Annotated in this window: 30 protein-coding genes and 3 pseudogenes (1 of these 33 cut by a window edge); 28 read left to right on the top strand and 5 right to left on the bottom strand. The window is 40.7% G+C overall.

Going from position 1 to position 50,864, the window contains the following annotated elements; translation table 11 throughout:
• The 22 genes and pseudogenes from ACFFAP_RS00245 to ACFFAP_RS00350 all read left to right on the top strand — a co-directional run.
• A pseudogene (locus tag ACFFAP_RS00245) lies at positions 1-2,418 on the top strand (type I polyketide synthase); its annotated part reaches 303 nt to the left of the window's first position; the annotation flags it as partial.
• Between the two features lie 552 nt (positions 2,419-2,970).
• A pseudogene (locus tag ACFFAP_RS00250) lies at positions 2,971-4,944 on the top strand (SDR family NAD(P)-dependent oxidoreductase); the annotation flags it as partial.
• Positions 4,945-5,028: 84 nt separating this feature from the next.
• A complete protein-coding gene (locus tag ACFFAP_RS00255; protein WP_375509362.1) occupies positions 5,029-5,553 on the top strand; it encodes a phosphopantetheine-binding protein in 525 nt (174 codons plus the stop codon).
• Positions 5,554-5,887: 334 nt separating this feature from the next.
• On the top strand, positions 5,888-7,471 hold the full coding sequence (locus ACFFAP_RS00260) for a condensation domain-containing protein (protein ID WP_375509333.1): 1,584 nt from the start codon (positions 5,888-5,890) through the stop codon (positions 7,469-7,471).
• Positions 7,458-8,477, top strand: coding sequence for a TauD/TfdA family dioxygenase (locus tag ACFFAP_RS00265; protein WP_375509334.1), 1,020 nt, complete (start codon positions 7,458-7,460; stop codon positions 8,475-8,477). Before ACFFAP_RS00260 ends, ACFFAP_RS00265 begins: the two co-directional genes overlap by 14 nt.
• A gap of 122 nt (positions 8,478-8,599) precedes the next feature.
• Entirely contained in the window at positions 8,600-9,355 is a 756-nt protein-coding gene (locus ACFFAP_RS00270) for a class I SAM-dependent methyltransferase (RefSeq protein WP_375509335.1), read from the top strand.
• A gap of 223 nt (positions 9,356-9,578) precedes the next feature.
• The gene (locus tag ACFFAP_RS00275) at positions 9,579-12,791 is read left to right on the top strand and encodes an amino acid adenylation domain-containing protein (protein WP_375509336.1); all 3,213 of its coding nucleotides are present in this window, start codon (positions 9,579-9,581) and stop codon (positions 12,789-12,791) included.
• Between the two features lie 9 nt (positions 12,792-12,800).
• Positions 12,801-17,693, top strand: a complete 4,893-nt coding sequence (locus ACFFAP_RS00280; RefSeq protein ID WP_375509337.1) for an aminotransferase class III-fold pyridoxal phosphate-dependent enzyme — start codon at positions 12,801-12,803, stop codon at positions 17,691-17,693.
• Positions 17,694-17,736: 43 nt separating this feature from the next.
• Positions 17,737-18,495 carry a class I SAM-dependent methyltransferase gene (locus ACFFAP_RS00285; RefSeq protein WP_375509338.1) on the top strand — a complete coding sequence of 253 codons (759 nt, stop codon included), beginning with the start codon at positions 17,737-17,739 and terminating at the stop codon, positions 18,493-18,495.
• A 243-nt stretch (positions 18,496-18,738) separates the two neighbouring features.
• Entirely contained in the window at positions 18,739-24,207 is a 5,469-nt protein-coding gene (locus ACFFAP_RS00290) for an SDR family oxidoreductase (protein WP_375509339.1), read from the top strand.
• 238 nt (positions 24,208-24,445) lie between these two features.
• Complete coding sequence (locus ACFFAP_RS00295) at positions 24,446-25,321, top strand: TauD/TfdA family dioxygenase (protein ID WP_375509340.1); 876 nt, start codon at positions 24,446-24,448, stop codon at positions 25,319-25,321.
• Between the two features lie 82 nt (positions 25,322-25,403).
• The gene (locus ACFFAP_RS00300; RefSeq protein WP_375509341.1) at positions 25,404-26,330 is read left to right on the top strand and encodes a cupin-like domain-containing protein; all 927 of its coding nucleotides are present in this window, start codon (positions 25,404-25,406) and stop codon (positions 26,328-26,330) included.
• 129 nt (positions 26,331-26,459) lie between these two features.
• Positions 26,460-27,218, top strand: coding sequence for a class I SAM-dependent methyltransferase (locus tag ACFFAP_RS00305; protein WP_375509342.1), 759 nt, complete (start codon positions 26,460-26,462; stop codon positions 27,216-27,218).
• A gap of 158 nt (positions 27,219-27,376) precedes the next feature.
• Positions 27,377-28,867 (top strand): aspartate aminotransferase family protein, encoded by a 1,491-nt coding sequence (locus tag ACFFAP_RS00310; RefSeq protein ID WP_375509343.1) that lies wholly within the window; start codon positions 27,377-27,379, stop codon positions 28,865-28,867.
• A 19-nt stretch (positions 28,868-28,886) separates the two neighbouring features.
• On the top strand, positions 28,887-29,846 hold the full coding sequence (locus ACFFAP_RS00315; protein WP_375509344.1) for a GNAT family N-acetyltransferase: 960 nt from the start codon (positions 28,887-28,889) through the stop codon (positions 29,844-29,846).
• A gap of 388 nt (positions 29,847-30,234) precedes the next feature.
• Entirely contained in the window at positions 30,235-30,552 is a 318-nt protein-coding gene (locus ACFFAP_RS00320) for a hypothetical protein (protein WP_375509345.1), read from the top strand.
• An 85-nt stretch (positions 30,553-30,637) separates the two neighbouring features.
• Positions 30,638-30,865 (top strand): MbtH family protein, encoded by a 228-nt coding sequence (locus ACFFAP_RS00325; RefSeq protein ID WP_334757430.1) that lies wholly within the window; start codon positions 30,638-30,640, stop codon positions 30,863-30,865.
• Positions 30,866-30,940: 75 nt separating this feature from the next.
• Positions 30,941-31,720: a thioesterase II family protein gene (locus tag ACFFAP_RS00330; RefSeq protein WP_375509346.1), complete on the top strand. Its 780-nt coding sequence runs from the start codon at positions 30,941-30,943 to the stop codon at positions 31,718-31,720.
• Positions 31,721-31,757: 37 nt separating this feature from the next.
• Positions 31,758-33,881 carry an acylase gene (locus ACFFAP_RS00335; protein ID WP_375509347.1) on the top strand — a complete coding sequence of 708 codons (2,124 nt, stop codon included), beginning with the start codon at positions 31,758-31,760 and terminating at the stop codon, positions 33,879-33,881.
• Between the two features lie 849 nt (positions 33,882-34,730).
• The gene (gene bchM, locus ACFFAP_RS00340) at positions 34,731-35,417 is read left to right on the top strand and encodes a magnesium protoporphyrin IX methyltransferase (protein WP_375509348.1); all 687 of its coding nucleotides are present in this window, start codon (positions 34,731-34,733) and stop codon (positions 35,415-35,417) included.
• Positions 35,418-35,806: 389 nt separating this feature from the next.
• The gene (locus ACFFAP_RS00345; RefSeq protein WP_375509349.1) at positions 35,807-36,289 is read left to right on the top strand and encodes a hypothetical protein; all 483 of its coding nucleotides are present in this window, start codon (positions 35,807-35,809) and stop codon (positions 36,287-36,289) included.
• Between the two features lie 124 nt (positions 36,290-36,413).
• A complete protein-coding gene (locus ACFFAP_RS00350) occupies positions 36,414-36,794 on the top strand; it encodes a DUF423 domain-containing protein (protein ID WP_375509350.1) in 381 nt (126 codons plus the stop codon).
• A 52-nt stretch (positions 36,795-36,846) separates the two neighbouring features.
• Here the strand turns inward: ACFFAP_RS00350 and ACFFAP_RS00355 are convergent, their stop codons facing one another.
• Positions 36,847-37,611, bottom strand: a complete 765-nt coding sequence (locus tag ACFFAP_RS00355) for a DNA polymerase beta superfamily protein (RefSeq protein WP_375509351.1) — start codon at positions 37,609-37,611, stop codon at positions 36,847-36,849.
• Here ACFFAP_RS00355 and egtC point away from each other — a divergent pair.
• The 3 genes and pseudogenes from egtC to egtD all read left to right on the top strand — a co-directional run bounded on the left by egtC (position 37,610) and on the right by egtD (position 39,728).
• Entirely contained in the window at positions 37,610-38,398 is a 789-nt protein-coding gene (gene egtC / locus ACFFAP_RS00360) for an ergothioneine biosynthesis protein EgtC (protein WP_375509352.1), read from the top strand. The two genes, ACFFAP_RS00355 and egtC, sit on opposite strands and share 2 nt — an antisense overlap.
• A pseudogene (locus tag ACFFAP_RS00365) lies at positions 38,385-38,534 on the top strand (ergothioneine biosynthesis protein EgtB); the annotation flags it as partial. The gene egtC and the pseudogene ACFFAP_RS00365, both read left to right, overlap by 14 nt.
• 159 nt (positions 38,535-38,693) lie before the next feature.
• Positions 38,694-39,728, top strand: a complete 1,035-nt coding sequence (egtD, locus tag ACFFAP_RS00370; protein ID WP_375509353.1) for an L-histidine N(alpha)-methyltransferase — start codon at positions 38,694-38,696, stop codon at positions 39,726-39,728.
• A 507-nt stretch (positions 39,729-40,235) separates the two neighbouring features.
• On the opposite strand, the gene ACFFAP_RS00375 is transcribed toward egtD, so the two are convergent.
• The gene (locus ACFFAP_RS00375; protein ID WP_375509354.1) at positions 40,236-40,568 is read right to left on the bottom strand and encodes a hypothetical protein; all 333 of its coding nucleotides are present in this window, start codon (positions 40,566-40,568) and stop codon (positions 40,236-40,238) included.
• 2,017 nt (positions 40,569-42,585) lie between these two features.
• Between ACFFAP_RS00375 and ACFFAP_RS00380 the strand changes: the two genes are divergently transcribed.
• Positions 42,586-43,755: a helix-turn-helix domain-containing protein gene (locus ACFFAP_RS00380; RefSeq protein ID WP_375509355.1), complete on the top strand. Its 1,170-nt coding sequence runs from the start codon at positions 42,586-42,588 to the stop codon at positions 43,753-43,755.
• A gap of 30 nt (positions 43,756-43,785) precedes the next feature.
• On the opposite strand, the gene ACFFAP_RS00385 is transcribed toward ACFFAP_RS00380, so the two are convergent.
• Positions 43,786-44,475 (bottom strand): CPBP family intramembrane glutamic endopeptidase, encoded by a 690-nt coding sequence (locus ACFFAP_RS00385; RefSeq protein ID WP_375509356.1) that lies wholly within the window; start codon positions 44,473-44,475, stop codon positions 43,786-43,788.
• A 389-nt stretch (positions 44,476-44,864) separates the two neighbouring features.
• Between ACFFAP_RS00385 and glpK the strand changes: the two genes are divergently transcribed.
• Positions 44,865-46,373, top strand: a complete 1,509-nt coding sequence (gene glpK, locus ACFFAP_RS00390) for a glycerol kinase GlpK (protein ID WP_375509357.1) — start codon at positions 44,865-44,867, stop codon at positions 46,371-46,373.
• Between the two features lie 414 nt (positions 46,374-46,787).
• Here glpK and ACFFAP_RS00395 read toward each other — a convergent pair whose 3' ends face one another.
• Positions 46,788-47,957, bottom strand: a complete 1,170-nt coding sequence (locus ACFFAP_RS00395) for a choice-of-anchor tandem repeat GloVer-containing protein (protein ID WP_375509358.1) — start codon at positions 47,955-47,957, stop codon at positions 46,788-46,790.
• A gap of 938 nt (positions 47,958-48,895) precedes the next feature.
• Between ACFFAP_RS00395 and argC the strand changes: the two genes are divergently transcribed.
• On the top strand, positions 48,896-49,888 hold the full coding sequence (gene argC / locus ACFFAP_RS00400; protein ID WP_375509363.1) for an N-acetyl-gamma-glutamyl-phosphate reductase: 993 nt from the start codon (positions 48,896-48,898) through the stop codon (positions 49,886-49,888).
• A 788-nt stretch (positions 49,889-50,676) separates the two neighbouring features.
• Here the strand turns inward: argC and ACFFAP_RS00405 are convergent.
• A partial coding sequence (locus ACFFAP_RS00405; protein ID WP_375509359.1) for a hypothetical protein occupies positions 50,677-50,864 on the bottom strand: 188 nt, incomplete at its 5' end.

A 50,864-nucleotide genomic window follows, 5' to 3' on the forward strand; every position in this document is an offset into this window, starting at 1 on the left:
TTTTTAGAATGTGCATATATTGCCCTTGAAGATGCTGGCTATGACTCAGAAAATTATCAAGGTTCTATTGGAGTTTACGCCGGAGCTAGCTTCAGTGGCTACTTACTCAATGTTTATTTAAACGAAGATATTATTAAATCTATAGATTATCACCAACTAGCGATCGCAGGTGACAAAGACTATTTAACTACCCGCGTTTCTTACAAACTTAACCTAGAGGGGCCAAGTTATACTGTTCAAACCGCCTGCTCAACTTCATTGGTTGCTGTGCATTTAGCTGCTCAAAGCTTACTCAATGGAGAATGTGATATGGCTTTGGCCGGTGGTGTTTCCATAAATTCTTCTAGAAAAACTGGCTATCTTTACAAAGAAGGGGGAATTGGTTCTCCCGACGGACACTGCCGCGCCTTTGATGCTCAAGCACAAGGAACTGTTGGTGGCGAAGGTGTAGGCATTGTGGTTTTGAAGAGATTAGACGATGCTCTAGCAGATGGAGATACCATCCATGCCATCATTAAAGGTTCTGCTGTCAATAACGATGGATCTTTCAAAGTTAGTTATACAGCACCGCGTATAGATGGTCAAGCCAAGGTGATTAGAACTGCTCAAGTTGTTGCCGAGGTTGAACCTGAAACAATTACCTACATTGAAGCTCATGGTACAGGAACCTCACTAGGAGATCCGATTGAAATCGCGGCGTTAACACAAGCTTTTCGAGCCACCACTGAGAAGAAAGGCTTTTGTGCCATTGGTTCGGTGAAAACCAACATTGGACATTTAGACGCTGCTGCTGGGGTAACAGGTCTGATCAAAACCGTCCTAGCCCTGAAACATCAACAGATACCACCTAGTTTGCACTTTCAAGAACCATCACCGCAAATTGATTTTGCTAACAGTCCTTTTTATGTCAACACCAAACTTACCGAATGGGCAACAAACAGCATTCCTCGCCGTGCCGGAGTTAGTTCTTTTGGAATTGGTGGGACTAATGCCCATGTGATTTTGGAAGAAGCCCCGGCTGTTGGTGAGCAGGTGAGCAGGGGAGCAGAGGAGCAGGGGAGAAAATATCATCTGTTAGTTCTTTCTGCGAAAACGGAATCTGCATTAGAAACAGCTACGGCGAATCTGGCTAATCACCTCAAACAGTATCCCAATCTCAACTTAGCTGATGTGACTCATACCCTTGGTGTAGGTCGTCGAGCTTTTGATTATCGCCGGATGGTAGTATGCCAAGATATGAACGATGCGGTAAAGGTACTGTCTACTTCAGATTCACAAAGAGTTTTTACCCACTACCAGCAACCTTCCCATCGTCCTGTGGTGTTTATGTTTTCCGGGCAAGGAACGCAGTACGTGAATATGGCTAGAGAACTCTACGAGAGTGAGCCAATCTTTACACTTGCAGTTGATCGTTGCTGTGAACTGCTGCAACCACATCTAGGTTTTGATCTACGCCATATACTGTATCCAAATGAGACACAGAACGCAAAAGCAACGAAGGAACTCCAACAAACATCTGTTGCTCAACCAGCACTGTTTGTCATTGAGTACGCCCTAGCTCAATTGTGGATGGCATGGGGTATACACCCAGAGGCAATGATTGGTCACAGTATTGGGGAGTATGTAGCTGCCACTTTAGCAGGAGTTTTCTCTCTGGAAGATGCCCTAATGCTAGTCGCCATTCGAGGACGACTGATACAGCAACTTCCCAGTGGGGAAATGCTCTCTGTCCAACTTCCCGAACAAGAAGTACAACCTCTGCTAGATAGAGAATTGTCTTTAGCCGCAAGTAATGGGCCTTCTTACTGCGTGGTTTCTGGTGCAACTGAAGCAATAAATAGATTGCAACAACAACTAGAGTCCAAAGGTGTAGCTTGTCGAAAGTTGCATACTTCTCATGCCTTTCATTCTCAGATGATGGAGCCAATTCTCCAGCCATTTACACAGCAGTTACAAAAACTCCAACTTCATCCCCCAACAATTGAGTTTGTGTCTAACGTCAGTGGCACTTGGATTACTGTAGCCCAAGCAACAGACCCCAACTATTGGGTAAAACACTTACGGCAGACAGTGCGCTTTAGTGAAGGGATGACTGAGTTGTTCAAAATACAGGAGCGGATCTTTTTAGAGGTTGGGCCTGGAAGGACTTTAAGTACCTTTGCCAAGCAACATCACCAGGATAAACTGGTGGTACTAACCTCAATCCGGCATCCACAGGAGCAACAGTCGGATTTAGCATTTTTACTCAACTCTTTGGGGCAACTCTGGCTTTTTGGTGTCAAAGTAGACTGGTCTGGTTTTTATGCTAACGAGCAACGCCATCATATTCCTTTACCGACTTATCCATTTGAACGCCAACGTTATTGGATTGAACCACAAAAACAGCCACGTCTAGCAGGACAATCTCAACCAAAAGTAACCGCAACTGAATTAGGGAAATCTCTCGTAGAAGCTTGTAGAGTAAAGGCTCTTGCTAGCATCACTACACTAGACGCGCAAACTTATTTGCTGAACAAACAGTGTTTGGATCGTTTATGTACTGCCTACATAAACCTTGCTCTCCAGCGTTTAGGTGCTTTTAACAACTCCAATCAACAGTATTCTTCTAAAGAGTTGTGTGAGCAATTTCAGATTATTCCTCGCTATCGACAATTGTTGTGTCGCTTTTTAGATGTACTAGTAGAGCAAGGTCACTTACAACAAGACAAGGATTTATTTACAAATTTTGTTCCCTGTTCCATCGACTCTATTAATACTCTGGTAGAAGAAGTTAAAATTAGATACGTAGATACACTCCATGAGCTAAATATAGTCCAGGAATGTGGCGAGAATCTGCCAAATGTACTGATTGGTGAAAAAGAACCGTTAGAGTTGTTCTTTGCGGTCAAAGACAACAAACCAGAGCCAGAAGAAAATTCCGAATTGCCTCTGAATACCTATTTACAAGGGATCATGCGAGCAGGTATGCAAGAGGTGGTAAAGTCATTACCATCTGACGTTAACCTGAGAATTCTAGAAATTGGTGGTGGACAGGGTATTGCCACGACAGAATTGCTACCTCTATTGCCATCTGAACGAACTAACTACACTTTTACAGATGTCGGTGGTTTGTTTTTGAATCAAGCCAGACAGCAGTTTAGCGCTTATCCATTTGTTGAATATCATTTTCTAGATATTGAAAAACCGCCAACTGCACAAGGGATCAACAGCCACAGCTTTGATGTGGTGGTAGCTGTTAATGTATTGCATGTAACCCAGAACATGACAAAAACCCTAGAGCACGTGCGATCGCTATTAGCTCCTGGAGGATTCCTGCTATTGTGGGAGATAACTCAACCACAATTAAACTTTGATATTACCGATGGTCTGTTGATGAATCCGTTAGAGGATGAAGGACGCAGCCGTGGTAATCCATTTTTGTCACAGGAGCAATGGCAGGACGCACTACGTTCTCATGGGTTCGTTGAGGTAGCAGCTGTCTCTGAAACTGAAGCTTTCGGCGAACAGATTTTGGTGGCTCAGACTGCTGCATCGCTAACTGACTCAGCACCTACAGCATTTACAGTCACAAAGCAAAAAGCTCCTAAAGAGCAATACCAAGACTTATTAAGTAAAAAGTCAGATATTGCTGACTGGTTTTACATCCCTTCTTGGAAACGCACCATGCCGCCGCAACCTTTTCAACCCGGATTTGGGGTAACCCAACCAGGATGCTGGTTAGTGTTTGTGGATGAGTGTGGCTTGGGTGAAAGGTTGGTAAAACGATTAGTACTTGAAAAGCAAGATGTTATTACCGTCAAAGTTGGAGAGCAATTTCAACAGAGTAGCGAATATTCTCAACACACATATACGATTAACCCTGAAAAAGAGAATGACTACAACACCTTACTCAAAGAACTTCGGACTCTGGGTAAAATCCCAAAAAGGATTGTTCATCTGTGGAGTGTGACACCAAATAGTTATACAAACTCAGCAATTGAAGCTTTAGGCTGGTCAAGTCTATTGTTTTTGGGGCAGGCGATCGCAGAAAATAATCAAACAGATGCTGTAGAAATTGGCATTGTCTCCAACAATTTGCAGGAAGTTACAGGTTCAGAAATCCTGTCTCCAGAAAAGGCATTAGTTCTTGGAGCTTGCAAGGTTATGCCATTAGAGTATGCAAATATAACCTGTCGCAGTATTGATGTTGTAGTTCCTGAATCAGAAAGTGCAGAAGAACAACTCATAAAAGCGCTAATAGCAGAACTCACAACCCATACATCTGACCAAGTTATTGCTTATCGTGGACGTAATCGCTGGGTACAAGATTTTGAACCTGTTCAATTACATGGAACTGTTGCGGGAAATTTCCTCCGAGAGCAGGGAGTATATCTCATTACTGGTGGATTAGGAGGTGTTGGTCTGCTGCTGGCAGAATATCTAGCACAAACCGTGCAGGCAAAACTGATCTTACTAGGGCGTTCAGCTTTTCCTGACCAAGATAAGTGGTCTGAGTGGTTATCTACTCATGATCAGCAGGATAGCATCAGCCAAAAGATCCAAAGATTGCAGGCTATGAAGACATTAGGTGCAGAGGTAATGGTAGTCAGCACCGATGTTACCAACCTTGAACAGATGTCAGTAGTGCTTAAAAGAGCCAATCAGCGATTTGGTGAGATTCATGGAGTAATTCATGCAGCCGCAGTTTACGGCGGAGGAATGATGCAACTCACCACAAAAGAAACTGTAGCAAGTGCCATAGCACCGAAAGTACAAGGAACACGAATACTTGAAACCTTATTCCAAGAAAGCAAGCTAGATTTCTTTGTACTCTGTTCATCCCTAAGTTCCTTTGCTGGCACATCTGGAATGGTAGATTATACTGCTGCAAATGCCTTCCTTGACTCATTTGCTCAATACAGTGCTGCTAAATATGGAACATGGAAATTCATTAAGTCTATTAACTGGGATAGATGGAACAACGTCGGAATGGCGATTCCTGTTGAAGCACGGCATCAGGAAATCACAGGAAAAGAGTTGATAGCAGGAATGGCCGCTTTTGAGGGCATAGAGGCATTTAAACGTATTTTATGCAGTAGCACAGTTCCTCAGGTCATCGTTTCAACACAAGATTTTCTCAGCTTGATTAAGCCAAAGGAGTCTGCTGAATCCTTGGAGGAAAAATTAGCCCAGTTGAGCCAATCCAAACCAACTCACCCCCGCCCTAATTTGGCGAATACTTATGTTGCTGCTAGTAATGAAATTGAGCGAAACCTTGCTGACGTTTGGCAACAACTTTTAGGTATTGAAAAAGTGGGCATTCACGACAACTTCTTTGAGTTAGGAGGAGACTCTTTATTTGCCACTCAATTAGTTTCTCAACTATGTAAAGTTTTCCAAATAGAACTCTCTTACAAAGGCTTCTTTAACGGCCCGACTGTAGCTGAGTTAGCTGAAGTTATTGTCCAAAAAATGGCCGAGCAAACAAACTCAGAGGAATTAGCTAGAGCCATAGCAGAGATTGAACAACTATCAGAAAATGAGGTACACGCAATAATTACTTCGCAAAATTAAGTAATTAACTTGATTTCAATGAAATGAGAAATACTCCCCGACTAAATATAACTACGTAAGCAATTAAAGGTTTGTAGTGAGGGCTTCAGCCCTCAAAGTAGGGCTAAAGCCCTCACTACAAACGAATTTCAATATTTTTTACATTAGTTAATATAGTTTGAATTATTCTCACTGACTTACTCAAATTCTGCTATCGATTTTTTACAAACCTAAACGGACAGGTATTGAAATGGACTTTTTAGATCTGTTTTTATTGAGAAATTATCCTGACAGAATGATAAGCTTGTCAGAAGACCGTCTTGTATCTCATCAAAGGTAGAGGCAGGGAATTAAAATGAGTGACCTCTCGCAACGGATTGCTGATCTTTCACCAGAAAAACTTAAACTTCTGGTACAACGGCTTAATAATAAAAAAGGGGAAATCTTATTGCGATCGCAAACGCAAATAGTTCCTCAAAGTCGAGAATTAAACTCATTTCCTCTATCCTTTGCCCAGCAGAGGTTGTGGTTCCTCGACCAGTTACAACCTGGCAATAGCGCCTACAACATCTCTGTGCCCATGCGTCTTGAAGGATGGCTGAATGTGGCAGCCCTGGAGCAAAGCTTCAAAGAAGTTGTGAAACGTCACGAAGTTTTAAGAACTACATTCACAGTGGTTGATGGACAACCTCTTCAAGTTATTGCTCCGAGTTTGAGATTCACATTACCAGTAGTAGATTTACAAGAACTCCCTCAAAATCAGAGGGAGGCTGAAGTGTTGCGACTGGCGAGTGAAGAAGCCCAACAGCCATTTGACTTAGCCAGAGGCCCTTTGTTGCGAGCTACTCTATTGCAACTGGCGGCGGCAGAATATGCATTATTATTGACGATGCATCACATTGTCGCAGATGGCTGGGCAATAGGTGTGCTGATTCATGAAATCGCAACTTTGTACGAAGCTTTTTCTGTTGGCAAACCATCACCGCTTGTAGAACTATCCATCCAGTATGCAGATTTTGCTGTTTGGCAACGACAGTGGTTACAGGGACAACTAGAAACTCAACTTGCTTACTGGCAGCAGCAACTAGGCGGTATACCTGTTGTGGAATTCCCTAGCGATTGCCCCCGCTCAACAATTCAGACTTTTTTTGGAGCAAGGGAAGCCCTAGTATTACCCAAAACCTTATGCGATCAGCTTAAGACTCTGAATCAGAGGCAAGGCATCACATTATTTATGGTACTGTTGGCAGCATTTGGGACTTTACTGCACTGGTACACCGATCAAGAAGATATTGTTGTCGGTACTGATATTGCTAATCGCAATCAAGCTGAGACAAAAGAATTGATCGGGTTCTTTGCTAACCAGTTAGTATTACGTACAAATTTATCGAAAAATCCTACTTTTCTAGAATTATTAGAACGAGTCCGCGAAATGACCCTGGAAGCTTATGCTCACCAAGATTTACCTTTTGACAAACTGGTAGATGCTTTAAATCCAAAACGGGAATTGAACCGCACACCACTATTTAAAGTCAAACTTGTTTTGGAAAATACCCAAACTCCATCTTTAGAACTTCCAGGTCTAACTATTAGTTCATTAAAAGTCGAAAACAAAACAGTGCAGTTTGACTTGCTCTTGGAGTTAAACGAGACAGAGCAGGGACTATTTGGGATATGGGAATATAGCACTGACTTATTTGAACGGGACAGCATTGTGCGGTTATCAAAAAATTTTGCAACACTTCTAGCGGAGATTGCAACACACCCAGAAGCTAAATTGAGCGAGTTAAAAGCAGTTCTCAATCAAGTAGACAACCAACAGCATCTCGCTAAAGAACAAGTTTATCAAAATACTATACAGCAGAAATTAATGAACGTTAAGCGCAGACCTAACAGTAGACAATCAACATCAGGAAATACAAATCATGACAAAAATTGAATCTTTAGGTTCTGTGAGACGTAAAGCTGTCAATATATCTCCAGAAGACTTAATAAAAACTGAGTTTATCCAGCCAGGAAATAATTTTCCTTTGGTGATTAAGCCTAGTATGAAAGGAGTGGATCTGCAAAACTGGGCAAAGAATAATCGGGAATTTTTGAAAACTGAATTATTACAATATGGAGCAATACTGTTTCGGGATTTTAAAGTCAAGTCAATAGAAGAATTTGAGCAAATCATCGCCGCGATTTGTAAAGAAGCGATGGAGTATCGTTATCGGGCATCTCCACGAACTCAAGTAGGTGGTAGAATTTATACTTCAACTGACTACCCTGCAGAGCAAAGTATTTTTCCTCACAATGAACACGCTTACTCTCCTACCTTCCCGTTGAAAATCTTCTTTTTTTGTATGAGTCCAGCAGCAGAGGGAGGAGAAACTCCAATTGGTAGTTGTCGAAAAGTGTTTGAGCGGATTCCCTCGGATATACGTGATCGCTTCATTCAAAAGAAAGTCATGTATATGCGTAACTTTGGCGATGGATTTGGTCTTCCTTGGCAAACTGTATTTCAAACAACAGATAAAACTAAGGTAGAAGAGTACTGCAAAACCAATGGAATTGAGGTTGAATGGAAAGCAGGCGATCGCTTAAGAACTCGTCAAGTTGGGCCAGCTGTTCTCAAACATCCCCAAACAGGTGAAATGGTCTGGTTCAATCACGCAACTTTTTTCCACGTCTCCACATTGGAATCAACAATACGCGATTCATTATTGACAAATTTGCCAGAAGAAGACTTACCAACTAACACATATTACGGGGATGGTTCTACAATTGAGCCATCAGTGTTAGCTAAACTACGAGCAGCTTATCAACAGGAAATGGTTACTTTTTCTTGGGAAAAAGGAGATGTATTGATGTTAGACAATATGTTATCAATACATGCCCGTCAGCCATTTGTCCCTCCTAGAAAAATTTTAGTCGGAATGGCTGAACCCTATAGTCCCTAGCATTGATATCAATAAAAGACAGCAAGAAACATGTTAAAAAAAATCTGTTGAAATTCATTTTTTCATACCTACTTTTCAGAGCAAAATTTCATAAATTTATATCTCTTTAGGAGAAATGTTTGATGTCTTCAAAAACTTTTTACTCAGGCTATGATTCTCAAGCTTGGATATATAACCAAGCGGCTCCAGAACTCATTAATAAAACACTACCGTCGTTGAAAAAATTGTTGCTATCACATCTACCAGAAGAAGCGCATATTCTCGACCTTGGTTGCGGTACCGGACAACTGGCACAACATCTGCTACTAAAAGGGTATAAAGTGACAGGACTCGATGAATCTGAGGAAATGTTGCGCTTTGCTCGCGAGAATGCGCCAGGTGGTAAATTTATAGTTACTGATGCACGCTACTTAGAATTCCTGTCTATCTTTGATGCGGTTGTTTCCACAAATTGTGTCCTCAACTATATCATCAACCTTGAAGAATTAAGGTGGGTCTTTCGTAACGTGTATACAGCACTTATGGAAAATGGTCTTTTTGTTTTTAACTTGGATGCGGAAGAAGAGTTTCTGAAATATGTGCAAGTTTCCCTTAATGGCGATGTTAAAGACGAGTATGCCTATGCCGAACTACAGAAATATGACCCCGAAAACAAAATAAAGCGACGCCAAGTAACTATATTCAATTTGGTACAAGGAAACTGGCAGCGTTCAGATACTACTCTACTAGAGAAATGTTATTCTAACAGTGAAGTTAAATCTGCTCTGGAAAATGTGGGCTTTACAGAAGTTAGCATTTATGATGCAGAACGTGACTTGGCAAGACACGGACAGGCTGGCAATACCTACTTTGTTTGTCGTAAACGAATAAATACATAAGCCTTAAAAGGTTGAAGATCGCTTGGAGTCAGCAAGGCTAGTATTGAACATTAGTCTTTTGTGTTTTATCTTGCCAAAATAATTTTCCCAATCTTAGCTTGGTTAAGTTCACTAATTAAAAAGTTAGCTAATAAAAAAATGATTTGAACATATAATCCCCAGAAATTTAACTGACAAATATAGAGGTATAAATATGCAAGCAGAAAAGATGGAGGGGTTTCAAATGTCACCTCTGCAAGAACACCTATGGTTACTGCAACAAATAGATAGAAGTGAGGCTTATCGTAGCGATTGTGCAATTTTGATTGAAGGTAATCTTAATATCAATAATTTAGAATTAGCATTGCAAGATGTTGTCGATCGCCATGAGATTATTCGCACCAGTTTTATATGTCTACCTGGGATGACTATTCCAGTGCAAGTAATTACAGATAGCAAAGTAATATTAGAAAAAAATCATGATATTAGTAATTTTAACCCTCAAGAACAAGAGGCAGAAATTGAAGTATTTTTTCAAGAATTTAACCAGCAAATTTTTGATTTTGAACAAGGTTTAATTTTACATACATCCCTGGTAACTATTTCGCCAGATAAATATTTATTATTTATCAGTTTGCCTGCTCTCTGTGCAGATAGCGTCAGTCTCAATTGTTTACTGCAACAACTGACTGTTTCCTACTTAGGAAATTTGAACGAAGAATTATCTGAAGAGCCACTACAATATGCAGATTTTTCGGAATGGCAAAATCAAATATTGGAAGCAGAGGAAACGCAAATAGGAAGAAAATATTGGCAACAGCAAGACTTATCTGCTGTTACACATCCCAAGTTACCTTATGAAAAACAGATATCCGAAAATCACAAATTTAAACCGAAATTAGTAAATTCAATTATTGCCCCGGAATTAATAGCTAATATTGAAGTATTAGCCGAGAAGTATAATACTTCTGCTTCTATATTTTATCTAACTTGCTGGCTGGTTCTGCTCCAGAGACTGAGCGGACAATCAGAGATGATCGTTGCTACGGGAGTCGATGGCAGAAAATATGAAGAACTCAAAGGAGCATTAGGACTTTTTGCCAAATATTTACCACTTCATTGTCATTTAGAAGATAACTTTCGATTCAGTCAAATTTTGCAGCAACTTCATGAGTCTGTAGAATCTATCTCCAAATGGCAGGAGTGTTTTAGTTGGGAACAAATATTAGGAGTAGATACTAAATCAGATATTTTGCCTTTTATACCTGTGGGCTTTGATTTTGCTGAAGAACATACAAAGCATTGTGCAGGTAATCTATCGTTTTGCATTCACAAGCTTTATACCTGCACTGAGCGTTTCAACATCAAACTCTCTTGTAGACGCAAGGATGATTTTTTAAGTGCAGAATTTCATTATGACTCTAATCTATTTTATGAACATGATGTTGCCGATTTAGCAGAGCAATTTCACAAGTTATTAAAAAGTGCCACGGCTCATCCAGAAGCTACAATCAGTGAATTAGAAATTTTAAGCGATCGCACCCGACATCAACTTCTAATTGAGTTAAACCAAACACAGGCTGATTATCCACAAGATAAGTGTATTCACCACTTATTTGAAGAACAAGCAGAGCGGACACCAAACAATATTGCCGTTAGATTTTCTGGACAGAAACTTACTTACCATGAATTAAACGCTCGTGCCAATCAAGTGGCTCATTACCTCCAAAGGTTAGGAGTTGGAAAAGAGGTACTGGTGGCAATTTGTGTTGAGCGATCGCTCGATATGATTGTCGGTATCCTGGGCATTCTCAAAGCTGGTGGAGCTTATATTCCACTCGACCCTAATTATCCATCAGAGCGTTTAGCCTTCATATTAGAAGATACCAAAACACCAGTATTATTGACTCAGCAACGACTACTTTCGGTTTTACCAACCCACAACGCCCAAACAATTTGCTTGGATACAGCTTGGGAAATTATTGCTCAGGAGAGTCAAGAAAATCCCCCGCTAAAAACGCATAGTGAAAATTTAGCTTACGTAATTTACACCTCTGGTTCTACAGGCAAACCTAAAGGAGTGCAGATTGCACATCGCCATTTAGTAAACTCTACAACTGCTCGGATTACTTACTATCAAGAACCTGTTAGCAGCTTCTTATTACTTTCTTCCTTTGCTTTTGATAGTTCTGTGGCGGGTATTTTTTGGACTCTTTGTTCTGGAGGAATTCTTTGTCTTCCCCAAGAAGGGTTGCAATTAGACATCCCAAAACTATTAGAGTTAATCGTCCAAAATCATGTCTCCCATTTATTAAGCCTTCCATCTCTGTATACTATTTTATTGGAGGAGTCCAAACCCGAACAATTAACATCACTTCGCACCGTCATTGTTGCTGGTGAATCTTGTCCAGCAGAGTTAGTACAACGTCATTACCAATTGCCATCAAAACCATCTTTATTTAATGAGTATGGGCCAACAGAAGGCACAGTTTGGAGCAGTGTATATCATTGTCGCTCTCAACAAACCAAAGGGCAAGTATCGATTGGTCAACCCATTGCTAATACGCAGATTTATCTACTTAACTCTCATTTGCAACCTGTTCCTGTTGGGGTTATCGGTGAAGTTTATATCAGTGGTGATGGTTTAGCTAGAGGCTATCTCAATCAAGCCGCCTTAACTAGCGAAAAGTTCATTCCTAACCCATTTAGCGATCGCCCAGGAATGCGCCTTTATAAAACGGGAGATTTAGCTCGTTATCTGAGCGACGGAAACATTGAATTTCTGGGAAGGCTTGACCAGCAGGTTAAAATCCGGGGTTATCGTATTGAACTGGGAGAGATTGAAGCGGTACTGGATCAACATCCAGAGGTGCGGGAGGTTGTAGTTATAGCCCAAAAGGACGAACTTCAGGATATGCGCCTCGTGGCATATCTGGTTGCTGACCAGCAGCCAGTTTCTCTCATTAGTGAACTTCGCCGCTATTTGTTGGATAAGTTGCCTGAATATATGGTACCGTCAGCCTTTGTTCTGCTCAAAGAAATGCCACTGTTGCCTAACGGCAAGGTAGATCGGCGAGTGCTACCCGATCAGCCACAGCTGAATCTGGAAGAAAACCTTGTGGCTCCTGAGACTGAACTTGAGCAAACTATTGCTATAATTTGGCAAGAAGTACTTTACGTCGAGAAAGTAGGCATTCATCACAATTTCTTCGATATTGGCGGTCATTCATTGCTGATGGTTCAGGTACACAGCAAACTGTATCAAACTCTTAATAAAGATATATCAATTGTTGAAATGTTTCAATATCCAACTATTAGTGCATTGGCGAAACATTTAAGTCAACAATTAGCAGAAAAGCCTGATTTGCAACCAAGCCATGATTTAGTTAATAATCGTAGAGAATCAAAAAAACAACAAAGAAAACTCAGACAAAAACATCAAGAAAAAAGCCAGTAGGAGGAGGCTATGATGAATCAATCAAATGCATTTGATAGCCTCGATGAAATAGCGATCGTTGGCATGGCTGGTCGTTTTCCTAGAGCCAAAAATATCGAACAGTTTTGGCAGAATCTCCGAGATGGTGTCGAGTCAATTTCTTTTTTCAATGATGAAGAATTGTTGTCTTCTGGCATTGACCCAGCGACGCTGAGTCAACCTCAGTATGTAAAAGCAGGATCTGTATTAGAAGATATTGAGTTATTTGATGCTTCATTCTTTGATTTTTCTGCGAAAGAAGCCCAAATCACTGACCCACAACACCGTTTATTCCTGGAGTGTGCTTGGGAAGCTTTGGAAGGCGCTGGCTACGATTCTGAGATATACACAGGTCGGATTGGTGTTTACGCTGGTGTCAGTTTAAATACGTATTTTTTGACAAACCTTTATACACAACCAAAAATTATAGAATCAGTGGGCAGTTATCGAATTTCGATTGGAAATAGTCCAGATTTTCTGCCTACATATATCTCATATAAATTAAACCTCAAGGGGCCAAGCATTAACGTCCAAACTGCCTGCTCTACTTCATTAGTTGCCGTTCATTTAGCTTGCCAAAGCTTACTAAATGGCGAAAGTGACATCGTTTTGGCTGGTGGTGTTTCGCTCCAAGTGCCACACAAAACTGGTTATCGCTATCAGCAAGGGGGAATTATGTCTCCCGATGGACACTGCCGTGCTTTTGATGCCAAAGCCCAAGGAACTATTAGCGGTAACGGCGTGGGTATTGTTGTTCTCAAGCGGTTAGAAGATGCTTTAGCTGATGGAGATTGTATTCATGCTGTGATTAAAGGTTCAGCTATTAACAATGATGGGTCTTTGAAAGTTGGTTTTACGGCTCCTAGTGTAGATGGGCAAGCAAAAGTAATTGCTGAGGCACTGGCAATGGCTAGGGTTGAATCTGAGACGATTAGCTATGTAGAGACTCATGGCACCGGTACAGTTTTAGGCGATCCCATTGAAATCGCCGCGCTGACACAAGCTTTTCGCCCCACAGATAAAAAGAACTTTTGTGCGATCGCTTCAGTAAAAACTAATATCGGACACCTAGATGCTGCGGCTGGTGTTGCTAGTTTAATCAAGACTGTTCTCGCACTCAAACACCAGCAGATACCACCCAGCTTACACTTTGAGCAGCCCAATCCCCAGATTGATTTTGCTAACAGCCCCTTTTATGTTAATCACAAGCTTTCAGAATGGAAGTCGAATGGTAGTCCTCGCCATGCGGGGGTTAGTTCCTTTGGGATTGGCGGTACTAATGCTCATGTGATTCTTGAAGAAGCTCCTGCTGTTGAAACTTCTGGTTGTTCTCGCCCTTGGCAGTTATTGCTGCTCTCTGCTAAGACCAGTTCTGCACTAGAAACTGCAACGGAAAACTTAGTAAAACACTTAAAGCAACATTCTGAACTTAACTTAGCCGATATTGCTTACACCCTGAAACTAGGTCGAAGGGCTTTTAGCGATCGCCGAATATTAGTTTGTCAAAACCTTAACGATGCAGTCACAGTCTTAGAAACGCCTGTTTCAGAAAGGGTTTTCACCAAATTCACCGAACCTTCGGGGCAACAGATTGCATTTATGTTCCCCGGACAGGGTGCCCAGTATGTGAATATGGGTAGAGAATTATACGAGACTGAGACAATTTTCCGCAAACAGGTTGATTACTGTAGTGAATTTCTCAAATCTTATCTGAAATTAGACCTGCGGACATTATTGTATCCGCATCAGCAGACGGAAGCCGCAACACAGCAACTACAACAAACTCATATTACCCAAAGCGCAGTATTTGTAGTTGAGTACGCCTTGGCTCAGTTGTGGATGGCTTGGGGTATACGTCCGAATGCAATGATTGGTCACAGCATTGGAGAATATGTCGCAGCCTGCATTGCTGGTGTGTTCTCCTTAGAAGACGCATTGGTACTCGTAGCCAAGCGAGGACAACTGATGCAGCAACTTCCATCGGGAACAATGATCGCTGTTTCACTACCAGAGCAAAAAATCCAACCCATGCTAGGAGAAAAACTCTCTCTAGCTGCAATCAACGCCCCAGGTATGTGTGTAGTGTCTGGATTGGAAGAAGCGGTTGATGATTTAGAAAACCGATTGGCCAAGGAAGGTGTAGACTATCGCCGTCTGCATACTTCCCATGCTTTTCATTCCCCAATGATGGACTCGATTCTATTGCCATTCCAGGAACAGGTGAGCAAAATTAGCCTTAATTCTCCAAAAATTCCTTTTGTGTCTAACGTCACTGGTACTTGGATAACTCCAGCCCAAGCAACAGATCCGAAATACTGGGTAAAACATTTACGTCAAACAGTGCGCTTTAGTGAGGGAATTGCCGAATTACTGCAACAGCCAAAGCGAATTCTTTTAGAGGTTGGCCCTGGGCGGACATTAGGTACCTTAGCTAACAAGCAATCATGCGCCCAGCAAGTAGTTCTTTCTTCACTAAGACATCCACAGCAGCAACAATCAGATGTGGCGTTTTTACTAAATACATTGGGCAGACTCTGGCTGGAGGGAATAAATGTGGATTGGTCAGAATTTTATGCCGATGAAGAACGTCATCGTATTCCCTTGCCAACATATCCTTTTGAGCGAAAAAGATACTGGATTGAGCCTATCTTAGCTAATGATCACAATCCATCCCCTAAAAAGGAAATTTTTGTATCTCAACCAGAAGATGTCATAACCAACTCAATCAAAGCTCCAGATACGCAAGTAGTCAACCAAAAAGACGAGAAACCTATAGTAAATACAGCCATTGAACAGATCATTTCACAGCATCTTCAGGTTATGTCTAAACTGGTAGACTTATTACCAAAAAGAAGTTTGCCCAGAGAAGTTTTGCCTTCATTGGAAGCTATCCAACCTCTTCATCCAGATGGGCAAATTGCTCAAACCTCAATTAATGGTGCATTTAGTGTAAATCAGTCTACATCTACTAAGGCAGACTCTGAGCAACAAATCAAAGACCGAAAAATTGATCCTACACCCAAAGTTGCTTCCCAACAAATCGAGAAAGAATCGATGATGTTGAGTCCCCGTCAGCAGAAACATTTGGATGCTTTAATTGCACGTTTTGTCAAGCGTACCCAAGAATCCAAAAGACTCACCCAAGCTTATCGTTCTTGCCATGCCAATAGTAGGGCAGTATCAGGGTTCTTTCCTTTTATTAAGGAGATGATATATCCAATTCATGCACAGCGTGGGGAGGGTGCTAGACTCTGGGATGTGGATGGCAACGAATATGTAGACATTTCAATGGGGTTTGGTACGCTTTTATTCGGTCATTCGCCATCTTTTGCGATCGCAGCCATCCAAGAGCAGAGCAAGCAAGGCATACTAAATGGCCCACAATCGCGTCTTGCTGGTCAGTTAGCTGAGTTAATTTGCGAGTTGACGGGTGCGGAACGGACAGCTTTTTGTAACGATGGTACAGAAGCAGTGATGGGGGCTGTACGCATAGCACGTTCTGTTACAGGACGCTCAAAAATTGCTTTATTTGCTGGTTCTTATCACGGCGGTTCTGACGCAGTTTTGGTCAAAGGAATAACAACCAACGACGGAACGCTGCGTTCTGTCCCGACGACTTCAGGTATTCCATCATACTTGGCTGAGGATGTGATGGTGCTGGAGTATGGTACTCCCGAATCTCTGAATATTCTTAAAGACCATGCTCATAACTTAGCAGCAATTTTAGTTGAGCCGATACAAAGCAGTCGCCCAGATTTGCAGCCTAAAGAGTTTCTATTTCAGTTAAGACAATTAACTCAAGAAACTGGAACTGTTTTAATTTTTGATGAGGTGGTTACTGGCTTTCGGATGCATCCAGGCGGTATTCAGGCTTTATGGGGTATTCAAGCAGATATCACTACTTATGGTAAAGCTGTTGCTGCTGGCATCCCTATTGGGGTAATGGCTGGCAAAGCTGCTTTCATGGATGCATTAGATGGAGGTATGTGGAACTATGGAGATGAGTCTTACCCCCAGGTGAAAACAACTTTTTTCGCTGGTACTTTTTTCAAGCATCCTCTCGTTATGGCTGTCGCCTGGGCTGCACTCAATCACATCAAGAACAGTGGTTCCAAACTTCAAGAGGAGTTAAATCAACGGACAACCCAATTAGCCGAAACTCTTAATAGTTACTTTGAACAAAAGCAAGTACCGATTCAAGTCGTTAATTTTGGCTCTCTCTTCCGTTTTAATTGCCAGACTCAACTTAGTAATTTACTTTTCTATCACTTGCTTGCAAAAGGGGTTTATGTCTGGGAAGGACGCACCCTTTATCTATCTACTGCTCATACAGATGAAGATATTGAACAGGTGATTTTGGCAGTAAAGGAAAGTGTAGTTGAAATGCAAGAAGGAGGATTTTTTACATCTGAACAGATTTCAAAAAATGGCAGACAGATGATGACCAATCAAACTTTGACTGGCTCATCCTTAAACTTAGTTACTCAATCCTTCCCAGTTTCTTCAAATGCAAAGTCTGCTGATGAGTTGTTTGAAACCCTGGTTGAGCAAATGCCTGATGCTTTAGGGAATACTTATGCCGCTTCCCGTAAAAAGGTTGAGCAAGCTATTGGTAACATTTGGCAAGAACTCTTTGGTTTTGACAACGTGAACATTCATGACAATTTCTTTGAGTTGGGCGGTGATTCTCTAACAGCCCTTCAAGCTATTTCTTTGTTAAATAAAAAATTAGACGTTGACATTCCTATAGAGAGTATTTACGAAGCACCAACTATAAACTCCCTTGCGAATATTATATGCCCTGAACAGAATGAAAGACTTTCTGCTGCTAAACAAAGTATTTCTCGTGGTCAAAGACGAAGAGAAAAAAGAAGTGAACGATAGTCAACTAAAAAGCAATTAATAATTCAACGGAGTTCAACAGCTTATGTCTTCAGAAACTGGCTATTTCGCTTATGATGCTGATATGGAGCGTGTTTTTGCCCCAAACAGCAAAGAGACATACGAAAATTATCTGGTTCAATTAGAAGAATTAGTTCTACAATATTTACCCAAAGGTTCGCATATTTTTGACCTCTGTTGTGGTAGAGGAGAATTAGCACAACTATTGCAGAATAAAGGGTTTCAAGTAACTGGTCTTGATGGCTCTGAAGTAATGCTGCACTATGCTCGCAAGAATGCACCTAGTGTTGAATTTATCCTTGATGACGCACGTTACTTTAAATTTCCTCCTACTTTTCATGCAGTTGTTTCAATATATAATTCCCTAACTGAAGTCACGATTCTTGAAGAATTGGAAAGCATTTTCCAAAACGTATATGCAGCACTTTTAGAAAATGGTATATTTGCGTTTGAAGCGTTTTTGGAAGAAGTTTTTCTTCCATATAGTGTTCCTAATATTACAGGTGATGTTAAAGACGATTATGCCTGGATTGGTTGTACTACATATGACATAGAGAAAAAAATATTTCGAGAAAGCTATACTAATTTCCAATTTATGAAGGGAGAATGGCAGCGTTCAGAAGTGACTTTACTAACTAGAGCTTATTCTATAGCAGAAATTCAGTCTGCTTTAGAAAAGGTAGGCTTCACGGAAGTTAGTATATATGATGAAGAACGTGATTTAGGAGTAGAAAAAAGGGCTGGCAAAGTCTGTATTGTTTGTCGTAAACCACTAATTGCATAGGTCTAAAAACGATGAATTAAAGTTAGTAGACTCTTCTGAATAATTAAAAAAATTTTGCATTTACTTGTTTTCTGGAATAGTTTATGGTATTTCTGTAAAATAAATTTTATATTTGTCGTTAGGGTTGATTTTACAGACAAGCAATAGTTAGAAAGCGATATTTTTTTATCACAACTACTGACATAATAATGAAGAGAAAAAATGCTAATAGCACTGATTCTTAAATAAGACATCTGTAAATATATGAGCAAATTAGAAAAAAATCATGACGTAGATGAGGCAGATGTAGCTGTTATTGGTCTATCTGGGCGGTTTCCCAGAGCTAAGAATATTGAAGAATTTTGGCATAATTTGCGAGACGGAGTAGAATCAATTTCATTTTTTTCTGCTCAAGAATTAGAGTCTGCGGGGATAGACTCTGCTACGCTCAGTGACCCCAACTATGTAAAAGCAGCAGTTCCACTAGAACATATAGATTTGTTTGATGCGTCATTTTTTGGCTATAACCCTAGAGACGCTGAAATTATGGACCCCCAACACCGCATTTTTTTGGAGTGTGCGTGTGTTGCACTTGAAAATGCTGGCTATAACCCCCAAAGCTACTCTGGTTCAATAGGGGTTTACGCTGGTTCAACTATAAGTAATTATTTGTTCAATCTTTATTCAAACCCCAACATTAGAGAATTAGCAAGCGATGTGGAAATTAGTCTGGGAAATCATCCCGATTATCTTCCCATGCGCGTCTCTTTCAAATTAAATCTAACTGGCCCAAGTTATGCAGTCCAAACTTCCTGTTCCACTTCTTTAGTTGCCGTCCACGTTGCTTGCCAAAGCTTGCTCAATTACGAATGTGATATGGCCTTGGCAGGTGGCATTTCGATATTAGATATGCAACCAAAAGGTGGCTATCTTTATCAAGAAGATGGGGTTTTATCTCCTGACGGACATTGCCGCGCCTTTGATGCTAAAGCAAAAGGAACTATTTTCGGTAGCGGTGTAGGAATTGTGGTTCTCAAGAGGTTAAAAGATGCTCTTGCTGATGCTGACTGCATTCATGCAATAATTAAAGGCTCTGCTGTCAATAATGACGGTTCTTTGAAAGCTGGATTCACAGCTCCGAGCGTAGAAGGTCAAACAGAGGTGATTGCAGAAGCCATAGCCGCTGCTGGGGTAGAAGCCGAGACTATCACTTACCTAGAAGCACATGGGACAGGAACACCATTGGGCGATCCTATAGAAATTAAAGCTCTGACAAAAGCTTTTCGTACCAGTACACTCAAACGCGGCTTCTGTGCTATTGGTTCAGTGAAAACCAATGTTGGGCATTTGGATGCGGCTGCCGGGATCGCGGGCTTAATCAAAACTATCTTGGCTCTCAAACACAAACAAATACCACCTAGCTTACATTGTGAGCAGCCCAATCCCCAGATCGACTTTGCCAACAGTCCCTTTTATGTTAATACCGCACTGGCAGAATGGAAATCGGACAGAATTCCTCGCCGGGCTGGAATTACTTCTCTTGGTTTTGGTGGAACCAATGCCCATGTGATTGTAGAAGAAGCTCCTTTTATTGAAGCGTCTAATGCTGGGCGAACCCATAAGTTGTTAATGCTGTCTGCAAAAACCAGTTCTGCTTTAGAAACCGCCACAGTAAATCTGACAAATCATCTTAAGCAGCATCCCGATTTGAATCTGGCTGATGTGGCTTACACTCTCCAAGTTGGTCGTCAAGCTTTCAATCATCGCCGGATACTGGTGTGTCATGATATTGATGATGCAGTTGAAGCACTGCATACTCTGGAAGCTCAACGAGTTTTCACCCACTACCAACAGCCTTGTAATCGACCCACTGTATTTATGTTTCCTGGACAGGGAGCGCAGTATGTAAATATGGCTCAGGAATTGTACCAGAGCGAACCGAAATTTACTGAGGAAGTCGATCGCTGCTGCCTGATTCTAAAACCTCACTTAGGGCTAGATTTACGAGATATTCTCTATCCCAGCGAAGTCCAAACCCAAACAGCTACAAAACAATTAAAACAAACTTCTATTAGCCAAAGTGCGCTATTTGTCATTGAATATGCCTTATCCAAATTGTGGATGGCTTGGGGTGTGCTACCAGAAGCGATGATTGGTCATAGCATTGGGGAATATGTGGCAGCAACTCTTTCTGGGGTTTTCTCCCTCAAAGATGCTTTGGCGCTAGTAGCTGCTAGAGGACGACTGATGCAGCAAGTTCCAATAGGTGCTATGCTCTCAGTTCAACTTTCTGAACAAGAGGTGCAACCCCTGCTTGGAAAAGAGCTTTCTCTTGCGGGAATCAATAGTCCTTCCTTATGTGTTGTTTCTGGTTCAACAGACATCATCGATAAATTGCAGCAGCAACTTCTGGAGAAAGACGTAGGCTGTCGAAAGCTGCATACGTCCCATGCCTTTCATTCTCAGATGATGGATTCCATCATTGAGCCATTTACAAAGTTATTACAAAAAGTCAAGCGAAATCCACCCCAAATTCCATTTATTTCCAACGTAAGTGGCACTTGGATTACCACAGCACAAGCAACAGACCCTGATTATTGGGCAAGGCATCTACGGCAAACTGTGCGCTTTGGCGAAGGGATGACTGAATTGCTTAAACAACCAGAGCGAATCTTACTAGAGGTTGGCCCAGGGCGGACATTAAGTACCTTCGCCAAACAGCATTATAATTTGGAACCTGTGGTGCTGACTTCAATCCGTCATCCCCAGCAGCAACAGTCAGATGTAGCATTTCTACTCAATACTTTGGGTCGCCTCTGGCTTTTCGGAGTTCAAGTAAACTGGTCTGGCTTTTACGCAAACGAACAGCGTCATCGCATCCCTCTACCAACATATCCATTTGAGCGTCAGCGTTACTGGATTTCGCCACAAGCACAGCCACGCGATGTCCGCGCTACGGAAGTGTCATTGAGTAAAAAACCGGATATCGCCGACTGGTTTTACCTACCTTTTTGGAAGCAATCTGCACCTCCTGAGTTGCTCGGTACAGGAGACTTAGGAGAGCAAAATTCTTGCACGCTTGTGTTTACTGATGAGTGCGGCTTGGGTTTTCAAATGGTAAAAAAACTGCAACAGCAGGGACAAGATGCGATCGCAATCAAGATAGGATCTGAATTCTCCAAACTAGGCGAATGTCCTACGGACAGGCTTTCCTGCGGAACGCTGCGCGAACGCCAACGCTTATATACCCTCAATCCTCGACAAAGTAATGATTACGATGCCTTGCTCAATGAACTTCTAGCACAAAACAAGATCCCTAAGACAATTATTCATTTATGGAGTGTCACACCAGACTACCGCACAGAATCAGAACTTGAGTGGTTTGACAGCGCTCAATATTTGGGATTCTACAGCCTGCTGTTTCTCACCCAGGCACTTGGAAAACAGAATTGGACTGATAAGTTTCAAATCACAGTTGTCTCCAACAATATACAATCAGTCACAGCCGAAGAAATGTTGTGCCCAGAGAAAGCGACTGTACTTGGGCCTGTTAAAGTCATTCCTCAAGAATACTCAAACATTAGCTGTCGTAGCATTGATGTTGCTCTTCCAAAGCCAGGAAGTTGGCAAGAGGATAAACTTGTAGATTATTTGCTGGACGAGCTACAAACTAAATCCTCGGAGTTGGTTATAGCCTACCGAGGTCTGAATCGTTGGGTGCAAAATTTTGAGCCAGTGCGATTGTCAGAATCTAAGGGAAAAACATCAAGATTACGCAACGGCGGAGTCTACTTAATTACGGAGGGTCTGGGACATATTGGACTGATACTGGCGGAGTCTCTAGCTCAGACAGTGCAGGCAAAACTCGTCTTGATTGGACAGAAAAATCTCCCGGAAAAAGATGAGTGGTTCGGGTGGCTGGAAACTCATGATGATCAAGATGAGATGAGCCACAAAATCAGGAAACTGCAAGCTTTAGAGGAGTTAGGAGCCGAGATTTTAGTTTTGAGCGCAGATGTGACCAACTTTGAACAGATGCAAAGAGCGATCGCCTTTGTCACGGAGCATTTTGGCGACATACATGGTGTTATTTACGCAGCACAAATTGTGGACGAAAACTCACAAAAATCTGTTCAAGAAACTTCTCAAACTGATTGCCAGTGTCACTTTAAATCAAGAGCTAATGGATTATTCGTACTAGAAAAAGTTTTGCAGGGTAGAGAGCTTGATTTTTATCTGTTGATATCTTCTTTATCATCCATTTTGGGAGGATTAAGATACGTCGCTTATTCAGCAGCGAACATCTTTATGGATATTTTTGCTCAAAAACAAAATCAAACAAATCCCATCCCTTGGATTAGTGTTAATTGGGAGCGCTGGCAACTTGGAGAAGAAGAAAACACAGCCAGGAGAACAACATTACCTGAATTATTTATCACACCAGAAGAAGGCATAAAAGCTTTTCAACGTATTTTAATAAGTGATAAAATAACTCAAGTTGTTCTCTCCACAGGAGATTTACAAGCTAGGTTCGACCAATGGCTGAAGCTAGAATCTTTAGGTGATGTTGATCAGACTTCTCTTGCTGGGGACATAAAAGAGAAATTAGCTTCAACAAGTCTTACCAGAAAACTCCATCCCCGCCCCAATCTAGAAAATGATTATGTGGCTCCTCGCACTCATCTTGAACAAACCCTTGCTCAAATCTGGCAAGAAATTCTTTGTATAGAGCTATTAGGCATAAACGATGACTTTTTTGAGCTTGGGGGACACTCGCTATTAGCTGTACACCTAATAGCAAAAATTAATAAACAATTTGAAAAAAATATTCAATTATCTGCCATTTTCCAAAGTCCAACTATCAAACAGTTAGCAAATACTCTGCATGAGCAGGCTAATTATCAAACCTCGTCCCCCTTAGTCGCAATTCAACATCAGGGTTCCAAGCCACCTCTGTTTTTTGTGCATCCAGTAGGTGGGAATATTCTCTGCTACTACGAATTGTCACTTCATTTGGGTTCAGATCAACCATTCTACGGGCTGCAAGCACTAGGTTTGAATGGGGAATGTGAACCTTACACCCGCATAGAAGATATGGCAGCTAAGTATATTGAAGCACTACGCGATATTCAGCCTAATGGCCCATATTTTCTTGGAGGTTGGTCTATGGGCGGTATTGTAGCTTTTGAAATGGCAACTCAGTTACTAAGAAATGGCGATCGAGTTGACATGCTTGCTATGCTAGACAGCCCAGCACCAGTTAACAGCGAACAAATTGCAGAGATTGATGACTACAACGATGTCAAAATATTAGTCGATTTTGCCACAGATATGGCACAGTCTGCTGGGAAAAACCTATCGGGTTCGGTTGAGCAACTTCAAGGACTGACGCTAGACGAGCAATTGAACTATTTTTTAGAGCAGGCAAGGATAGCTAACCTCTTGCCTTTGGATTTTGAACTAGAACAGCTTCGTTATCTTTTGAATGTTTTTAAGAGTAACGTACTAGCTCTACAAAGCTATACACCACAAGTTTATCCAAACCAAATTGTCTACTTTCAAGCTAACGATGAAGTATCTAATGAATTTCCTAATCCAACTTTAACTTGGGGTGGACTTTCAGGCAAGCCAATAGAGATTATTACTATCCCTGGCAATCATTACACAATCATTACTAAGCCTCATATCCAGAATATTTTAGAGCATTTGAAGGTTTTTATCAATCAAAATTAAAAAAAACAGAATGAATTATTAGCAAAAAACATAAATGCTAGTTGACTCGTAAATAGTAAATGTTGACTTATATTTAATAAAGTGCTTTTTAAACATAAAAATTTACTGTTGACTATTTATTACAACTCAAATAATTTGATTGTTACAACATGTTGAATGAATATATTTTAGTCTGGAAGCGATATCTATATTAGCAAAGTGAACATAAATTCCCTAAATAATCGGAGGAATGAATGATATGATCAGTAAAATCGAGCCACTAGGCACTAGCACAGGAAAAATACTATATAGTAGTAGTCATTGCCAAAGTATTCTTGACCTCTGCGTAGCAGAGACTATGGAGATATTCAAGTCATCTGGAGTTATTCTATTTCGAGGTTTTGGGGTAACTCCCGAACAAATGAAAGATTTTTCAGAACACTTTAGTGGCAGACACATCATAGACTTTACAAAAGTCAGCATTGATTCTGACAAGTTTGTCAATTTTGTAGATGGCGGGATGGATAGTCTTATTCCTCATTGCGAAAATTCTTGTTTTCCCTTTCGACCTGATGTTATTTGGTTTTGCTGTACTGTACCAGCCGAACAAGAAGGTGAAACTTTATTCTGGGATGGTGTCCGAGTGTGGGAGGAACTGAGTCAAGAGTCGAAACAGTTATTTCTTTCTAAGCAACTAAAGTTTTCTTATAAAAACGTTCCGGTTAATATATTGAAGGAAATAATAGGTTCTAATGTTAATACTATAAATGATATCAAGCGAATATTGGACAGTCTTGATGGTATAAGTTATCAGTTTAACGATGATAAAACTATTTCTGTAGAATATATTTGCTCATCTGTGGTAAAAAACAAATATAATCATCAAAATGCATTTGCAAATCACTTTTGGGTATATCAGAAAAAGACAGAAGAAGCAATTTTTGAAGACGGTTCAAGAGCTTCTGATGAAGTTGCTGACGAAATAGAGACAATTTTCGACAAGTTAACAGAAAAGATCCCGTGGGAAGCAGGTGATCTGGTAATGATGGATAATTCAAGATTTCTACACGGTCGTAAAGCATTTAACGATGACCGACGGCAAGTTTTTACTACTCTAAGTAACCTGAAATTTTGATAAACTGTTTCAAATTTAACTTGTATATTGATGCAAGTAGACTGTCATTTTTCATTAATTATTAAGTAAGGAGAAACCTTTTATGTCTTCGTCTTCAGTAAGTAGCTATTCCAAATCTCAGCAGTACAATAACAAATGTAAGTTAATATGGACGCCAGTTGATTCTGTTGAACGTCGTAGTAACCTCTCTTATGAAGATTTTGTTCGAGAGTACGCATCTGTGGGAAAGCCTGTCATTATCACTGATGCGATGAAAAACTGGAAAGCTTTGACAAAGTGGAATATGGATTTCTTCAAGTCAGAGTACGGTTCAGTCAAGGCTTTTGCAATGGATTACAAGGCTGAAACTAGCATGAAGGATCGGATGTCGGAGCAAACTTATGTGGAAATAAGTATTGCTGATTACATAGATGTTATAACTAGTAGTGCTTCTGACAAATTGCTCTATCTATCAGAATTCCATATTGGCGATCACCCTGAGCTTTGGGAAGATTGCGAAGACCCAATATACTTTAATAATTGGTACAAAAAAATCCCATTAACGCTTTTTCAAAAATATATAAACCATTCCTATGACATTCATATAGGTCAGAAAAATACATCGGTAGGTCTTCACTATGATTCGTATCACGATACTGCATGGGTTGCAGTGATTTCTGGGCAAAAGCAAGTGGTATTGTTGTCACCAGACCAAGAAAAATATTTATACAAAGGTCAAGTTGACTGCTTTAACCCGGATCTAGAAAAGTTTCCACTGTACGCCAATGCCAAACCAGTGAAATGCATCATAAATCAGGGAGAATTGCTCTACATACCGCCGGATTGGTGGCATCATTTAAAAAACCTCGAAGACACAATCAGTTTGGCTATCAACACGATGAACGAATGGAGCTATGAATTAATTCGTCAAGGATTTTTAGAGCAGAATCCAATAAAAGGTCATATTTTTTCGCTAATTATAAAATTTCCATTCTTAGGTAAACCTCTAATGGCTGTTGGTTTGCTCTAACACTAGAAAAGGACAAATCGACAGAAGCAGATGATGATGAAAGCCTATGCAATTTCGCTTTAGAAAAGTTGATAAAAATTGGCAATGAGAGGCTTGCAAAGCAATACCTAAAGCAAGGATAAATCTTTTATGTCTTCGTCTTCAACAACTAGCTATAACAAATTTGATGAACCATTTGCCCGAATATATAACGAGACTTTGGGGCCAAGTTACAACAAAATAGCTTTCCCAACCTTGGAAAAATTATTGTTACCTTACATTCCTGAGGGAGCGAATATCCTCGATCTCTGTTGTGGGACAGGGCAACTGTCACAATGGCTGTTAAATAAAGGTTATCAGGTGACTGGAATTGATCGCTCCCAGAGAATGTTGGAATATGCTCGTCAGAATGCACCTAATTGTAAATTGATTCTTGATGATGCGCGCTTCTTTGAATTACCACCTATATTCAACGCAGTTTCTTCAATGGGTTTGGGTTTCAATCACATTTGGAATTTGGAAGAATTAACAGGTACTTTCCACAACGTATACGGCGCACTTCATCACAACGGTATATTTGTGTTCGACTTACGGTTAGAAGACGCATATAGTTCAACTTTGAACAATCGTCTATTAGGCGATGTTAAGGATGATTACGCTTGGGCTATGAAAAATAGTTATCATCCAGAAAGTAAAGAATGTCGAGTTTTTGTGACGACATTTCAATTAAGAGAAAAAGATTGCTGGAAACGCCTAGATAGTAGTTTTTCAGTTGTTGGTTATTCTAAAGCTGAAGTCCAGTCATCTCTAAAAAATGTTGGTTTTACAGAAGTTATGATCTATGATTTAAAACTTGATTTAGAATTAATTTCAGAGACTGATATGGTCTGCTTTGTTTGTCGCAAATAACGTTGAATATTAAGTAGAGATTTTCCTTAAAATCATGAATGATTTATGTCTGTGTTGACAGATTAAGAGGTACACCAGGGTATAGCCAAGGAGGTAATAAAAGTCCTTCATCTTATGAATTGCCACCCTTTAAACTAAAATAAAAATACATAAGTTTCATGAAAAGTCAAGAATCTAACCTACAAGAAGTTCAGGCACAGATTGATTCAATACAATCTCTCAAGCAGATATCAGCAGAAGGTCTGAATTCCTGTCAACAAAAACATTTAGAAACTTTAATTGCACGCTACACCAAGCGCACAAAAACCTCAAAACAACTCACGCAAGCCTATCGTCCAGTTATGGCAGACCTAAGAGGTTCAGCAGGAGCTTACCCTCTTCTAAAAGAGATGGTCTATCCCATCATTGGTAAGCACGCTTTGGGTTCAAAAATGTGGGATATCGATGGCAACGAATATATAGACTTAGAAATGGGTTTTGGGGTGAATCTCTTTGGTCACAACCCTCCCTTTATCAAAAAAGCTCTAGAAGAGCGACTGGAACAAGGCATACACATCGGGCCACAATCAGATATCGCGGGTGAGGTTGCTCAGTTAGTTAGTGAACTAACGGGGATGGAGCGCGTGACCTTTGCCAATATAGGCACAGAAGCTGTGATGGGAGCCATCCGCATAGCACGAGCAGCAACAGGTCGCAATAAGATTGCTCGATTTTCAAACTCTTATCATGGGCATTTTGATGGCACTCTAGTTAAAGCGCAGAAAGCAGACGGCAATGGACGTGGAGTGCCAGAGTATCCAGGAGTGCCGCCAAATATTGCTGAAGACGTTTTAGTTCTCGACTATGGTAATCCTCGGTCTCTTGAAATAATAAAAGCGCATAAGGGGGAATTAGCAGCTGTTATCGTTGAACCTGTACAGAGAAAGCAACCAGACTTACAGCCTAAAGAGTTTCTTCAGCAACTGAGGCAATTAACAAAAGAATCAGGGATAGTCTTCATCTTTGATGAAGTGATTACCGGCTTTCGAATTCATTTGGGTGGTGCACAGGCTTGGTTTGGCATTGAAGCTGATATAGCTACTTATGGAAAGATTGTCGGTGGTGGTATGCCTATCGGCATTATCGCTGGAAAAGCTGCTTACATGGATAGAATTGACGGTGGTATGTGGAACTATGGGGACGCATCTTTTCCTGATGTAGAAAAGACATTTTTTGGTAGTACCTTCTGTAAGCATCCATTATCTATGGCTGCTGCACTGGCTATACTTAAGCAGCTTAAGACTGAAGGGCCTACTCTTCAGGAACAGTTGAATCAACGTACATCGCAGTTTATTAAACAACTGAATACTTACTTTGAGGCTGATGAAGTACCTATCAAGCTTGCAAATTTTGGTTCGCTTTTCGCTCCTGCTTCCTCAGAGAATCTTGTCTCTGCGGAAAATTCTACGGCCTCAATGACTCTGCAATTGTTATGCTATCATCTGCTCGACAGGGGAATTCACTTTTTGGGAGGAGCAGGTCATTATTTATCCACAGCTCATACAGATGAAGATATTAATTGCATTATTCAGGCTGTCAAGGATAGTGTAAGGGAACTGCAAGACGGCGGTTTTTTTCCTAGTCCCTCTAACAAATTGGCTAATGCATAAAAGCTGTTCGGAGGAATTGATGATTAGTCTAACAATCCGCTCTTATGAGGGTGAAACTGATTTACAGGCGATTTCTGACCTGCTCAAAGCTTGTGAAGCAGTTGATGAAGAGAACCAAGAGGCATCCGTCTCTGAACTGCGGGAGGCATCTAATGACCCATCCTTTGATAAAGCGCGTGATATCCGTCTGTGGGAAGATGCTGACCGAAAGCTAATTGGCATTGGTCATTTGTCAATTTCCACATCAGATGAGGTGATTAATGGTTTTCTCTCGTGCCACGTCCACCCTAGCGCCCGTAGTGGCAATTTGGAAAGGCAGATTATTGCTTGGGGTGAGGAGCGGATGCGCGAGGTTCAGCAAGAGCGGGATGTGCGTGTTAAACTGCGTGCATTCACTCGTGATGACAAAACAGGTTTTATTGCTCTACTGGAAAGTAGTGGTTTTAAGTCTGACCGTTATTTGCTGACAATGAGGCGATCGCTTAAAGAACCCATCCCACAACCGCAGTTACCAGCAAGTTTCACCCTCCGCCAAGTTATAGCTCAACAGGATGCCGAAGCATGGGTAGAGATGTACAATCAGACGTTTATCGACGAGTGGAATCACTCGGAATTAACGGTTGAATATTACAAATACCTGCGGAGTAAAGACACATACAGACCCGATTTGGATCTGGTGGCGATCGCTCCTGATGGCACTTTTGCAGCCTGTTGCAGGTGTATAGCTGGTCTAGAGAGTAATACTCGCACCGCAGACAATGAAGGCTCGATCGAGGAACTCGGTACAAGACGTGGTTTTCGCCGCATAGGGCTGGGACGTGCAATGTTGCTTTCCGGAATGCGTCAGCTACAAGCTGCTGGGATAAATGTGGCAAAGCTGTCAGTTGATTTTAATAACCCGAGTGGTGCTTTGCAATTTTACGAATCCGTTGGTTTCCATAAGCTCTATACTTGGATTTCTTACGTCAAGGATGTTTAGCCGATCACCGCGCTGGTCGCAGGCTGATATCTTGCATCTATCCTTATATAACCACGAGTAAGTAAAAAGCGCCGAAATCAAATTACATTTTATCATGGGCTTTTTATAGAAATAAGGCACTTATCACTTAATATTTAGTGCTTAAATAACATTTGTTTTTTCCGGTGCTGTGAAAAAAGTAACTTACTGAATGTGGTTTTTCAGGCTTAATTAAGCTGCATTGTGGTACAGTTGGATATCCGAATCAACCCTCACAAAATGCTTATTATAGTGTTTCCTAAGCAACTGAGGTACATCCAAATCTTTGTTCCCAAGGTTAGTAGCTTTGATAAACATACCTCACCAGGTCGGGAACCGCTATAACAACATATATAAAAGAAGTAAAACTATGGCAACAATGGGAAAATACTGTAAAGCTTACTCTCTGAAAAAATTACGTCAGTTTAGTCAGTGGACAGAACGTTTTGAAAATAGCAGAAAAGAAAAGAAACAAATCGACGGTAAGGAAGTCGAAATAAATCGAAAACTAACTGATAACGACTTTCTTTATCTGCAAGAAAACTATGTAGTCACAGATGGTATTTTTCAGGATGAAAATATCATTTTTGACAATGTAACACCGGAATGGCAAGAGTTTTGTAAAAATACACTTTTATTCGAGATTCCAGTTGACGAACCTGTGCAGGTTAAAGCATCAGCAGGTTAAGAAAAGAGGTGAGTCATAAAATGAGAGAATAAGAATACAAGAACTAAGTTTGACATCGTACAAGACAAATCGTAGGAGATAAATTATGTATCAAGACGACAAAGAAGACACGACGATTTACAAAGTGGTAGTCAATCATGAGGAACAGTATTCCATTTGGCCTATTGAGCGAGAAAACCCTCTTGGCTGGCGAGATGCAGGTCATAGTGGTCTAAAGGCGGAATGTCTTGAGTACATCAAGCAAGTATGGACGGACATGAGACCACTCAGTTTAAGGAAGAAGATGGAAGAAGCGGCTCATAGCCAGACATAACGCTACCGATTAGGAAGAGGTTTTAACTACAAAGAAGAATGCCTGCCAAAGACGCTCTGTAGGGCTGTTTTATTCATGACAACTACACCAACATTTAACTTCTGCGTTACCTGTCCCAAGCCAAATACTCAAGCTTCGCTGCGTTTATTCTGCTTCCCATACGCAGGTGGTAGTTCTCTCATTTTTCGCACATGGTTAGACAGTCTACCCACAACTGTCGAAGTTTGTCCCATCGAACTACCCGGACGAGGTATGCAAATGAGGACAGCCCTATTCTCGCAGTTAGAACCCCTTATCGGTGCGATCGCTCCAGTCCTCCTTCCATATTTAGATAAACCATTCGCCTTCTTTGGTCATAGTATGGGAGCGTTAGTCAGCTTTGAACTTGCCCGTTTACTTCGCAAACAGTACAGTTTGTCACCTGTACACTTGTTTGTTTCGGGTCGCCACGCTCCGCAAATTCCCGATCCAGATCCACCTATCCATGCTCTAAGCGAACCTGCTTTCAAAGAAGAACTACGCCGTCTCAATGGGACTCCTGAGGCAGTCCTGGAAAACGCCGAACTGATGCAACTTCTTATTCCGATTCTTCGAGCAGACTTTGCAGTTTTGGAAACTTATGTGTACACTACCGAATCACCACTTAACTGCCCCATCACAGCTTTTGGTGGTTTACAGGATCACAAGGTTAGTTTCGATGAACTCCAAGCTTGGCGGGAGCAGACAAATGCTGCATTCTTACTACAAATGTTTCCTGGGAACCATTTTTTCCTGCACTCAGCCCAATCACTCCTGCTAGAGTCTTTGTCTCAAGAATTGTGGCAAATTACCAGTGAGATACAGTTGCTCCCTTAATCCTTTGCCTCACTTCTAAAATCTAAACCAGGTTATTATGAGCTATTTACATAAAGGTTTTAAAAAAAAATTATTTCGACTTTTAGCTTTTATACTTGGTATTTTATTTACTCTCGTTGTTGGAAGCTACACTCCTGCACAGGTCACAAAATCCACTGAAATACTGTGGGATACCTATGGCATACCTCACATATATGGCAAGGATGTCCCAAGTGCATTTCAAGCTTTCGGTTGGGCGCAGATGCAAAGTCATGGTAACTTGCTTTTGCGTCTTTATGGTCAAGCACGTGGACGTGCTGCCGAATATTGGGGAGAGAAATATTTAGAATCAGACCGTTGGGTACAGACTATGGGAGTTCCAGAACGCGCCCGTTCTTGGTACACTTCCCAAAGTCCAGCTTTTCGTAGCTACCTGAATGCCTTTGCTGCTGGAATTAATGCTTATGCTCAAGAACATAGCGAACTGATTGATGATCAAGTAGAGCTAGTGTTGCCAGTCAAGGCAGAAGATGTTCTAGCTCATTTACACCGAGTTCTACATTTTAATTTTGTTGTTAGCCAAGAAGAGGTTGCAGCAAGTATTGCAGGCGATACTGAGCATGAGCCAAAAGCAGGATCTAATGGTTGGGCGATCGCCCCATCACATTCTGCAAATGGCAAAGCGATGCTGCTTGCAAACCCACACTTGCCTTGGGCAGATTTATACTTATGGTACGAAGCCCAAGTGACTGCTCCTGGTATTGATGCTTACGGAGCAACACTTGTGGGAATTCCTGTGTTAGCGATCGCATTTAACAATAATTTGGGCTGGACTCATACCGTCAACACTTTCGATGGCTGGGATGCTTACAAACTCAAATTAGTTGACAATGGTTATCGCTTCGATGGCAAAGTTCGTCCCTTTGAGACGACAACCCTTTCCTTGAAGGTAAAACAAAAAGACGGTACAATCCGCAACCAACCTCTAGTTGTAAAACGTTCTATCCACGGGCCAGTGCTGACAGAGAAAGACGGTAAAGCTATAGCACTACGCGTTGTCGGTCTTGATCGACCAAAGGTACTTGAACAGTGGTGGGATATGGCGCGCTCCCAAAACTTGAAACAATTTCAAACCGTACTCCAGCGCTTGCAACTGCCAATGTTCACGGTGATGTATGCAGATAGAAATGGGAATATCATGCACCTGTTCAACGGTAATGTTCCAGTTCGTTCTCAAGGTAATTTTGAATATTGGGAAGGGATTATTCCTGGTGATACTTCCAAGACGTTATGGACAAAAATCCATCCTTATAAAGATTTACCACGCATTATTAACCCGAAAAGCGGCTGGTTGCAAAATACCAACGATCCGCCTTGGACAACCACATTTCCTGCTGCTATTAAAGCAGATAATTACCCTTCATACATGGCACCTCGTTCCCCGTATTTTCCGATGAATTTTCGGACAGAGCGTTCTCTAAAAATGCTCTTTGAGGATGACAAAATCTCCTTTGATGAAATGGTGCAATACAAACATTCGACCCGCATGGAACTAGCGGATCGCATCTTGGATGACTTAATCCCGGCAGCACGCAAGCAGGGAAGTTCTTTAGCGCGGCTAGCTGCTGATACCCTAGAAGCCTGGGATCGGCAAGCCAATGCAGATAGCAAGGGTGCGGTACTCTTTGCCGCTTGGGCAGAACAGATGAACTGGGATAAAGGGTTTAGCAAACCTTGGAGTGAAAAATCCCCATTCACCACGCCAGACGGTTTAGCCGATCCATCTAGCGCAGTCGCAATACTAGAAGCTGCTGCTACCAAAGTTGAAAAAGCATACGGGGCAATAAATGTGGCATGGGGAGATGTTTTTCGGGTGGCGATCGGCAATAAGGATTTGCCTGCTAATGGTGGCGTTGGAGATCTCGGTATTTTCCGCGTTCTCACTTTTGTTCCAGGATCACAAAGTCGCTTCCAAGCAGTTTCTGGTGATTCGTTCGTCGCAGCTATTGAATTTTCTCAACCAGTAAAGGCGATGGCACTCATTAGCTACGGCAATGCTACTCAACCGGGTTCGCCCCATGTTAGCGATCAGTTACAGATGTTCACTCTCAAACAGTTGCGTCCAGTTTGGCGTCAGCGCTCAGATATCCTAGCTCATTTAGAAGAGCGCAAGGTGTTCTGAAGTTAACACATTGCCAAAAAGGGTAGTCCTAAGAAAGGATGAGCAGATAGGGGTACAGGCGGGAAGTAGAGGTATACCATTAAGAGTTATATCAAATCCGTTTGTATCGGAATTATCGCTCTTTTCTCTCCGTCTTTGCCCTCAACGTATCTGCGGTTTTTTAATCATTCAGATGCTACCGGATTTGATATTATTCAGGAAATTTCAAAGCATTGCAACCTACAATGCTCCGGACAAAATTAGGCAATAATAACGCCTTCAGATCGTAGGTATTGGTAGTTAGGATGCATCCGTGAGAGGTTAAGGTAATTGCACAAATGTCTGCGAGGGTGCGGGGAAAGAGGACAAATCCAGTTTGGAGACTGGCAATCGTTTGGCTTTGACTACTCCTAAATCTTAATTCTCTTTGGCTGCAAAATATTTAATGGGGTCAAGGGCTGTGCTTTTGTCATTGGCAACAATAAAATGATACAAACCACCAAAAATCATCTACTAGGAAATTTACTTGCATAAGAAATTTTACTTAAAATTTTTAGTTATTTCAGTTCTATTATTTACAAACAATTAAATCTTTAAGAGCATAAATGGTGCGATCGCAATTACGATACTACCTTAAGAAGGGGTTATCTACATCTACAGGTTCAAATAAAAATGGAATTTATAGTAACGAAAAGAATGGATGAATAAATAGTAGAAAATGGCTCATAACGCTTATTATTTGAATGATTAGAGGTGCAAAGATGTTAACCTACTTCTGTGTGCCATGTCTATAAAAATCTGGAAGACCGTTCTTATGGGTTCCTATCAATGATAATTTTAAGCATTGGGAACCCTTAAAAATCAAAGTTTATGAACGCAGCCGACGATAAAACGATTGTTCGCGAGTATTTCAATTCCACAGGGTTTGACCGTTGGAAGCGAATCTACGGCGATGGCGAAGTCAACAAAGTCCAACTAGACATCCGCAATGGACACCAGCAAACCGTAGATACAGTTCTCGGCTGGCTGAAGGCTGATAACAATTTACCAGAGCTATCAATCTGCGATGCTGGGTGTGGTGTCGGTAGTCTCAGCATTCCCCTAGCGATAGATGGTGCCAAAGTCTATGCCACCGATATTTCTGAAAAAATGGTGGAAGAAGGCAAGGATAGAGCCAAGCAAACCTTGCCAAATGCCGAAAATCCGACTTTTGCCGTGCAGGATTTGGAATCGTTGAGTGGTAGTTACCATACCGTTATTTGCTTAGATGTTCTCATCCACTATCCCCAAGAAAAAGCGGATGAGATGATTTCTCACCTCTGTTCTTTGGCACAGTCGCGGATAATTCTCAGTTTTGCGCCGAAGACCTGCGCCCTGAGTATACTCAAGAAAATTGGTAGTTTCTTTCCCGGGCCAAGTAAAGCGACTCGTGCATATTTGCATCGTGAGGCTGATGTGGTAAGAATCTTGGAAAGTAATGGCTTTTCATTGCAACGAAAAGCGATGACGAAGACTCGTTTCTATTTTTCCCGCCTACTGGAAGCTACACGTAAGTAAGGTTAGAATCGCAGCAAAATGAATACTATACCTTTGCTGCGATTTAAAAATCTCAAGGCTTAACACTGATAAGTATTTTAGTTGCCGCGAAGTTCTGCTTTTGATCTTGGCGACGACGAATAGCCCGTCGGAGACATCGCTCTGATTGGGAGCATGAACAATTATCATAGCGATCGCATAGCCATATTTAAGTAATAAAGCCAAAATTTATCATACATACTTAGTATGCTAAATACATCAGTAGAGAGCTTGTAAGGTATGAAGCAATTCAAGCAAAGATCGTTGAAGCAGGAATCACGCGACTTTGAGTCGTGTGAGGTTCAAATTATTGGAAGCTTTGCGAAAGTAAGGTTAAAATCGCTAGCAAAGTGTAAATCTGAAGTGGAACTATGAAAACTGCTGAAAAATTGGCCGCAGCTTGGCTACTGACAATGGGATTCATGTTTGTAACTCTATCAGCAGCAGAGGTATTTAATAAAACGACTATGGAAAAATCAATCACGCTACCCTTAGCTTGGGATGGTTCGATTGAGTTCTCACAAAATACATTTGTAATTTATGATACTACGGTAGAACGTCTAATTTTTGGCATTCCTACCCTAACACTGGGCACATGGTTAGCATTGGGATTATACCGTCAAAGCCGACAGGAGAAAAAGGCGCTTAATCAACAAGTTAGCGATCGCTTGCAATCGATTTTTTATGAGATGCTACAAAAAAATCATGGGCGTGTAACTGTTTTAGGCTTTGCCATGCAATCACAACTACCCGCAGCCCATGCTAGGCAATATTTAGATGAAAAAGCTAAAGAATTCAATGCAAACTTTAAGGTGAACGAAGAAGGGGCTGTATCATATCATTTTGATGTCTAATTGCCATTTGTCCTTTGTCCTTTGTTATTTGTCCTTTGTTATTAACTAATGATTAATACTTCGACTACGCTCAGTACAAGTGACCAATGACTAATGACTAATAATCAACTTACGGCTAGGTCTAATGACGCAGATTTTTTTGAGCGTAGCTGCCATTTTAGGCGGTTTGTCAGTTGCTGCCGGTGCTTTTGCTTCCCATGCCCTGCGGGAAAAAATTAGTGAGCGATCGCTAGAAATTTTTGAAACTGGCGCTCGTTACCAAATGTATCATGCTCTAGCACTTTTTCTCGTAGCACTACTAATTAGTCGCACCGAATGGGAGCATCCCACTCTCGTAGCCAGTGGATGGCTGTTTATCATTGGTATTGCTATTTTCTCAGGTAGCTTGTACGCCCTTAGCTTAACCGGTATTAAATCTTTAGGAGCGATCGCACCACTAGGCGGTGCAGCCTTTCTTGCTGGTTGGGGTACTTTAGCTTTTGCTGCTTGGACTTTGAAGTTGTAAAGTAACAAGAATCTTTTTGTACAAACAAAGTTATGAATTATGAGTTAAAAACTCATAATTCATAACTCCTCATTCTCAGACGTACCAACAAATTATGCAAATCCACATTCGCTGAAGGTACTTCAGGTAATGGGCTAGATTCATATACCTCCTGCAACTTATTATGCAGGCGTTCATATTCTATTTGATGAAATGCTACATTAATATCTGACAAAATAGACTTTTCTGTACCTGCTAACTTTTGGGCGATTAAATCAGGAATATATGGTAAATTAAAAATTTCATTCAGCTTAATTAAATTAGCCTCAATTCTCCCTGTTTGCATCAGATTAATTCCGGTTAATAGAACTCGATAAACATAAAGTAATGGCTTGATTCGATACGCCTGTTCTTTATTAAAAAGTTTCCATTGTGTTGCAGCAAAACCAAGATAGTGGTAACTATGGTGACGGGTAATGCAATTTTTGGCAATAAATTTTAATTCTTCATGTTCGGGTGAAGTGGTTAATATTAAAGGTGAATACAGTTGTTCTAATACGTAACCATTCTTTTTAAGTAGCATCAAAAAGAATTTTTTTACATCATGAGTTACTAAATCAATTTCCAAAGATTGCCGAACTTCTGAAAATTCAATAGTTTCATTCCCAGTCTCTAATCCCACCACTTCTCTAACTGGTAAAATATGCACACCACGCAAGTCATAATCAGAATCAGGTGATGCAAAACCATATAAGTGGGAACCACTGATGATGGCGAATAAAAGCGGGTAAGGCTGTTGCCGAATAATTGTGTTAAGAGAAGGTGGAATATTCATCATGTGCCGTTTACTTGCTTACCTCGGTTCGCCTGTTTCTTTAGAGCATCTTTTGTATAAACCAGAACACTCACTGATAGTTCAGAGCTATCAACCGCGCGAAATGACCTCTGGGGTAGTAAATGCAGATGGCTTTGGTGTGGGTTGGTATCATAGCCAAAAAGATATCGAACCCTTTACCTACAAAAATACCCTACCTATTTGGAATGACATAAACTTACCCAGTCTCAGTCGTTACGTTGAATCAAAGTGTGTACTTGCTTATGTCGGTAGTGCTACATCCGAACAAGCCGTAGATTTTGTTAATTGTCAGCCTTTTAACCATCAACAACAGCTATTTATTCACGATGGACGGATCGAAAATTTCCGCAAAACATTACACAGAAAAATTCGCAGCACTTTAACTCAAGATTTTTACGAAAAAATTAATGGCAGTACTGACTCCGAACACATTTTTGCATTGTTACTTTCACAAAGTCAAATTAACAAACATCGACCTCCAGAGTATGCTTTACGTACTACATTATTAACACTATTAGAGATGGCAAACCGCTATCAAGTAGAAGCCTCAATCAATGTAATATTTAGTGACGGACATCGCCTGATAGCTTCTCGCTTTGCTACCACTTCCCTGGCTCCATCTCTTTACTGGATTCGAGATGATCCAACTTTTTCAAAATCTGTAATTATTGCGTCGGAACCTTTATTCATAGGTAATTGGATTGCTTTTCCAGAAAATAGCATCATTACTGCAGAAGCAGACTGTAAGATCAAAATTGAGCAAATTTAGTGTGAAAGAGTCTATTTTTCAAACCTTCCTTGAATGTCGCCCGAAAACTTTTGCACTATTTCAGGATATGGACGAAGCCACATTCTGTAGTCAGCCTCATCCTGACTTTAACCCTGTTGGCTGGCACTTGGGGCATACATATTGCCATTTGAATCGGTAAATTCCGAAAAATACTTTTAAAACTTGAGCAATATTGCTCAAGCATGATTTTATTAGCTATGGCTATGTGTTTCACTAATTAGGGTAAAGGTTGGCCATCATAAGTAACCTTTTACGCCAAGCATACGGAGGTTTAATGTCGATATCTAAAGCTCTCAACAGGAACGTTACTTCTCAAAACACCGTTGAAAAACGCTTGCAGATGCAGTGTTTGATAGGAGCAACTCAAATAGTTGCACCTAGTACTGGGAGTGATGTAGTGAAGGGATTAACTCAAACATCTAAATCTCTACCCCCCTCTTACTTTTATGATGACCGTGGTTCTGAGCTATTTGAGCAAATCTGTGATTTACCAGAATATTATCTCACACGCACAGAAACAACGATTTTACAGCAGTATGCTAGCGAAATTGCCAAGATGACTGGCGCTTGTGAATTAGTAGAACTTGGCAGTGGCAGTTCTACCAAAACCCGCATTTTACTAGATGCCTACCAGCAGCTAGACTATCCCCTGCACTACCTACCAATTGATGTGTCTACAGGCATCTTGGAAAGTAGCGCCAAGCAGTTATTAAGAGATTATCCCTTACTGCAAGTTTATGCTTTAGCGGGAACCTATGAATTAGCCCTTGCAAAACTCCTACCGACGCAATTACCCAGCAGGATGATTTGTTTTATTGGTAGCAGTTTAGGTAATCTTACACCTAATGAGTGTGATGTATTCTTCTCTCAAATTACAGAAGCCCTACAAATAGGTGAGTATTTCTTGTTGGGGATAGATTTACGAAAGCCGAAACAGATTTTGGAACCAGCTTATAACGACAGCCAGGGAGTGACGGCAGCATTTAACCTCAATATGCTGGAGCATTTAAATCAACGGTTTGAGGGGAATTTTGACACCACCCAGTTTGAACACTGGGCATTTTACAATGAAAATGAGCATCAAATAGAAATGCATTTACGCAGCCTGCGATCGCAAATTGTAGAATTACGCGCTCTTAACCTCAAGGTTAATTTTGCACTAGGTGAGACTATCCTCACCGAAATTTCCCGCAAATTTGACCTCAATACTATCAAGCAGCAACTCACCGCACAGGGTTTATTACCTCTCCAAGTGTGGACAGATCCAAATCAATGGTTTGGTTTATTGCTCTGTCAGCTGCAAGCATAAAGCAAATCAGGATATGCCTCACATATATACTGGTTCTCAGTTGAGTCCAATATAGACCTAACAAAAGCAGCCCCAACCCTTCTAGTGTTGGGGAATAACATTCCGAGCCTCTCTCCTCTCTCCTTTTAGGCTAAGTTTACATACAAGTCTGTGTTGACGCAATTTACGGTTTATCGAATAGCCCAAAGAAACCTCACCCTGATTTTGCACAAGCAAAACCTGTCCCTCTCCTTAGTAAGGAGAGGGATGTCCGTCAGGACAGGGTGAGGTAGACTTTTAGATAATCAGATAACTTGTGTGAACACCGCAGCCTTTTAGGAGAGAGGCTTTGAGTAAGGCCTTATATTGCATACAAACGCGCTATGGATGATATTCGTCCCACCCCAACAAGAGAGAACAATGAATCTCTCACACACCATTAGTATTTTCACCAAACAGTGTTGTATATTATATGTTGATGAATATCTCTATCAGCCCAAACAAGTAAACTAAATATTTAGCCCCTGATTATTGCTGCATGGAAGGTGTGGGAAAAATTCTGCTAAATATAGGAACCCGTGGCTTCGGCTTAGTTGCAGTTATATTGGCATTATCAGCTATATTGGAATTAGCGCCAGAAGAGTTATTGGCTGCCTCAGAGAGGATAGGTGGTTTGTTATTAGTAGAATTGGCAAAATCACTCAATTGCATAGGCGAAAGTGAATTTGAAGATATGGAAGTAATATTTTCAGTATTTTGGGTGTTGGATTTTACCGGAGTTTCAGCTTGAGATGGAGTAATGATAAAAGTCGAGCTTGTTCCTAATACCAGTATTAGCAGATTAGAAATATATTGTCGCATGGGGATTTGTCAAAAAAGCTTCAAGAAGTTGTATTTGTTCTCAGTTGGAAATAAAACCGTGATTTTCTAAGATAAATCACTCCGCCGTTGAAGAAAACCTGATTACAGCGATTCTCAGATGAATAGAGTAGTAGCGTATGCTTTAGATTTGAACGCAGCTTAGTACATCGATTCACTCACAAAAACTTAACCCCTTCAGTTACCTTTACTACAAGGTAAGGGAAAGCTAAACTCTGCTCTACTTTTAAGAGAGGGGGTTATTCTATAATTACGGAATCGATCTTATAAAGAGCCTGTAAATAGATACACCTGGAATAATTGACGTTTATTCATCAATTAAGCCAGCATAACTATTAATAATTTAGTTGTATTATTTTATTCTTGAAATAGAAATTTTACTGATTTTTTTTAAAACACAAATTTCAGTAAGTAAGCTAATAAATCGCATATTTAATGAACTAAAACTAACAATATATAAAGTCTTAATAAAAGCTGACTTTTATGAAGTTATTTTTATAAAAGTACGTGTATGTGTTCAAGACGAATACTAATTTGTGTAGGTTGGGTTGAGGAACGCGGATTTAATAAATCACCCCCAACCCCTCTGCGTGAGTTCCTATCTATTACCCGGATCTTTCTTAACATTTACGAGAGTATGCACTCACGTTTTTATAACCCTTATTCGCTCGTTGTCCATTCTCAATCAAAACGCAGTTTTAGCGAGAATATTAAAAGCGATTTTGTTAAGTCTCCCTAACTCCTCAGTGTCTAAGATGGTTATAGAACAGGGCTTTCAAGTTTGTAAAGAAAGATGTGGGTAAAGCATAGCCGTGAGTTCAAAGAGGGAAGACTTTGACTTTCGTCAAAGGCGGGGTGAGGTTAAAAACCATATTTGGATGTTATTTAATTCACATTCCTAAGTTAATACAGCAGTTTTCAGTTATTTAAACCACGACTGAGACAAAGAGTAGTGAGTTGGGAGTCGTGTAGTTCAATTATTTGATAAGCGCTGTAAACTGAAGTAAGTAAAAAAAGTGAATACATGAGATTTTATAGTATTTACACCTCATCCATCACTCCTTATAACTTGCGCGTTAATAAGCTGTTACGCATTTTTAAATTACAACAGCTTACTGGTTGATTTATCCTCTAACTAAAGAGGCGGATAATTGTTAAGTTACTATGTGAGTTTCTATACAAGTATTTTTAACTTATTAATATCCATTAGTTTTACTCTTGCTTATGCCAGATAGTTCCTTAATAGATTTGTGAAAATCGAAAAGCTCAGATTTCCGACTTTTCTAAGAAGTCGGGAATCTTTTTGTTCAAATAAATGTATTCATAAGCACAAATAAACTTAACTTAGACTATATATCTTTGGTAGTAGTAGCTTGATGCTTGTGAGGGAAGTTGGGGAAAAGATTATCAGTTATTCTGAGTAATCATGGAAACAATTATTATTAGCACTAAATCATTCATTGGGAGAATGAGAAAGTGGGTTAAACAAGAATAGAAACTTTAAGTTGAGATCCAGGGTTTTCTAACTGTGCTGTTTTATCTAATTTCTCTGCAAGCCATAATTGTGACTGGCTTATAAGTTTAATCACAAATTAGCCTAATCTGAGGTCAGCAGATTTTGGATTCGTATTTAGCTGAGTTTAACAAATCTTCCCACTATAGGTATAAATAATACTTAGCAAAATGCTGTAAGCTTTTTTCTAAAAAAGCATCTGAGTGCAAAAGTTATCAATGGACACTCTTTAATTCCCTAGATTCAATCTGCTTTGATTATCTAGGTTAAATGCAATACATGTCATTTACAGAACTATACCACCTGTAGTGCTATAAGACATAAATTGTTGAAAACTTAGAATAGACATACTTTTATAGGTTCTATTGAATAATAATTGCAGTTTAGAACTAGTTTAAATTATAATATTAAATGCGGCAATTTTTACAATAATTTACCTAGTAGATTTTTTGCTTCAACTCTGCAAGTAAGTAGCGGGAATTTAAGGTGAACATAGAAAAATTTATCCAACGCTCAGAAACATTGCACAATCGTTTAGCAGATTTATACCAAACTGCTAGTGTATTACCTTGGATTTCACCAGAGCTGCTACCGCAAGCATTTAAGGAACTTTATAACACCTCAAAGGTAGTGCAGTTAGCAGCAGAGGAACTCCATCAGCAAAATGAGGAACTAATACAGACACGGAATTGCTTAGAAAAAGAACGCCAATACTATCAAGAATTATTCGAGTTTGCGCCTGACGCTTATTTAGTGACTAATACAGAAGGAATCATCCAAGAAGCTAACTTCAACGCAGCTAAATTGCTCAATGTTTCAAAGCAATTTTTGGTGGGCAAACCCATGATTAACTTCGTCCCTCTAGAAGAACATCAGCACCTTCGTAGCGAACTTATCGAACTATCTCAATCAGACAGAGTTAAAGAGCTATTGATACCCTTGCAACAACGTCATGGTGAGTTATTTGATGCAGCTTTGACAGTGGCAGTTGCCCGGAATCCGCACGGTAAGGCTACCTCTTTACGCTGGGTGTTACGTAATATTTCTGAACGCAAAGGATTAGAATCAGCAGTAGTCAAAAATGATAGCGATCTCTTGTACGATCGCGCTGTGCATAAATATTCTAAAGGAGAAACTATTCCCCTTAACCCATTAATAATTTTGTATGTTTGTCAGGGTTTGGTCAAACTTAGTACTTACTGTGAAACGGGTGAAGAGGTTTTAATAGGATTGGCAACAGCAGAAATGGTTTTTGGCTCTAGTTTGACATCTCTAAACATTTACCAAGCAACAGCCCTCTCTGATGTTAAGTTAGTGTCAATTTACGCAGCAGAGATAGCAGCTTCCCCCAACTTTAGCCATATCCTTTTACCAAAAATTAATCAGCGCTTACGGCAAACAGAATCTTTTTTAGTCATTAGTGGAAGACGACGGGTACAAGAGCGCTTGCAGCATCTATTACAACTTTTGAAAAAAGAAGTTGGTGAAACTGTGCCGGGGGGAACTCGTTTAAGTGTTCGCTTTACTCACGAAGATATTGCTAGCGCTTGCTGCACTACCAGGGTAACAATTACACGATTGATCGGCAAATTACAAGAAGAAGGTGTAATCAGTTTTGATTTAAAAAAACACATTATATTGAGAAATTTTGATTAATTACTTTGCTGTAGATTGATAACATCTTTGTTAAGCAAAAATAAGTTGCCAGCCAATCAGTAAAATTGCTATATCTGCAAAAATGTGGCTGATGTATCCAGGCCAGATTGAGCAATAAGTTAAGTAGCACCATGACCAAATCGCCCCTGCTAAGAACACGCCCAATGAGCATAATGTTGTTGCACGCCAGTCGAAGTAAGCTGCTAAACCAACAATGTGATGAATCGTAAAAAACAGTGCAGACAGTACTACAGCTAAAGGACTCGATACCAACATTTCACATTTGCGATAGACAAACCAACGCCAGACAATTTCCTCAAGTAAAGAATTGACAAATATCCAGTACGCTGAACCTATTAAGTAAACCACAAAACTGCCCAATCCAAGTTGCTTTGCTCTATCACGAACATATTCAACATCTATCCACTTTGCGCCCAGCAGCCAATAAACAATCAACATGATGCATAGCATCAGTAGCCCTAATCCGACTCCAGTTAACAACTCGCGTCTTTTAGGATATTGAACTTTTAAATTCTCTTTATCGATAAATAACAACCAAATAATGGGTAGTACCAACATCCAGATTTTAGATAATAAAGCTACTAAATTTCCTGTCAAGCCGGGGAGCATATACAGTTGAGCTGCAACACCAATGCTCGGAACTGGCACAAGCAATAACAGAGCTAGTAGTGCATTTCGATTTAGGTGAAGTTTGAACATGCTAAAGTTTTGTTGTCTTTTGATAGTTTTAACTTTTACTATTACTATTACTTTTGATATGCGAAGTATAAAATTTAGTATCGTAATTAAACTTGAATAAAGTGACACTTTGTACGTTGTCACAGAAATTAATACTAAAACTAAGATGAAGTTGTGTGTAATATTCCCTCGATCGCAGCATTTATATAATGATTTTTTGTGTCGAGCTACTTACACCTAATTAAAATGCACAGCGTCCTGCAACGTTGTGAAGGATCTGGGATTTGAGGCGGACACAGCAAAGTAAGCGCAATGCTATCGCAACAGGGAACTCAAAATGTACCCAAAATAATGTATATCTAATTTGACGTGTATTGCTAAAATCGCCTACGCAGCATGTCAAAGCAGCTATGCACATACTTGGCAACACAACTCCATCATTGGGCTACATCTTAGCACTGGACTTAGGTACAACAGGCAACCGCGCCTTTGTATTTAACACAGACGGCAAGATTGTTGGGCAGGCATACAAAGAACTAACTCAGTATTATCCTCAGCCCGGATGGTTAGAACATGACCCTCAACAAATCTGGCAGGATACGTGTTGGGTGATGCAAACCGCAATTGGCAATGCCCAGATTACTCCATCTGCGATCGCAGCCTTGGGACTGACTGTACAGCGCGAAACCTGTTTGATTTGGGACAAAACTACTGGTAAACCACTCCATAAAGCGATTGTCTGGCAAGATCGCCGTACTGCTCCCCTTTGCCACCAATTACAAGAGCAAGGTTATGCTAATGAAATTTATGATCGCACCGGATTAATCATCGATGCCTACTTTTCTGCTACTAAGTTCAGGTGGCTATTAGACAAGTTTACAGATGTTGACCTAAACAATGTCTTAGCAGGCACTATTGATACCTGGGTGCTGTGGAACCTCACAGGTGGCAAAGTCCATGCTACTGACCACAGCAACGCCAGCCGGACAATGTTGATGAATCTCAAAACCTTTGAGTGGGATGAGAATTTACTTGAACTATTTCAGATTCCGGCGCATATTTTGCCCCAGATTCAGCCTAGTTTAGGAGTATTTGGAGTCACTCATGCTACTTTGTTGGGCGCTGAGATTCCGATTACTGCCATCTTGGGGGATCAACAAGCTGCTCTATTTGGTCATGGCTGCGATCGCCCCGGTTTAATGAAATGTACTTATGGCACTGGTACCTTTTTGCTCGCTCATACAGGTGATCAAATTGTGCGGTCGCACCATCAACTTATTTCCACAGTGGCATGGACACAAGCAAATCCAAGGGGAACTTTAGATGTAGGCTATGGCTTAGAAGGTAGTATGTTTACTAGTGGAGCTTGTATTCAATGGTTACGCGATCGCCTGAAGCTGATTAAAACTGCTGCTGAAAGTGAAGCAATGGCAAATCAGGTAACAGATAATGGTGGAGTCTACTTTGTACCTGCATTTAGTGGACTGGGCGCACCTTACTGGGATATGAGCGCAAGGGGAGCCTTTTTCGGTATTACCGCCAGTGTACAACCAGAGCATCTAGTTCGCGCCGTGTTGGAAGCGATCGCTTATCAAGTTCTGGAGGTAATGCAAGCGATTAATGCATCTAGCAGTACTCCAGTTGGGCGATTAACGGTAGATGGCGGTGCCTGCGAGAATAATTTTCTGATGCAGTTCCAGGCTGATGTTTTAGGTATTCCAGTTGAACGTCCAATAATGCGCGATACGACCGTTCAAGGTGCAGCATTTGCAGCAGGTTTAGCTCTAGGATTTTGGGAGAGCTATGAAGCACTTGTGGAACAACGGCAAATTGAACGTGTGTTTGAGCCGGGGAGCGATGCCCCATTGTCCAACTTTGCTACTTGGCAAAAGGCAGTGAAACGCACTCTCGCTTGGTAAGAGTAGCCCTAGTTCGGATCAGCTCTTGAGGCAGGGGAGGCAGGGGAAGAAAAAGAGTTATTGGACAATAATTCTTCCTCCCCCTGCTCAAGAACTACTCATCTTAACAGGTAACTTTATTAACAGAACCGTATTGAGAATAGCCTTTCATAAAAAACGAGTTCTTTAGCTGAACAATTAACGGTGGAAACACTTGCAATTATCATTGTTGAAGCACAAAAATCAGATTGTACTTTTGATATCTCAGTAACAATCTGATTAATTGTTTTGCTCCATCATGAAGCTATTTGGTTATCTGCGAATGTCTTTTCCACTTTCAGATAGTCTATAAGCATAACTATCTGAAAATGGAAAAATCCACATTTTTCTAATCTACCTTCTACTATTTATTTGGCAGGTAGATTGTATTTGAAGCTATGGTGTAAATTTAAACACGGTTCCTTGTCCAGAAGCACCACCAGTAGAGGTGGTACCATAAAATGCACCATTAGCAAGTTGAATTAGGGTAGACTCTGGCGTTGCCCCATTCGTGCCATTAAAACTAAATAACAAAGTGAGGGTTCCTCCAGTCGTCAACCGATAGATGGCTCCTTTATTATTTGCACCACCTGTAGAAGTTGTCCCATAGAAGTTACCATCGCTTCCTTTTGTGACTGCAGCTGTGGGGTTGGCCCCATTAGTGCCATTAAAACTGGCAACTAAAACCGGTGTACCGCCACCGAGCGGAACCTTGAATATAGTTCCTTTATTACTGGCTCCACCCAGATAAGTTGTGCCATAGAGAAATCCACTAGATTCAGTTAATCCAGACCGGGGACTTTGCCCATTAGCACCACTAAAGCTATATGAAGTTATTGCTCCTGCGGGAGTTAATTTGTATGCCACACCCTTATTACTTGCTCCACCTGCTGAGGCGGTGCCATAGTAGTTTTTGTCACTAGCTAATTGCAACCTTGCTAATGGAGTTGCTCCATTAGTACCGTTGAAGTTAACTACCGTAGTGGGGACACCACCAGTCAGAGGAATCTTGAATACAGTTCCTTTATTGTTGACCCCACCGGCAGAAGTTGTCCCCACCAAATTCTTGCCATCGCTATCTGAAATCAATCGACCTGCTGGGTTGGCTCCATTAGTGCCATTGAAATTTAAAAGAGTTGTCAGGGTTGTAAAAGTTGTTTTTCCCAACTTAAACACCGTACCGAGGTTATTTGTACCACCTGTAAAGTTTACACCATATAGATTGTCATCACTTGCCTGGAATAATCTAGCAATTGGGTTAGTTCCATTGGTTCCAGTGAAGTTAACTAGTGTGGTCAGAGTACTTAAAGTAGAACCAGTTAATTTGAATGCTGTTCCTTTATCTTGCGAACCACCTGCGGAAGTGGTTCCATAAAGATTGCCATCCTTGCCTGCAAACACACCTGCTCTTGGGTTCGCTCCATTAGTAGTGTTGAAATTTACAACAGTCGTTAATGTTTGTGCAGAGGCTTGTGGCAATGGCAATACTAATGGAGACGCCAAGACAGCCAGAGAAGTTAAAATCAATACGCTATTTTTGCTTTGACGTTGTTTGCACAGATTCATCTTGTTCACTTAACTCCTACAAAAATTTGCTCAGACACCAACCCGAAATAAATCTCCAGCCTAATTTTTAAGACTGCTCCGCCGAACGTGGTTTCACTGTGGGCGTAGTCGCTTATTCCTTTTAATAAGGCTGGAGATTTATTTTTATGGATCTCCCTCAGACTGGGGATAGCGATTCTCGTATGGATGCAATCCACTATGGGGCGCAAGACTTTGCACTCCTCAATAGATATGTATTCCATACAATTGAAAACAGCTAGAATGACTTGAACTAACGGATTCTGTAGTATCTTATGTCACACTTTTTTGTGATATAAGATACTTATAAATTCGTTATTTCAACTAGCTATTTAGTGAAAAATCACCAGAAATTTTGGTATATCTTGGTCAGGAAGAATTTAGAAATCCCCTGACTGCCTATACCGCAATGGCTGTATTCACACTTAAGTTAATTGCTGAAAATGAGATCATTTATGATTTCGTTCAGTAACATAACATACTGATTATTTTTTAGATGTCGTGAGCAACACAAAAAACTTAAATTTAACTTTTACCTCTGCTATAACAATCCGATTTTATTTTTGAAAAAAACTAAGGGAGAATACCAGTTGAGTGATACAATCAATTTTTGGTATTTTCTAAAAATATTTGTTTTAATTTATAGGACTTATGCATTGACAAAAAATACTAAATATGGATAACTTTAAAAACCACATCTTTTGTAAGGGCACAGCATTGCTGTACCCTTACAGCATGGTCTATTTCCGATCGCAGGATAATTAAGAAAAGCCTGAAATAACCTCAAGATAGTTAATGCACATCACGATGCATTTGTACAGTGCGTAAGTCCTAAATTAATATAATTCATTTACTAGAGATCAAGTAAGTATTAATCGGTCAAAATAATACTACTCACAGATCAGGATGCTGGACGCATGATTACTAAACCTAAGATTTTCATTGATGGCGAATCAGGAACCACAGGCTTACAGATTTACTCACGCCTCAATCAACGGGATGATATCGAGTTAGTTAGCATTGAAGCATCTAAACGTAAGGATGCAACTGAGCGAACTAAACTAATTAATGCCGTCGATGTTGTCATTCTCTGCCTACCTGATGATGCAGCCCGGGAAGCTGTTAGCTTAGTAAGTAGTACTACGGTTAAGATCCTTGATGCTAGTAGTGCCCATCGCACAGCTAATAACTGGGTATATGGTTTTCCTGAACTAAATCCAGGACAGCGAGAGAAAATTGCCAGCGCCCAGTATGTCAGCAATCCGGGCTGTTATCCCACAGGATTTTTAGCCTGTATCCGTCCGTTGATTGCCAAGGGAATTTTAAAGAGTAATTTTCCCATCACCGTTAATGCAGTGTCAGGTTACTCTGGTGGCGGAAAGAATCTGATCAAACAATACCATACCTTCCACGAACAGGAAGCTGGAGCAGAGTCGCTCTATCCTTATGGTATCTACGGTTTGCAGTTTGGACATAAGCACGTCAAGGAAATGCATTATTACTCAGAGTTAGCATCGCCGCCGCTATTCGTACCTGCCGTAGGGGATTTTGAGCAAGGTATGCTGGTTCAAGTGCCTTTGCCGTTAGGAACTTTGGATAATCCACCATCAGGTGAGGTTATTCATCAAGTAATTGTTAACTACTACCAAAGTGAAAAATTCGTGCAGGTTGCTCCATACCAAGATTCTACTCTGCTGCGAGACGGAATATTTCTAGATGCGATGTCTACGACGGGCTACGCCTACGCAATCAACGGCACTAATATTGTTCAAGTTTTTGTATTCGCCAATGACACTACCAAAGAAGCCTTGCTAGTTGCTCGTCTCGACAACTTGGGCAAAGGCGCATCGGGAGCCGCAATCCAGAACTTAAACATCATGCTAGGCTTTCCAGAAGAGTTGGGATTGTTATGAAAGAACGTTAAGCAATAGGAAAAAAGCAGTAGGACTTTTACTCCATGTTTAATGACTAATGGTTTGTGCTAGACAGCAATAACTATAGCAATCCGATTTGATTCGGTGAATTACTCGTAGAGACTCAATACTTGGGACTGGAGACTGGGGACTGGGGACTGGGGACTGGAGACTGGGGACTGGGAAAAAAGAATAAAGGTGTACTGAGTTTTTTTCACGCAATCAAATATGAGTCCTATATTATGAGTGTGTAAATTGCTCATTTGAAAAAGCAAAAAGGCAAATTGAGAAAGCAATCTGCCTTTTTGCTTACTGAATATACGGAAATGAATGCGCGATATACCGAAATGAGAAAGCATTCAAGCATTTGAGAAAGCAATATGCCTTTTTGCTTGCTGAATCTACCGAAATGAGAAAGCAATCAAGCATTTTGAGAAAGCAATATGCCTTTTTGCTTGCTAAATATACTGAAATGAGAAAGCAATATGCCTTTTTGCTTATTGAAATCGACTTAAGCAATAATTTGCATAATTAGGGCGGGCAAGACTAATACCAAATCACAAAAATCCTGATATATATAGATTTATCGTAGGGGCATGGCAAAGACAAGCCCTACTGGCGTATTTGTATTATTAAAGTGAAATTGTATGAGGCGTGAGCGCTCAGTCAAACGCTGCTCACCCTACAAAACTTTAATTGAATGTGCGATCGCACCAACTCGCGAAGCATTAGGCAAGTCCTAAATAATTCCATATTTGGACAAACGGCTCTTGCTTACGCTCAACATATTACGAGATAGGTCTAATTGGGTAATCGCTGGTCTTACGGGTAGTTCCAATATAAACTTTAGATTCTCCAGTAGCTAAGTCAAGAGACTTGATCTTGCCCCCTAGTCCACAAGAAAGTATGACATTGCGCTGCCAGTCAAGTCGCTTCTCGAAATTAAAAATTAAAAATATAAAATTAAAAATTGCAA

It is taken from the genome of uncultured Nostoc sp. (assembly GCF_964245575.1).
Classification (GTDB): Bacteria; Cyanobacteriota; Cyanobacteriia; order Cyanobacteriales; family Nostocaceae; genus Nostoc.

Coding starts and splice junctions, on each gene's coding strand:
- ACFFAP_RS00310 (WP_375509343.1), top strand. CDS start 27,377: ATGAAAAGTCAAGAATCTAACCTACAAGAAGTTCAGGCACAGATTGAT.
- ACFFAP_RS00260 (WP_375509333.1), top strand. CDS start 5,888: ATGAGTGACCTCTCGCAACGGATTGCTGATCTTTCACCAGAAAAACTT.
- ACFFAP_RS00350 (WP_375509350.1), top strand. CDS start 36,414: ATGACGCAGATTTTTTTGAGCGTAGCTGCCATTTTAGGCGGTTTGTCA.
- ACFFAP_RS00265 (WP_375509334.1), top strand. CDS start 7,458: ATGACAAAAATTGAATCTTTAGGTTCTGTGAGACGTAAAGCTGTCAAT.
- ACFFAP_RS00320 (WP_375509345.1), top strand. CDS start 30,235: ATGGCAACAATGGGAAAATACTGTAAAGCTTACTCTCTGAAAAAATTA.
- ACFFAP_RS00285 (WP_375509338.1), top strand. CDS start 17,737: ATGTCTTCAGAAACTGGCTATTTCGCTTATGATGCTGATATGGAGCGT.
- ACFFAP_RS00315 (WP_375509344.1), top strand. CDS start 28,887: ATGATTAGTCTAACAATCCGCTCTTATGAGGGTGAAACTGATTTACAG.
- ACFFAP_RS00325 (WP_334757430.1), top strand. CDS start 30,638: ATGTATCAAGACGACAAAGAAGACACGACGATTTACAAAGTGGTAGTC.
- ACFFAP_RS00345 (WP_375509349.1), top strand. CDS start 35,807: ATGAAAACTGCTGAAAAATTGGCCGCAGCTTGGCTACTGACAATGGGA.
- ACFFAP_RS00395 (WP_375509358.1), bottom strand. CDS start 47,957: ATGAATCTGTGCAAACAACGTCAAAGCAAAAATAGCGTATTGATTTTA.
- ACFFAP_RS00270 (WP_375509335.1), top strand. CDS start 8,600: ATGTCTTCAAAAACTTTTTACTCAGGCTATGATTCTCAAGCTTGGATA.
- ACFFAP_RS00355 (WP_375509351.1), bottom strand. CDS start 37,611: ATGATGAATATTCCACCTTCTCTTAACACAATTATTCGGCAACAGCCT.
- bchM (WP_375509348.1), top strand. CDS start 34,731: ATGAACGCAGCCGACGATAAAACGATTGTTCGCGAGTATTTCAATTCC.
- egtD (WP_375509353.1), top strand. CDS start 38,694: ATGTCGATATCTAAAGCTCTCAACAGGAACGTTACTTCTCAAAACACC.
- ACFFAP_RS00255 (WP_375509362.1), top strand. CDS start 5,029: ATGGCCGCTTTTGAGGGCATAGAGGCATTTAAACGTATTTTATGCAGT.
- ACFFAP_RS00305 (WP_375509342.1), top strand. CDS start 26,460: ATGTCTTCGTCTTCAACAACTAGCTATAACAAATTTGATGAACCATTT.
- ACFFAP_RS00375 (WP_375509354.1), bottom strand. CDS start 40,568: ATGCGACAATATATTTCTAATCTGCTAATACTGGTATTAGGAACAAGC.
- ACFFAP_RS00295 (WP_375509340.1), top strand. CDS start 24,446: ATGATCAGTAAAATCGAGCCACTAGGCACTAGCACAGGAAAAATACTA.
- ACFFAP_RS00275 (WP_375509336.1), top strand. CDS start 9,579: ATGTCACCTCTGCAAGAACACCTATGGTTACTGCAACAAATAGATAGA.
- egtC (WP_375509352.1), top strand. CDS start 37,610: ATGTGCCGTTTACTTGCTTACCTCGGTTCGCCTGTTTCTTTAGAGCAT.
- ACFFAP_RS00280 (WP_375509337.1), top strand. CDS start 12,801: ATGATGAATCAATCAAATGCATTTGATAGCCTCGATGAAATAGCGATC.
- glpK (WP_375509357.1), top strand. CDS start 44,865: ATGCACATACTTGGCAACACAACTCCATCATTGGGCTACATCTTAGCA.
- ACFFAP_RS00290 (WP_375509339.1), top strand. CDS start 18,739: ATGAGCAAATTAGAAAAAAATCATGACGTAGATGAGGCAGATGTAGCT.
- ACFFAP_RS00385 (WP_375509356.1), bottom strand. CDS start 44,475: ATGTTCAAACTTCACCTAAATCGAAATGCACTACTAGCTCTGTTATTG.
- ACFFAP_RS00300 (WP_375509341.1), top strand. CDS start 25,404: ATGTCTTCGTCTTCAGTAAGTAGCTATTCCAAATCTCAGCAGTACAAT.
- ACFFAP_RS00335 (WP_375509347.1), top strand. CDS start 31,758: ATGAGCTATTTACATAAAGGTTTTAAAAAAAAATTATTTCGACTTTTA.
- ACFFAP_RS00330 (WP_375509346.1), top strand. CDS start 30,941: ATGACAACTACACCAACATTTAACTTCTGCGTTACCTGTCCCAAGCCA.